This is a genomic window from Deltaproteobacteria bacterium, assembly GCA_016235345.1.
Taxonomy (GTDB): Bacteria; Desulfobacterota; Desulfobacteria; order Desulfobacterales; family Desulfatibacillaceae; genus JACRLG01.
This window is the reverse complement of sequence record JACRLG010000015.1, coordinates 115,344-173,014: the sequence shown is the minus strand read 5'-3', so window position 1 is coordinate 173,014 and position 57,671 is coordinate 115,344. Positions and strand designations below refer to the sequence as shown.

49 protein-coding genes (2 of these 49 cut by a window edge) are annotated in these 57,671 nt (G+C 57.8%); 41 read left to right on the top strand and 8 right to left on the bottom strand.

Annotated elements, in window-relative coordinates; translation table 11 throughout:
- Positions 1–957, bottom strand: partial view of a hypothetical protein gene (locus tag HZB23_08080; GenBank protein MBI5844610.1) — the 5' portion only. The gene continues 66 nt to the left of window position 1, outside the view; 957 of the gene's 1,023 nt are visible here — the first part of the coding sequence; the start codon lies at positions 955–957; the stop codon falls past the left edge of the window.
- A gap of 302 nt (positions 958–1,259) precedes the next feature.
- Between HZB23_08080 and HZB23_08075 the strand changes: the two genes are divergently transcribed.
- From HZB23_08075 to HZB23_07945, 27 genes are all read left to right on the top strand, one after another.
- Positions 1,260–1,640 (top strand): 6-carboxytetrahydropterin synthase, encoded by a 381-nt coding sequence (locus HZB23_08075; protein ID MBI5844609.1) that lies wholly within the window; start codon positions 1,260–1,262, stop codon positions 1,638–1,640.
- Between the two features lie 20 nt (positions 1,641–1,660).
- Positions 1,661–2,308 carry a radical SAM protein gene (locus HZB23_08070; protein ID MBI5844608.1) on the top strand — a complete coding sequence of 216 codons (648 nt, stop codon included), beginning with the start codon at positions 1,661–1,663 and terminating at the stop codon, positions 2,306–2,308.
- A gap of 137 nt (positions 2,309–2,445) precedes the next feature.
- A complete protein-coding gene (locus tag HZB23_08065) occupies positions 2,446–3,234 on the top strand; it encodes an FkbM family methyltransferase (GenBank protein ID MBI5844607.1) in 789 nt (262 codons plus the stop codon).
- Positions 3,231–4,367, top strand: a complete 1,137-nt coding sequence (locus tag HZB23_08060; protein ID MBI5844606.1) for a glycosyltransferase family 4 protein — start codon at positions 3,231–3,233, stop codon at positions 4,365–4,367. The genes HZB23_08065 and HZB23_08060 overlap by 4 nt, the downstream gene beginning before the upstream one ends.
- Positions 4,368–4,410: 43 nt before the next feature.
- On the top strand, positions 4,411–5,421 hold the full coding sequence (locus HZB23_08055; protein ID MBI5844605.1) for a glycosyltransferase family 9 protein: 1,011 nt from the start codon (positions 4,411–4,413) through the stop codon (positions 5,419–5,421).
- Positions 5,422–5,455: 34 nt separating this feature from the next.
- Positions 5,456–6,880, top strand: coding sequence for an O-antigen ligase family protein (locus tag HZB23_08050; protein ID MBI5844604.1), 1,425 nt, complete (start codon positions 5,456–5,458; stop codon positions 6,878–6,880).
- Positions 6,870–7,655: a lysophospholipid acyltransferase family protein gene (locus HZB23_08045; protein MBI5844603.1), complete on the top strand. Its 786-nt coding sequence runs from the start codon at positions 6,870–6,872 to the stop codon at positions 7,653–7,655. The genes HZB23_08050 and HZB23_08045 overlap by 11 nt, the downstream gene beginning before the upstream one ends.
- Positions 7,656–7,675: 20 nt before the next feature.
- Positions 7,676–7,849, top strand: a complete 174-nt coding sequence (locus HZB23_08040) for a Trm112 family protein (GenBank protein MBI5844602.1) — start codon at positions 7,676–7,678, stop codon at positions 7,847–7,849.
- Positions 7,846–8,406 (top strand): DUF4416 family protein, encoded by a 561-nt coding sequence (locus tag HZB23_08035; protein MBI5844601.1) that lies wholly within the window; start codon positions 7,846–7,848, stop codon positions 8,404–8,406. Before HZB23_08040 ends, HZB23_08035 begins: the two co-directional genes overlap by 4 nt.
- A 28-nt stretch (positions 8,407–8,434) precedes the next feature.
- Entirely contained in the window at positions 8,435–9,319 is an 885-nt protein-coding gene (locus tag HZB23_08030) for a YicC family protein (protein MBI5844600.1), read from the top strand.
- 63 nt (positions 9,320–9,382) lie between these two features.
- On the top strand, positions 9,383–9,709 hold the full coding sequence (locus HZB23_08025) for a DUF370 domain-containing protein (protein MBI5844599.1): 327 nt from the start codon (positions 9,383–9,385) through the stop codon (positions 9,707–9,709).
- Positions 9,702–10,286 carry a guanylate kinase gene (gmk, locus tag HZB23_08020; GenBank protein MBI5844598.1) on the top strand — a complete coding sequence of 195 codons (585 nt, stop codon included), beginning with the start codon at positions 9,702–9,704 and terminating at the stop codon, positions 10,284–10,286. The genes HZB23_08025 and gmk overlap by 8 nt, the downstream gene beginning before the upstream one ends.
- Positions 10,283–11,035: a 23S rRNA (guanosine(2251)-2'-O)-methyltransferase RlmB gene (gene rlmB, locus HZB23_08015; protein ID MBI5844597.1), complete on the top strand. Its 753-nt coding sequence runs from the start codon at positions 10,283–10,285 to the stop codon at positions 11,033–11,035. Before gmk ends, rlmB begins: the two co-directional genes overlap by 4 nt.
- A 191-nt stretch (positions 11,036–11,226) precedes the next feature.
- Positions 11,227–12,450, top strand: coding sequence for an NADP-dependent isocitrate dehydrogenase (icd, locus tag HZB23_08010; protein ID MBI5844596.1), 1,224 nt, complete (start codon positions 11,227–11,229; stop codon positions 12,448–12,450).
- 55 nt (positions 12,451–12,505) lie between these two features.
- Positions 12,506–12,943 (top strand): hypothetical protein, encoded by a 438-nt coding sequence (locus tag HZB23_08005; GenBank protein ID MBI5844595.1) that lies wholly within the window; start codon positions 12,506–12,508, stop codon positions 12,941–12,943.
- Positions 12,940–13,773, top strand: a complete 834-nt coding sequence (locus tag HZB23_08000; protein MBI5844594.1) for a ComF family protein — start codon at positions 12,940–12,942, stop codon at positions 13,771–13,773. Before HZB23_08005 ends, HZB23_08000 begins: the two co-directional genes overlap by 4 nt.
- 91 nt (positions 13,774–13,864) lie before the next feature.
- The gene (locus HZB23_07995) at positions 13,865–14,140 is read left to right on the top strand and encodes a hypothetical protein (protein ID MBI5844593.1); all 276 of its coding nucleotides are present in this window, start codon (positions 13,865–13,867) and stop codon (positions 14,138–14,140) included.
- 182 nt (positions 14,141–14,322) lie between these two features.
- Positions 14,323–16,299, top strand: coding sequence for an RNB domain-containing ribonuclease (locus HZB23_07990; protein ID MBI5844592.1), 1,977 nt, complete (start codon positions 14,323–14,325; stop codon positions 16,297–16,299).
- A gap of 229 nt (positions 16,300–16,528) precedes the next feature.
- A complete protein-coding gene (locus HZB23_07985; GenBank protein ID MBI5844591.1) occupies positions 16,529–18,292 on the top strand; it encodes a formate--tetrahydrofolate ligase in 1,764 nt (587 codons plus the stop codon).
- 360 nt (positions 18,293–18,652) lie between these two features.
- Positions 18,653–19,630: a MoxR family ATPase gene (locus tag HZB23_07980; protein MBI5844590.1), complete on the top strand. Its 978-nt coding sequence runs from the start codon at positions 18,653–18,655 to the stop codon at positions 19,628–19,630.
- 332 nt (positions 19,631–19,962) lie between these two features.
- Complete coding sequence (locus HZB23_07975; protein MBI5844589.1) at positions 19,963–20,871, top strand: DUF58 domain-containing protein; 909 nt, start codon at positions 19,963–19,965, stop codon at positions 20,869–20,871.
- On the top strand, positions 20,868–21,854 hold the full coding sequence (locus tag HZB23_07970; protein ID MBI5844588.1) for a hypothetical protein: 987 nt from the start codon (positions 20,868–20,870) through the stop codon (positions 21,852–21,854). The genes HZB23_07975 and HZB23_07970 overlap by 4 nt, the downstream gene beginning before the upstream one ends.
- Positions 21,851–22,840, top strand: a complete 990-nt coding sequence (locus HZB23_07965; protein MBI5844587.1) for a VWA domain-containing protein — start codon at positions 21,851–21,853, stop codon at positions 22,838–22,840. The genes HZB23_07970 and HZB23_07965 overlap by 4 nt, the downstream gene beginning before the upstream one ends.
- Positions 22,837–23,838 carry a VWA domain-containing protein gene (locus tag HZB23_07960; protein MBI5844586.1) on the top strand — a complete coding sequence of 334 codons (1,002 nt, stop codon included), beginning with the start codon at positions 22,837–22,839 and terminating at the stop codon, positions 23,836–23,838. Before HZB23_07965 ends, HZB23_07960 begins: the two co-directional genes overlap by 4 nt.
- Entirely contained in the window at positions 23,810–24,664 is an 855-nt protein-coding gene (locus tag HZB23_07955) for a tetratricopeptide repeat protein (GenBank protein ID MBI5844585.1), read from the top strand. Before HZB23_07960 ends, HZB23_07955 begins: the two co-directional genes overlap by 29 nt.
- Entirely contained in the window at positions 24,661–26,463 is a 1,803-nt protein-coding gene (locus HZB23_07950; GenBank protein ID MBI5844584.1) for a protein BatD, read from the top strand. The genes HZB23_07955 and HZB23_07950 overlap by 4 nt, the downstream gene beginning before the upstream one ends.
- Positions 26,460–27,221 carry a tetratricopeptide repeat protein gene (locus tag HZB23_07945; protein ID MBI5844583.1) on the top strand — a complete coding sequence of 254 codons (762 nt, stop codon included), beginning with the start codon at positions 26,460–26,462 and terminating at the stop codon, positions 27,219–27,221. Before HZB23_07950 ends, HZB23_07945 begins: the two co-directional genes overlap by 4 nt.
- An 18-nt stretch (positions 27,222–27,239) precedes the next feature.
- Here HZB23_07945 and HZB23_07940 read toward each other — a convergent pair whose 3' ends face one another.
- Together HZB23_07940 and HZB23_07935 are read right to left on the bottom strand one after the other, a co-directional pair.
- Positions 27,240–28,061, bottom strand: coding sequence for a DUF3786 domain-containing protein (locus HZB23_07940; GenBank protein MBI5844582.1), 822 nt, complete (start codon positions 28,059–28,061; stop codon positions 27,240–27,242).
- Positions 28,061–28,843, bottom strand: a complete 783-nt coding sequence (locus HZB23_07935) for a hypothetical protein (GenBank protein MBI5844581.1) — start codon at positions 28,841–28,843, stop codon at positions 28,061–28,063. Before HZB23_07935 ends, HZB23_07940 begins: the two co-directional genes overlap by 1 nt.
- A 283-nt stretch (positions 28,844–29,126) precedes the next feature.
- Here HZB23_07935 and HZB23_07930 point away from each other — a divergent pair, with 283 nt between their 5' ends.
- The 11 genes from HZB23_07930 (at position 29,127) to alaS (ending at position 45,042) form a co-directional block, all read left to right on the top strand.
- The gene (locus HZB23_07930; GenBank protein MBI5844580.1) at positions 29,127–30,326 is read left to right on the top strand and encodes a DUF4388 domain-containing protein; all 1,200 of its coding nucleotides are present in this window, start codon (positions 29,127–29,129) and stop codon (positions 30,324–30,326) included.
- Between the two features lie 215 nt (positions 30,327–30,541).
- On the top strand, positions 30,542–31,852 hold the full coding sequence (locus tag HZB23_07925) for a phosphoglycerate kinase (protein MBI5844579.1): 1,311 nt from the start codon (positions 30,542–30,544) through the stop codon (positions 31,850–31,852).
- Positions 31,839–32,498 carry a hypothetical protein gene (locus HZB23_07920; GenBank protein ID MBI5844578.1) on the top strand — a complete coding sequence of 220 codons (660 nt, stop codon included), beginning with the start codon at positions 31,839–31,841 and terminating at the stop codon, positions 32,496–32,498. Before HZB23_07925 ends, HZB23_07920 begins: the two co-directional genes overlap by 14 nt.
- Positions 32,499–32,706: 208 nt before the next feature.
- Complete coding sequence (locus HZB23_07915) at positions 32,707–33,687, top strand: hypothetical protein (GenBank protein ID MBI5844577.1); 981 nt, start codon at positions 32,707–32,709, stop codon at positions 33,685–33,687.
- Positions 33,688–33,870: 183 nt separating this feature from the next.
- Positions 33,871–36,000, top strand: a complete 2,130-nt coding sequence (locus HZB23_07910) for an acetate--CoA ligase family protein (GenBank protein MBI5844576.1) — start codon at positions 33,871–33,873, stop codon at positions 35,998–36,000.
- Between the two features lie 491 nt (positions 36,001–36,491).
- Positions 36,492–37,016 carry a hypothetical protein gene (locus tag HZB23_07905; protein MBI5844575.1) on the top strand — a complete coding sequence of 175 codons (525 nt, stop codon included), beginning with the start codon at positions 36,492–36,494 and terminating at the stop codon, positions 37,014–37,016.
- Positions 37,017–37,135: 119 nt separating this feature from the next.
- Positions 37,136–39,778, top strand: coding sequence for a DNA translocase FtsK 4TM domain-containing protein (locus tag HZB23_07900; protein MBI5844574.1), 2,643 nt, complete (start codon positions 37,136–37,138; stop codon positions 39,776–39,778).
- Between the two features lie 352 nt (positions 39,779–40,130).
- Complete coding sequence (locus HZB23_07895; GenBank protein MBI5844573.1) at positions 40,131–40,595, top strand: phosphatidylglycerophosphatase A; 465 nt, start codon at positions 40,131–40,133, stop codon at positions 40,593–40,595.
- A 10-nt stretch (positions 40,596–40,605) separates the two neighbouring features.
- Positions 40,606–41,202: an RNA 2',3'-cyclic phosphodiesterase gene (gene thpR / locus HZB23_07890; protein MBI5844572.1), complete on the top strand. Its 597-nt coding sequence runs from the start codon at positions 40,606–40,608 to the stop codon at positions 41,200–41,202.
- Positions 41,196–42,269, top strand: a complete 1,074-nt coding sequence (recA, locus tag HZB23_07885) for a recombinase RecA (protein ID MBI5844571.1) — start codon at positions 41,196–41,198, stop codon at positions 42,267–42,269. The genes thpR and recA overlap by 7 nt, the downstream gene beginning before the upstream one ends.
- 133 nt (positions 42,270–42,402) lie before the next feature.
- Positions 42,403–45,042 carry an alanine--tRNA ligase gene (gene alaS, locus HZB23_07880; protein ID MBI5844570.1) on the top strand — a complete coding sequence of 880 codons (2,640 nt, stop codon included), beginning with the start codon at positions 42,403–42,405 and terminating at the stop codon, positions 45,040–45,042.
- A gap of 83 nt (positions 45,043–45,125) precedes the next feature.
- Here alaS and sppA read toward each other — a convergent pair whose 3' ends face one another.
- From sppA to rlmD, 4 genes are all read right to left on the bottom strand, one after another.
- A complete protein-coding gene (gene sppA / locus HZB23_07875; protein MBI5844569.1) occupies positions 45,126–46,019 on the bottom strand; it encodes a signal peptide peptidase SppA in 894 nt (297 codons plus the stop codon).
- 246 nt (positions 46,020–46,265) lie between these two features.
- Positions 46,266–48,104 carry a 30S ribosomal protein S1 gene (locus HZB23_07870; GenBank protein MBI5844568.1) on the bottom strand — a complete coding sequence of 613 codons (1,839 nt, stop codon included), beginning with the start codon at positions 48,102–48,104 and terminating at the stop codon, positions 46,266–46,268.
- Between the two features lie 153 nt (positions 48,105–48,257).
- Positions 48,258–50,060, bottom strand: coding sequence for a histidinol-phosphate transaminase (locus HZB23_07865; protein ID MBI5844567.1), 1,803 nt, complete (start codon positions 50,058–50,060; stop codon positions 48,258–48,260).
- 98 nt (positions 50,061–50,158) lie between these two features.
- Positions 50,159–51,565 carry a 23S rRNA (uracil(1939)-C(5))-methyltransferase RlmD gene (gene rlmD / locus HZB23_07860; GenBank protein MBI5844566.1) on the bottom strand — a complete coding sequence of 469 codons (1,407 nt, stop codon included), beginning with the start codon at positions 51,563–51,565 and terminating at the stop codon, positions 50,159–50,161.
- 109 nt (positions 51,566–51,674) lie between these two features.
- On the opposite strand from rlmD, the gene HZB23_07855 reads away from it, so the two are divergent.
- Positions 51,675–52,403 (top strand): alpha/beta hydrolase, encoded by a 729-nt coding sequence (locus tag HZB23_07855; GenBank protein MBI5844565.1) that lies wholly within the window; start codon positions 51,675–51,677, stop codon positions 52,401–52,403.
- A 59-nt stretch (positions 52,404–52,462) separates the two neighbouring features.
- On the opposite strand, the gene HZB23_07850 is transcribed toward HZB23_07855, so the two are convergent.
- Positions 52,463–53,674, bottom strand: a complete 1,212-nt coding sequence (locus HZB23_07850; protein ID MBI5844564.1) for a DegT/DnrJ/EryC1/StrS family aminotransferase — start codon at positions 53,672–53,674, stop codon at positions 52,463–52,465.
- Between the two features lie 408 nt (positions 53,675–54,082).
- On the opposite strand from HZB23_07850, the gene dctP reads away from it, so the two are divergent.
- A complete protein-coding gene (gene dctP / locus HZB23_07845; GenBank protein MBI5844563.1) occupies positions 54,083–55,435 on the top strand; it encodes a TRAP transporter substrate-binding protein DctP in 1,353 nt (450 codons plus the stop codon).
- Positions 55,436–56,159: 724 nt separating this feature from the next.
- A protein-coding gene (locus HZB23_07840) for a leucine--tRNA ligase (GenBank protein ID MBI5844562.1) crosses the window boundary here: on the top strand, positions 56,160–57,671 show its 5' portion. The gene runs 1,086 nt beyond the window's last position; the window shows 1,512 of its 2,598 coding nt (coding positions 1–1,512); it begins with the start codon at positions 56,160–56,162; its stop codon lies beyond the right edge, outside the window.

The window sequence follows — 57,671 nt, the reverse complement described above, 5'->3', positions numbered from 1 at the left end:
GCGGCCCCTGTCGAACTCGCCCTGGTTGTCAAGGGCGGTCCAGGCCGTGGGGTCGTCCATGGTATCGATCACGGGACCGGACACCGGGTGCGCAGGTCTGTAAACTTTCGCGCGGGCGTTTTCCTTCATCATGTCCGCCACGTTGTCGGTCATGAGGTTCAACTCGGCCCTTATGCGCTCCATTTCAACGTGAAGGAGAAGCCTCCTGCGCCTTTTGTCGGCGTTGGCCATTTCCTCGCGGCTGGCGATGGGCTCGTAACGGCGGCACATGGCGACATACGAGTCGAGCTTCTTGTAAGGGGGAAGGGCCACGTTGACTCCCCTGAGGCCGCCGGTGTAAGGTATTTTCCAGCCAAAGGGCAGGTTGAGCCTTAGGTTCCACTCCTCCGCGCCCTTGTGGGCCGCAAGGCAGATGGCCGCCCCGGAGAGGATGGCCGCCGCCACCATGCCGCCGCTACGGAAGGGGGTGACGTACTCGTCGAAGGAAACAAGGCAGTTGGCGCCTTCGGGGGCCGTGCCGGTGACCGCGAAGACCTTTCTTTCGAGAAGGTCCACCATGCCTTCCACGCTGGTAATGCTGGTGGGCGTACCAAGAACCTTTTCGTACTTTTTCCGAAGTCCCGGAACCCAGAAAACCGCCGGGTGCGGAAACATGCCACCTATCATGTCCTCGCAGCCGTGGTCCCTGTAGGCCTTGCCCACAAGGGCCACGAGGGGCACCCATGCGATGCCGGGGCCGTGGGAGGCGATTATCACCACCGGCCTGCCGTCAAAGGGCAGAGCCAGTTCGGGGTTGACCAGTCGGGCGTCCTTCACCAGGTTGCCGAGAACGTAGTCGACGTAGGGCTTCATGGCGGACATGTGCATTCCCATGCCTTTGCCGGATTCAAATTGGCCGTCCTTGTCCCTGAAGATTTCCATCGGGTCGGCTTTCGACGCTTTTCTCATCTTTTTCATGACTCTTTCCCCCTCGGTTTTTGCTTTCGGTTGTCTCAAACGCCCGGATTCATATAAAAAGCCGTATATTTAAAACGTATTTGCGTTTATATGTTTTGCTTATTGTAAGTCATCATGTTTTTTTTAATGTAAGCATTACTGTCAAAACAGATGTACGCACATATATTTTAACCACTGTCCCTTTGTCAAGGAAAAATTTTACGCCCTGCAATTTCGGCGTCCGTTGGAATTTTTGCCGTGGGGATTGCTTAGCAGGCGTCACTGGGCTATCATCCGCCTTAAATTGACCGGAAAGGACGTTCATGGCCGAAGTTTTTGAAATCTGCGTAAAGGCTTCGTTTTCTGCCGCCCACAGCCTTAAGGGCTATCCTGGCGACTGCGCGCGCCTTCACGGGCACAGCTTTACCGCCCAAGTCTGCGTTCGATGCGGGAAACTGGACGGGCTTGGCATGGGGGTGGATTTCAAGGCGGTGAGCGAGGCCGTGGCCGAAGCCGTGGCGGGCCTGGATCACTTGAATTTGAACGATCTTCCTGCGTTTACGGACCAAAATCCCACTGCGGAAAACCTTGCCCGCCACCTTTACCGTTTTCTCTCCGAGCGCCTGAATTCTCCTGGAACGAGGGTGTCCAGGGTGAAGGTGGCCGAAGGGCCGGAGGCGAGCGCTTCATATTGGGTGGAATGAGCGGCGACGGAGGACGGCTGTTGTCATTGCGGATAACCGAGATTTTTGCGAGCATCCAGGGCGAAAGCTCCCACGCGGGGCGCCCGTGCTCGTTTGTAAGGCTTACGGGATGCAACCTTTCCTGCAAATGGTGCGACACGGCCTATGCGCGGCAGGGCGGCCTGGAAACGCCTCTCGATGAGATTCTTCCAAAGGTGAAAGCCTTGGGAATCGGCCTTGTGGAGGTGACCGGAGGGGAGCCCCTGCTCCAGGCGGAGACGCCGCTTTTGGTGAAGGCCCTGCTGGATGAAGGCTTCGAGGTACTGGTTGAAACCAACGGCAGCTTCTACATTTCCCGCCTGGATCGCCGGGCTAAGGTGATACTGGACGTGAAATGCCCGTCTTCGGGGGAGGCCGGAAGCATTCTCCGTGAAAACCTGGAAACGCTCACATCCCGCGACGAGGTGAAGTTCGTGATTGCGCAAAACCAGGATTTCGATTACGCCGCATCCGTGCTAAAAGACCATCCAGGGGTCCTTTCAAACTGCCGCGCTGTTCATTTTTCGCCGGTTTTCGACGTTTGCGATCCCGCCCTTCTCGCCCGCTGGATTCTGGACGCGCGCCTTCCTGTGCGCCTTGGGCTTCAGCTTCACAAGTACGTCTGGGATCCGGAAAAAAGAGGAGTCTGAGCGCTCATCCTTAATAAAATGGCGCGGGGCAGGGGAATCGCTGGTGCCATCATCAAAAAACCGCTTTTTTTACACTCCTTGACATATCGCTTCGCTGATTTTAAAAGCTGGCCTAAAAACATCATCGGGAGGCTTCCTTGAAAAAGCTGGTCCGCCGACTAATAGGCGATGAAAACTACCTGAAAACCTTCGGCTACATCTCGGACATCTATCAGAGCGTCTTCCTGAAGATAAAGGAGGAGGGAACCGCAATGGTTCCCAATTTCATTCAAAAAGGCGACACGGTGTTCGACATCGGGGCCAACGTGGGCCGGTTCACCAGCCTCGCCGCCGCCCTCGCGGGTCCCAAGGGCCGGGTTTACAGCTTCGAGCCCCAGCAGTATCCGCGAAAGATTCTGACCCAGATGAAATCCGTGAGGAGCCTTTCCCAGGTGATCATAGTGGACAAGGCCCTGTCGGATTCGCCCGGAACTGCTGAAATTACCATCCCCCTAAAAGACGGCTGGAAGCCCAAGAGCGCCTGCGGACATCTGGACGGTGAAAATGAGGACCCGCACAAGACCGAGACCGTAGGGGTCAGCACCCTGGACGCCTTTTGCGAGGAAAACGGAGTTGGCCGCCTGGATTTCATAAAGTGCGACGTGGAAGGCGCGGAACTCAAGGTCTTTCGGGCCGGGACCAGGGTTCTTACCCGGTTTCACCCCACCATCTACTGCGAGGTGGACAAGCTCTGCTGCGACAGGAACAAGGTGCCCTTGCGGGCAGTGTTCGATTTCCTGGAAAGCCTTGGGTATCGGGCCTATCTGCCGGATAAGTCCAAAAAGCTCTTTTACGTGGACCCTGGAAACATCCCAAGGGAAAAGACCGAGTATTTTTTCATCCATGTAAATCGCAAGGAAAGCTTTCCGGCGGAGCTTTTTCGATGAGCCGGGGCAAACTTTGCGCCATACAGCTTCTGCCTGAGATGGACACCGGGGGAGTGGAGGAAACCACGCTGGAATTTTCCTCCTGGCTTGCGGGTCGCGGGCATCGCTCCATAGTGGTCTCCGGCGGGGGAAGGCTGGTTCCGCGCCTGGAAGCTGCCGGAGCGAGGCACTTAAGCCTTCCGGTGGGCGAAAAGGGGCCGCGCCTGCTTACAGCCTTCGCGCCCCTGCGAAAACTTATAATCGATTCCGGGGCCGATATCCTGCACCTAAGAAGCAGGGTTCCGGCCTGGCTTGGACTGGCCGTGGTGAAGAGCCTGCCGGAAAGGCTGCGCCCCAAGGTGGTCACCACCTTTCACGGAACCTATTCGGTGCATTATTTTTCCGGGATCATGGCAAGGGGCGAAAGGGTCACAGCCGAAAGCCGGTTCATCTTCCGCCACGCGGCTGATAATTACGGAATCCGCCCGCCGCAGCTCAGGCTCATCCCGGCGGGCTACGACGAGAGGCGCTTTTTTCCGGGCGCTGTCGAAAAAGAGAGGCGCGACGGGCTCGCCTCGGCCTGGGGGCTTTCGGAAAAATCCGGCCCGGTGATTCTTCTTCCGGCCCGCATCACCCCCTGGAAGGGACACCGGTTTTTTCTCACGGCCCTTGAGAGAATAAGGCAATTGCCCTTTACCGCCGTTTGCGTGGGGGACCCTGCGGAAAACCCGGTTTACGCGGAAGATCTTTTAATGATGGTGAAGGAGAGGGGACTTGCTGGAAGGGTGATTTTTCCCGGAAGGTGCGCCGACATGCCCGCCGCCTACGCCCTTTGCAGCGTGGCGGTTTCACCGAGCCTTGAGCCGGAATCCTTCGGGCGCGTGGCAATAGAGGCCCAGGCCCTGGGCCGCCCTGTTGTGGCAACCGCCCACGGCGGAAGCCTGGACACGGTGAAGGACGGCGTCACAGGGTTTCTGGTACCCAAGGGAGACGAGGCGTCCCTTGCCGCCGCCCTGGAAAAAATCCTCACCGATGAGGGTCTGAGGGCGAGGATGGGCAAGGCCGCATCGAGGTTCGTGGCGGCCAGTTTTTCGTCGGAATCCATGTGCGAAAGGATTCTCGACCTATATTATGAAGTTCTTGGTGAAAAATAGACAATCAGCGGAACAGGCCCGATTTTTGGGAAACCGGACGCAAATGGGCAAGATTCTGATAATCAAGATGAGCGCGCTTGGGGACGTGGTGCGCACGACTCCCCACATCGAGGCGGTGGTGCGTCATCACGAGGGCGAAAAAATTCATCTTCTCACCGAACCCGCCCACGCGGGTCTTTTCGATCATCATCCGGGCCTTTCAACTGTGGTCATCGACAGAAAGCGTTTTTTCGGCCCCAAAAGCAAGTCGGGGGTTTCAAAATGGATAAGAAACCAAGCCTTTGACGCCATCTACGATTTCCAGGGCAACCGCACCAGCCGCGACCTGGTGAGGAAAAGCGGGGCGAAACTGACCGTGGGGCCGCATCCTGACTCGGTCTATTTCAGGCATCCGCCCAGGGGCTATTCCTATACCGACGATTTTCCGGTCAATTTCATTGATTTCATGGACATGATTCTCAAGGCGGGCGGAATCGGCAAGGCTGAGCCCTTAACGCGTTTTTACGTGGGGGAGGCCGAAAGACTCGCGGTTGCCGAATTCATTGAGTCAAGGGGCCTTCAAAAGGGCGGCTTCGCCATGATCCACGCCGGAAGCGCGGCCAATTTTCCCTCCAAGCGCTGGCCCCTGGAAAGTTTCCGGGCGCTTTCGGAGATGATCGAAAAGGCCGGTATCCGGGTGGTGTGGACGGGCGGGCCTGATGACATGGCGATCCACGCGGAGCTCGCCAAAAGCGCCGGAGTTGACGCCACCTCGCTTTTTCCGCCCATAGGCGTTTACGAACTGGCCAAATCCGCCCGTTTAGCGGTTACCGCCGATTCCGGGCCCATGTATCTTTCTGCTGCCGCCGGGATTCCGGTCTTCGCGTTTTTCGGGCCCACCTCCGGCCTTCGCGCCCACGCCCAGGGCCAGGGGGAAAGGGTGCTTTCAAACTCTGACGCAGCCTGCTCGCCCTGTTTCAAAAAGCGCTGCCCGAAAAGATTCCATCACGCCTGCCTCGATCCCATAAGCCCGGAAAGCGTTTTCGCCCGGATAGTCGCAGACGGCCTTTTATGAACGGACGTAACGAGCCTGAACGGACTTTTCCTTAATGAGCCGCCGAAAGAAAAACAAGTCCCTGCCAGCGCAACCCGCCACCCCGCCCGTGGCCGCAAAGCCCTGGGCAAGGCGCTTCCAGAACGCGGTGCTGTGGAGCGCCGGGCTTTTCCCGGTGGGGCTTGTTCTGGGAAATGTTGTGTTCGAGGCTCTGGCCGCTCTCACCGTCCTTTTCTGGCTCCTGTCGCTTGCCGTTGAACGGCAAAACCCCATCCCTTATCTTAAAAAACACCCCCTGGTGATTCCCTGGCTGGCGTGGTACTGCGTAATCGTTTTGAGCCTTGTCGTGAACGGCCCCGGAAGCAAGGGAGCGGGCCACGATGTGGCCTTTGTGCGCGACGTGCTTTTCGGCTTCGCCCTGCTGGATATCGGGCGCAAAAGGCCGGAGCTTGCCCGTTTCGTGGTTCGGGGCATGGCCGGGGCGGTGATCCTGGCCGCCTTCAACACGGTTTTCGCCCACTTGGTGGGCTTTGACCCGGTTATGCGGCCCCTTGAGGCCTACACGAAAAAGCTTGGCATAAGCCCGCAGATTTCAGGGGTGGCCATCTACGCGGTATCCTTTTTCGGCGTCCTGGCGGCCTGCGATGCGGGCCTTTCCGTAAAAAGCCGCCGGATTTACGCGGTAATCGCTATAATCGCCATGCTCCAGCTTTTTCAGATACACAGCCGCACCCCCATTGCGGCGGCATTCTGCGGCCTTGTTTTCGGCCTGTGGCGAGGCAGGGCAAGGGGCAGCGGATCGGCCCTGGGGCCTCTTCTGGCAGGGGTATTTCTTGGCGGGGCTGTCGCAACCGTTTTTCTGCTCAGGCTCTGGGACATCGCCTCGGTCTACGACCGGCTCTACATCTGGAAGGTCTCCTGGGGCATTTTTCTGGATAACCCCATCCTGGGCGTGGGTGTTTCCTCTTTCAGGGACGCGTTCGCGGAAATCTCCACCCACGGGCTGGTGGAGGGGGTGCTGGACCCGTCGGGACGCCTTTTTCAAAAGCCCTTGGAGACGCACGCCCACAACCTGGTGCTCATGCTTTTGTCATCCACCGGCATCCTGGGCCTTTTGGCCTTCGGCTGGCTTTTCGTGAGGGCTTGCGGGATGATCTGGAAGGCCCCGAAAGGCCTTCGGCTGGGTTTGGCAGGATGGCCCGTGGCCCTTCTCGTACTGGGAATTTCGGGGGAGAATATTTACTACAGCTGGTATCACGCGCTTGTAAGTTACCTTTTTGCCCTGGCCGGAAGCATCCTCATGCATACGATACGCAACCCCGCCACTGCCGACCGCCGCGCAGCGCCTGCTTTATATTGTCCTGAAAGCGGTTTTCCGCCTCATCGCAGCCATTCCACGGCCCTGGACCAACCGGTTCGCGGAAGGGCTTTCCGGCCTCTGGTGGCGCATCGACAGGCGTCATCGTACGGTGGCCCTTGAAAACCTCGCCGCAGCCTACCCGGAAAAGGACGCCGCCTGGGTGAAAAACATGGCTCGGTCGGTTTTCAGAAACCTTTCGGTGGTGGCCTTCGAGCTCCCGTATCTTTTCAATCTCACGGAAAAAAACCTGGGCACGATGGTCCGGCTGGTTGGCCAGTCCAATCTTCTGGATGCCATAGCCAAGGGGCGCGGCGTGGTGCTGGTGTCGGCCCACCTAGGTAACTGGGAAATGCTCGGCAGGCTTTTCAGCATAGTATCGAAACAACCAACCCTCATGATAACCCGTGTCCTGGACAATCCGGCGGTGCACCGGCTGGTTTACGAGTGCCGGTCGGGCACAGGAAGCGTGGCGGTTCCCAAGGAGAAGAGCGGAGCACATATCCTGAGAATCCTGGGGCAGGGCGGGGTGGTGGCCCTTTTGCTGGATCAGAACGCGGCCTGGTTCGAGGGGGTTTACGTAAACTTTTTCAACCGCAAGGCCTGCACCAACAAGGGCCCGGTAAAGCTCGCCATGATGACCGGAAGCCTCGTGGTTCCGCTTTTCTGCATACGCCAGCAAAACGGCATGTACAGGCTTACCTGCGAGAAGGCCGTGGAAATGGTCCGCACGGGAAGCGAGCCGGATGATCTTGAGATCAACACCCAGCGCCTGAACGATATCCTGGAAAAATGGATACGCGAGACCCCGGAACAGTGGCTCTGGGTGCATCGCCGCTGGCGGGTGCTTCCCATACCCGACGAGGCCAGGAAAAAAATCAGGAATCCGCCCGAATGAAACCCGATACCCAAAAGTCGATTCCTTCCGACCTAATGGCTGTTTTCGGCTGCCCTTTCTGCAGAGGGCCTCTTTTCGAGGAGGATGAAAAATCCCCGGTCCTCCTTGTGTGCAGGGCCTGCGGGCTGGCCTTTCCGGTGAGCGACGGAATCCCCGATCTTCTGCCAAAAAGCGCCAGACTCATTTTGTCATGAGCATCCCCAGGCCATCAGACCCGGCCCGGCTTGTTGTGGGGGCATTCACTGCGGAGAAGGAGCTTTTCCCCGAAGCGGTTTCCGCCGTCACGGGCCTTTTCGGTCCCCTGGACGCCGCAAGCCCCTGGTTTTCCTTCCATCACACGTCCTATTACAACGACGAGATGGGAGGCCCGCTTTTTCGCAGGCTCGTCAGCTTCAAAAAACTTGTGGACCAGGGAGACCTGGCCGATATCAAGCTTTCCACCAACCGGCTGGAATCCTCCTGGCTCGCACCTTCGGGGGGGCGGCGGATAAATCTCGACCCCGGTTATCTCACGCCGGAAAGATTCGTACTGGCAACCGGAAAAAACTATATCCATCGGATATACCTTTTAAAAGGGATTTACGCGGACCTCACCCTGGTGTATAGGCAGGGCGGGTACGAACCCCTTTTCTGGACCTATCCCGATTACGCCGAGGAGGGCATCCGGGGCTTTCTTCTTCGATTGCGCAGCGGCCTTCTGGCGGCCAGAAGAAAAGACGCCCCGGAACCTTGCTTGGGCGTTTCCGTTTAGAACATCAACGAAATGAACGAATGAATCCATGATAAGATCAATGACGGCGTTCGCCCACGCGCAGGCGTCCATGGAAAACAAGACCGTGACGGTGGAAATAAGGTCCGTCAATCACAAGAACCTGGAGCTTTCGGTAAGGCTTCCGCGCACCCACTCGGCCCTTGAGGACCGGGTGAAGACCGCCGTCAAGGCCTGCGCCGGTCGCGGCAAGGTGGATGTCTCCGTTGATATCGCCTCAAACGACGGCCTGTCCCGGCCCTACTCGGCTGATACGGCCCTGGCCCGTTCCTGGTTTTGCGAGGCCACGGCGGTGAGGGAGGCCCTGGGCATCGAGGAACCCGTCACCCTGGCCCAGGTTCTCCGGGCCGAGGGAGTGCTTGCGAGGTCCTTTCACGCGCCCGACCCCGAAGCCGACTGGCCTGCGGTTTCTGAGGCCCTTATTGAAGCCGTGAACACCTTCTGCGCCATGAGGACCACCGAGGGCGAGGCGCTCTGGAACGACGTGGAGGCGAGGCTCGATTTCATTTCCTCGCTTCTGGACGACATTGAGTATCTGGCAAAGGACCAGCCCATCCAGAACATGGAGCGATTCGCCCAGCGCATGAACTCGCTTCTGTCCGATTCCGGCCTTCCCGCAGATAACGAAAGAATCGCCCAGGAGGCCGCTTTCTGGGCGGACAAGGGCGACATCACCGAGGAAATCGTGCGGGCAAGGAGCCACATCGCCCAGTTCACCGCCCTTTCCGAAAAAAGCGAGCCCTGCGGCCGGACCTTGAATTTCCTGTGCCAGGAACTTGCGCGGGAGTTCTCCACAATGGGGGCCAAAAGCCATCTTGCGCCCCTTTCCCACACGGTTGTGGACGCAAAGAGCGAACTGGAAAAAATCCGGGAGCAGATTCAGAACATCGAGTGACCGGAGGGGACCGACTTTTCCGGGCGCGACTGAAACAGACGTTTCACGAGGGGGGAAACACGGATGGACGAGAGCACCATTTTGAAGATTCTGGGCAACGGCACCTCCTGGAGCCGGGTGGAGCCGCTTTTGAACATAGGGTTCGGCAACACCCTGCCGGTGGGCCGCCTGGTGGCCATAGCCACCCCCAACTCGGCCCCCATGAAACGCCTCAAGGACAAGGCCCTGGCCGACAACAGGCTCATAGACATCACCTGCGGGCGACGGACAAGGGCCATTCTGATCATGGACTCCAACCACGTGATCCTCTCGGCCATTCAGGCCGAGACCCTGGCCCAGCGCTACCAGGCGCTGGTGGAAAAACGCCCGGACGAGGCCGTTCATGACTGATCGCGGCCAGCTTTTCATACTTTCCGCCCCGTCGGGAGCCGGAAAGACCACCCTTCGGAAGTACCTTTGCGAGGCCATTCCGCTCCTTTCCTACTCGGTTTCCTGCACCACGCGGAAAATCCGGCCCGGAGAGGTGGAGGGAAGGGACTACCACTTCATTTCGCGGGCGGAGTTTACGGAAGGGATAAAGGCCGGGCGCTTCGCCGAATGGGCTGAGGTCCACGGCAACCTCTACGGCACCAGTGCCGAGTTCATAAGGCAGGAGTTGGAAAAAGGCGCACGGGTGATTCTGGACATCGACGTGGCTGGCGCGAAGATCCTCACCCAGGCCTTTCCCGACGCGGTCACCATCTTCGTGAGGCCGCCTTCCATGGAGGCCCTCAGGGAGCGGCTCACCGGTCGCGGAACCGACGACGCCGACACCGTGGAAAAAAGGCTCGTGAACGCCGAGTGGGAAATGGCCCACAAGGAAGCCTACCGCCACGTTCTGGTGAACGACGACCTTGAAAAAGCCAAGGCGGAGCTTTTCGATCTCGTGAGTTCCTATATAAAATCGAGCAGGACGGCGGACTCATGAACGATGAAGCGCTCTACGGAGTCCATCCGGTGAAGGAGGCCCTGGCGGCTGGCAGGCGCAGGGTTTACTGCGTTTACGCCGCAAAAAGCCGCACCGGAAAGGCCGTGGACGAAATTATTGCGATGGCCCGGAAACAGGGCGTGCCGGTGGAGCCTCTCGAAACCGGCATCGTGCGCGACCCCGGAGCCAACCACCAAGGGGTTGCGGCCCTGGTTTCGTCCTTTCCCGCAAGCGAGCTGGAAGACGTTCTGGCCTCCGGTCCCAAGCCCGGCAAATCGCCTTTTTTCCTGGTTCTGGACGGCATCGAGGACCCTCAGAATCTGGGAGCCCTGATCCGCACCGCACTCTGCGCCGGGGTGGACGCCGTCATAAGTCCCGACCGCAACTGCGCCCCGCTCTCGCCCTCGGTCTCCAAGGCATCTTCGGGAGCCCTGGAGCATTCAACCGTGTGCAGGGTCAAAAATCTCGTGCGGGCGCTCTCGCAGATGAAAGACGCGGGGTTCTGGATTTTCGGGGCGGACGCCAGGGCAGGAATAAATTACTGGGACTGCGACTTTTCGGTTCCAACGGTTGTAGTGGTGGGCGGGGAGGGCAGGGGGATAAGGCCCCTGGTGGCGCGGGAATGCGACCAACTGGTGAAAATCCCCCAGGCCGGGCCGCTGGGCTCTCTGAACGCATCGGTGGCCGGGGCGCTTCTGATGTATGAGGTTGTGCGTCAACGCCAACAAGCCGTCCAAAAACGCGAATAACTGTGTCAGCCTCGTAAGTTGGGCTGAGGAACGAAGCCCAACAAATTGATTTAATTCCATATTTTTTGCCCAGCATATTGGCTCCACCTTTGTTCGGCTCCGGTCGGCAGTCTTGTAACCTATTATAATTGTTGGGCTTCGTTCCTCAGTCCAACCTACAACTTAAAGTAAAGATTGAGGAAATCGGCTCGATGCTCCACGAGGGACAAAAAATCACGGTAAGGGCCGACGGCTCGCTTTTAGTGCCGGATAAGCCAATTGTCTGCTTTATCGAGGGCGACGGCACGGGCGTTGACATCTGGCCTGCGTCCCGGCTGGTGATGGACGCCGCCGTGAAGGCCGCGTACAAGGGCGGTCGGCAAATCGCCTGGAAGGAAATCCTTGCCGGAGAAAAGGCCTTCAACCAAACTGGCCAGTGGCTGCCCGAAGAAACCCTGGAGGCCGTGCGGGAGAACGTGTTGGCCATCAAGGGGCCGCTCACCACCCCGGTGGGCGGGGGCATCCGGTCGGTGAACGTGGCTCTGCGGCAGGTTCTTGATCTCTACGCCTGCGTGCGGCCAGTACGTCACATAAAGGGCGTTCCTAGCCCGGTGAAAAACCCGGAAGCCGTAAACATGGTGATTTTCCGGGAAAACACCGAAGACCTCTACGCGGGAATCGAGTACGCCGCAGGCTCCCAGGAAGCGGCCCGGCTCATAGCGCTCCTTAAGGAAATGGGGGCTGAAGTCGAGCCGGAATCGGGTATCGGCATAAAGCCCATGAGTGAGAAGAACACCCGAAGGCTTGTTGCCCGCGCGGTCCGCTATGCCATTGACCACGGCTGCGGAAGCGTCACCCTGATGCACAAAGGCAACATCATGAAGTTCACCGAGGGGGCCTTCCGCAACTGGGGCTACAAGGCGGCGGCGGAGCTTTTCCCGGAACGCACCCTGACCGAAGCCGAAGCCTTTGAAAAATTTGAAGGCAGGGCGCCCGCCGGTCGTGTTATGATAAAGGACAGGATCGCGGACATGCTCTTTCAGCAGGTGCTTTTGAGGCCGGAGGAATTCGGGGTTATAGCCACACCCAATCTTAACGGCGACTACATCTCCGACGCCCTGGCGGCCCAGGTTGGAGGCCTCGGCATGGCTCCGGGGGCCAATATTGGGGATTTTGCAGCGGTCTTCGAGGCCACCCACGGAACCGCGCCCAAGTATGCCGGTAAAGATATGGTCAACCCCGGCTCGCTCATTCTTTCCGGGGCCATGATGCTGGATCATATTGGCTGGACCGAGGCTGCGGATTTGACCCGAAAGGCGATATCCGAGGCCGTTGCTGCGAAGGTCGTCACCTACGATCTCGCCCGGCAGATGGAGGGGGCAACAAAGGTATCCTGTTCTGGTTTCGCAAAATACGTTGCGGAACTGATGCAATAGCAGTCGGCGGTGGGCGGTTTAACGCGGTTGACTCCGAAAGTTAAAGGAAACGGCCATGCAGAAGCTGGGAGCTGGGGGAACGGACGGCGGCACCGGGCGCTTTCTTCTTGGTTTCATAATGCTCTGCGCCGGGGCCTATCTCTTTTTCCGGTCCATAGCCGTTCAACATCAGCCTTTCGGGATGGGCTACGGGCTTTTTTCATTCTACGGCTATGAAATCACGAGCGGCATGGTCTGCGTGCCCCTTATTTTCGGCGTGGGCATGATCTTTTACAACGGCAAGAACCTCATCGGCTGGTTTCTTGCTGCCGGCTCCCTTGTGGCCATTATCGCGGGGGTCATCGCAAGCATCCATTTCGCCTTCCGGCCCATGTCGGCCTTTGATCTCATCATCATTTTCGTGCTGTTTTTCGGCGGTCTGGGCCTATTCCTGAGTTCCCTCAAGGACTACAAGGACCCGGACGAGGAAAAGGCCGTAAAGCCGGAAAAATGACCCGCCTGTCCAGACCATTTGCGGCCCTTTCCGGGGCGGCGGATTTTTTTCTGAACGTTCTCTATCCGCCCCGGTGCATGGGCTGCGGAAGTTTTCTCACCATCAGCCACGGCCTTTCCCGGCTTTCTCCGGAACAGGCCCTGACCCTTCTGGGAACTGGCGATTTCGCCCGCCTTCTGGCAGGCTGGCTGTGCCCTCCCTGCCGCGAATCCCTGTCGCCCGTTACGCAACCGTTTTGCACCTCCTGCGGAGAGGAGTTCAAAAGCCGCGTCGGAAGCGATCATCTCTGCGGAGCATGCGCAGCCGATCCCCCTCCGTTCGACAGGGCAAGGTCGGTGTTTTTTTACGAAGAGGCCCTGGCCTTTGCGATCCAGAGCATGAAATACAGGGGCAGGATGGAGCTTGGCCGCCCCCTGGGGCTTGTTTTCGCCGACGCCTTTTTGCGCCATTTTTCGGAAGATCCCCCGGATTTCGCAGTACCTGTGCCCCTCCACCACAAAAGGCTTCGGAAGCGCGGAGCCAACCAGGTTGTGCTCCTTGTGGCCGACTGGGCCAAATTTTCCGGTTTTACCCCTCTTGTCCCCGAAGCCCTGAAGCGCCTCAGGCCAACCCCGGCCCAGGCGTCCCTCGACCGCGCCCACCGGGCCGCCAACGTGCGAAAGGCCTTTGCGGTAAAGAGGCCGGAGCTTGTGGCGGGAAAAAAAATCCTTCTGCTGGACGACGTCTTCACCACCGGGGCCACCTCCCGCGAATGCGCCAAGGTCCTGAAAAAGGCCGGTGCCGCCCGCGTGGACGTTCTCACCCTGGCCCGCGTGGCAGCAGGAATATAATAATGAACTGCTGCGCTTAAAATGCCCTTAACTTAACAACTCTATGGTGAGGTTAGTTATGACATTTTCTGAAATTGAAAGGAGAATTTCCATGTCAGTAATTAAAAGTATAGCCTTGTTCATTTTGAAGTCTGCATCATTCAGCATTATTCTTATGTTTACATATATAATTATAATGCATCAGTATAAGTCTTCATCACAAGATATGACAAATTCATACTATATAAAAATGAATGCTCAAATAGATGCTAATGAAAATCTTCAAAAAAAATCCGAAAAAATTATTACAATGCAGGAGGAACATCAACGCCGATTCGATGCCGTACTATCCAAATGGGAACAGCAGACCGGAATCCGCCCCCGTTGACGTGCCGATACTGACGAATATCGCAGCCGAATGGTACGATGTGTCCCCGAACCCGGTTTCCCGTGATCATAAGGCCCCGGACATGACCGCCGCCCGGCCCTGTCGGGCAAAAAAGTCGCCGGTTAAGGGCTCGCCCAAACGCCCGGTTTGACTTTGATGAAGGCTCTTGCTATGTACCGCCGATGGAAGTCGGAACTATCGTAGAATATATTGACCGCAAAAAAATCATCTGCGCAGCGGTTGTACAGGCCAAGAAGCAGAAAGTGCGGCTCATCACGGAATCCAACAGGGAAGTCTCCGTGTCCGAAAACCGTCTGTTCGGTGAGTCGGGACGGCTGGACCCTGCCATGGGACGGGACCGCATGGCCGCAATACTGGCCGGAACCGCGCGTGCCCGCGAGTCCCTGAAAAAAGATGTCAACGTTGAGGAACTCTGGGAATCCCTCCACACCGAAAACGAATGGATGGACGCGGAAACCCTGGCCTCCTTCAGCTTTCCCCCGCCTCCCGACCATGACCGGGTCTCAGCCGTCATAAGGGCGCTTTTCGAGGACCGGATTTTTTTCAGGTTCGACGTCACCCGCTTTTTTCCGCATACACCCGAAGAGGTCGAGCAGGCGGTCATAAGGGCCGAAAAGGAGGCCGCGCGCGAGCGCAGAATCCTGGAAGGCGGGCTATGGCTCAAATCGACCCTTGGCGCAGAGGTTGTGGAGGTGCCGCCCGAACACCGGGACACGGTGGAAATTCTCAAGGATTTGTACCTGTTCGACAAGGAAAGCCACCACGGGGAAACCGCCAGGGAAATTCTTTCAGTGGCAGGCTTGGAAACCGGAGCGCCCCTTTTCGAATTTCTCATCAAGACCGGAGAATGGAACCGGGACGAGAACCTGGACATCCCTCGCTTAGGCGTTCCCGTGGCCTTTTCCGAGGCTGCAAGGGAAGCCTCGGCGAGCCTTTCGGCTTCTCCCGGCCTTTTCACCGAGCACTGCGAAAGGCGCGACTTCACCGGGCTTCCCATAATCACCATAGACGGCCAGGCAACGAGCGATTTCGACGACGCCTTAAGCCTTCAGACGGACGGCGACTCGTACCGGGTGGGCATTCACATATCGGATGTGGCCCACTTCATCCAGAAGGGCTCCGAACTGGACGCAGAGGCCCAACTCCGCGCCAGTTCCATATATCTTCCCGATCAGAAAATCCCCATGCTTCCCCCGAACCTGGCCGAAGGGCTCCTAAGTCTCAAGGCGGACAGCGTCCGGCCCGCTATATCCGTCATGGCCCTGGTCACCCCCGAAGCCGAGGTTGTGGAATTCGAGGTCGTTCCAAGCCTCATCAGGGTGCGCCGCCAGCTCACCTACTACGACGCCAATATAATGAGCGACGCAGACAAGGAGATAATCGTCCTTTCGGTACTGGCCAAAAAACTCAGGGAGGCTCGGCTGAACGCGGGCGCTGTCAACATCACCCTCCCTGAGGTCAACGTGTGGGTGGATGAATTCCGGGAGGTGGGGGTTCACCGCATCAACCGGGAAAGCGTCAGCCGGATGCTGGTTTCGGAGTTCATGATCCTGGGAAACCGCCTCATGGCCAAGTTTCTGGCGCAAAACCGGTGCCCGGCGGTTTTCCGGTCCCAGCCCGAACCCAAGCAGAGGCTCTTTTCACGTGACGAGGGGACCCTTTTCGAAAACTGGATGCAGCGGAAACACCTTTCGAGGTTCCTTCTCTCCCCCGAACCCGCGTCCCATTCCGGCCTTGGTGTTGAGGCCTACGTAACCGCCACAAGCCCGATACGAAAATACTTCGACCTTGTGACCCAGCGCCAGATACGCGCGGTCCTGGGAATCGAGAAACCGTCTTCAAGGCGTGAGATCGAAGACATAATCGTCAACACCCAGGAGCCCCTTTCCAGAGTGGTGCAGCTTCAGGGCTCAAGGGTCAAGTACTGGATAATCAAGTACCTGGAAAAGCGCATGGGCGCCAAGGAGCACGCCCTGGTCCTGGAGCAGCGAAGGGACAGGACGGTGGTTCTCCTCACTGACGTCATGATGGAGGCCACATTAACCGGCGTAAAGCATCTCGCGCCCCAGGACGAGATTTTCGTGGTGGTGAAAAAGGCCGATCCAAGAGCCCTGGAAATTTCCCTGGCCCTTGCCTGAACTTTGACGGGCTTCGGTTCCAAGGCGAGTGTAAATTTTACAGAATCGCCAAGCTGCGTCTTGTCAAACGAAAAATCGCATGATAAGGGAATTCCGCGTTTTATCGGAAGGCAATCGGGGGCCTGTGAACAATAAGGCCCGCGAAACGTAAAAACCCCATACCGGGCCTGACCGATCAGCCGGTTTTCGGCTGTGGCGGCAGGCCGCCCTGTGAAGGAGAGGAAGAACCATGGCGTACGATGCGACCAAACTGGCTGACTGGCAGATTTCCGAACTTGCCGAAGTGAACATGCCCACCCCCGAAGACTGGCAGAACAAGCTCGGCCTTCAGAAGGACGAAATCCTTCCCATGGGCAAGCTCGCCAAGGTGGACTTCCTGAAGGTGATAGAGCGCCTGAAGGACAAGGAAGACGGCAAGTACATCGAAGTCACCGCCATCACCCCCACCCCCCTGGGCGAAGGCAAGAGCACCACCTCCGTGGGCCTCATGGAAGGCCTGGGCAAGCGCGGCTTGAACGTCGGCGGCGCGCTCCGCCAGCCCTCGGGCGGCCCCACCATGAACGTGAAGGGAACTGCGGCAGGCGGCGGAAACGCCCTTCTCATCCCCATGACCGAGTTCTCCCTTGGCCTCACCGGCGACATCAACGACATCATGAACGCCCACAACTTGGCCATGGTGGCCATGACCAGCCGCATGCAGCACGAGCGCAACTACAACGACGAGCAGCTTGAGCGCCTCACCAAGATGCGCCGCCTGGACATAGACCCCACCCGCGTTGAAATGGGCTGGATCATTGACTACTGCGCCCAGAGCCTTCGCAACATCGTCATCGGCCTTGGCGGACGCACCGACGGCTACACCATGCAGAGCAAGTTCGGCATCGCGGTGGGTTCCGAGTGCATGGCCATCCTTTCCATCATCCGCGACCTTGCCGACCTTAGGGACCGTCTCGACAAGATCACGGTTGCCTTCGACAAGTCCGGCAAGCCCGTCACAACCGGCGACCTGGAAGTGGGCGGCGCAATGACCGCCTGGATGCGCAACACCATCAACCCCACCATCATGTCGACGGCCGAATATCAGCCCTGCTTCGTGCATGCGGGCCCCTTCGCCAACATCGCCGTGGGCCAGAGCTCCATCATCGCTGATCGCATCGGCCTGAAGCTCTTCGACTATCACGTCACCGAGTCCGGGTTCGCCGCAGACATCGGTTTCGAGAAGTTCTGGAACGTCAAGTGCCGCTTCTCCGGCTTGAAGCCCCACGTGTCAGTTCTCACCACCACCATCCGCGCCCTTAAAATGCACGGCGGCGGGCCCAAGGTCGTTCCGGGCAAGGCCCTTCCCGAAGAGTACACCAAGGAAGATTTGGCCCTGGTTGAAAAGGGCTGCGAGAACATGGTCCACCACATCAAGACCATCCGCCGGGCAGGCATCAACCCGGTTGTCTGCATCAACTGCTTCCACACCGACACCGACGCGGAAATCGCCCTGGTGAAGAGAATAGCCGAGGCCGCAGGCGCCCGCTGCGCCAAGTCCACCCATTGGGCCAACGGCGGCGACGGAGCCCTCGAACTGGCGGACGCCGTCATCGACGCCTCCAACGAAGGCAACAACTTCCAGTTCCTGTACCCCATCGAGATGAAGCTCCGCGACCGCGTCGCCCTCATCGCCAAGGAATGCTACGGAGCCGACGGCGTGTCCTGGGCCCCGGAAGCTGAAGCCAAGGCCAAGATGCTGGAAAATGATCCCAAGTACGCCGATTTCGCCACCATGATGGTGAAGACGCACCTTTCCCTCACCCACGACCCCACACTGAAGGGCGTGCCCAAGGGCTGGACGCTTCCCATACGCGACGTGCTCATTTACTCCGGCGCGAAGTTCCTGTGCCCCTGCGCCGGAACAATCAGCCTCATGCCCGGAACCGCCTCCAACCCGGCCTTCCGCCGCGTGGATGTGGATGTTAAAACCGGAAAAGTATCCGGTTTGTTCTAGGGCTGTCCTGAAACGCGATCTGCTGTGTCGGATATCGCCGGGCGCGGTGCGCACGTATCCTTGATACGCTTGCGCCCGCACCCGGCTCATCCTCCTTGCAGCTCATCGTTTCCGACCAGCCCTCAAGTCCGTGGCTGATTAAAGGCAAAACGGAATTACGGGCTGGGCTATAAAGGCTGGAATGAAAAGACAGTTGATGTGATCGGGCGGGGAGGGCGCGGCTTAAGCGCCTTTTCCGCCCGTTTTGTTTTTTGGCGGGAGTGGAAAGTATTGACATAAAGATGCGCCGGACTTATGTTTCTACCGGTTTTTGGGGGGCTATCCGCAACAAATTCAATTCGTTTTATTCGGAGGCGGTGGATGGAAATTCAGGAAATCGCAAAAAATGTGGAGCGGGAGAGCCTGGTGTTGAAGGATGTGACCGCTCAGGTGGAAAAGGTCATCGTGGGCCAGAAGGCGCTAATAGAAAGGCTTCTCATCGGCCTTCTGTGCGACGGGCACCTTCTTGTGGAAGGCCTTCCGGGCCTTGCCAAGACCACGGCGGTCAAGGCCCTGGCCTCGGCCATTCACGCCGATTTCGTGCGCATACAGTTCACGCCCGACCTGTTGCCCGCCGATATCCTGGGCACCCAGATTTTCCGCCCGGACACGGGGCAGTTTGAAATTCGGAAAGGCCCGCTTTTCCACAACATAATCCTCGCCGATGAAATCAACCGCGCCCCGGCCAAGGTCCAGAGCGCCCTTCTGGAAGCCATGGCCGAACGCCAGATAAGCATAGGCGGGACGACCTTTTCTCTCGATACGCCCTTCATGGTCCTTGCCACCCAGAACCCCATAGAGCAGGAAGGCACCTATCCGCTCCCGGAGGCCCAGGTGGACCGCTTCATGCTGAAAATAAAGGTGGACTACCCAACGCCCTCCGAGGAAAAAGAGATCATGCGCCGCAAGGAAGGCGGCGACATCTCCATAAAACCGGTGGTGGACGTGGCGGCCATCTTAAGGGCCCGACAGGTGGCCGCCTCCATCCACATGGAGGAGAAAATCCGGGACTACATCATAAACCTCGTCCACGCCACCCGCGCTCCCGGAAGCTTCGGCCTGCCGCTGGACAGGTTCATACTCTACGGAGCATCGGTAAGGGCCTCCCTCTACCTTGCGGACGCCGCCCGATCCCACGCCTTCCTGAACGGTAGGGCCTACGTGACCCCCCAGGACGTTAAATCCCTGGCCCCGGACGTTTTGCGGCACAGGATAATTCCGAGCTACGAGGCCCTGGCCGAGGGGGTCACAGCCGAACAGATTGTAGCTAAACTCTTAGAACGCATCGAAGTCCCCTGACCCAAGTGGTCTGAAAACGCGAACTGCGGTGTCAGGCATCCCCTAAAAGTCGGTCACGTACAACAGCGTACGCTCCCTCCTTTTAGGCTCGCCTTCCTTGCATTTCATCGTTTTCAGACCACTTGGGCTGTTTGCCGGAATATTTTGGAGCTTTCGCTTGTACACGCCCTTACGGTGCTGAATCAGATTTAGATGAAACAGCTTTTTGCGGGTTGACGGGATTTAAAGCGGCGTTAAAAGCGCGGGGCTCTACGGAGACAAAGACCGTGTTTTTCGGAAGAAAGAAAAAAGTCGCGGGCGGCGAAACGGTTCCAAGGGTGGAGTACAGCCCTATGGAATCGCCGGACGCCGCGTCCCTCCCGAAGGAGCTCATAAGCAAGGTCCAGAGGTTTCATTTCCGCACCCGGCATATGGCCAACGAGGTGTTCGCGGGCCAGTACGTCAGCGCCTTCAGGGGCAAGGGCATGGAATTCCTGGAAGTGCGGGAATACATGGACGGCGACGACGTGCGGGACATAGACTGGAAGGTCACCGCCCGCTTCGGCAGGCCCTTTGTCAAGGTCTTCGCCGAAGAGCGCGAGCTTACGGTGATACTGGTTGTGGACGTTTCCGCATCCAACCTCTTCGCCACCGTGAACAGGCCCAAGGCCGACGTTGCGGCGGAAGTGGCCGGTCTTCTGGGCTTCACCGCCGTGCGCACCAACGACAAGGTTGGGGCTGTGCTTTTTTCCGGCCAGGTTGACCGCTTCATCCCCCCGCGAAAGGGTCCGGGCCACGTTTGGCGCATGATAAGGGAAATCTTCGCCAAGAAACCCGAAGGGGCCACGGACATCAGCGCGGCCCTTGACACCTTAAACCGGGTGGTGAGAAGGCGGGCCATAGTTTTTCTGATAAGCGATTTCATCGTGCCCGGTCCTGACCAGCGGTTTGCCACGGCCTTGTCACTTACGGCCCGCAAGCATGACCTCACCGTGGTAAGGGTCTCCGATCCTGCGGAGACGGTTCTTCCCGAAGTGGGCCTTGCCTGGTTTTCCGACCCGGAAACAGGGCTTTTAACGGTGGCGGACACCGGCAACCGTCGGCTTCGCGCCCGCTACGCGGCGGACGCCAAGAAACGCGAGATAGAGTTCAACCAGCTTTTCGCCCGCAACGGGGTTCCTGTGGTGGACCTTTCCACCCGCATGGAATCCGTGGTGGAGCCTTTAGCCGCCTACTTCAGGAAAAGGGAGGGGCGCAGATGAGGAAAATGCGTCTCACCCTTATTATGTCGCTCCTTTTCCTGGCAACGGTTTCCCCTGTTTTCGGAGCGCCCGAAGTCCCCGCAGCTTCCGCTCCGGCCCAACCCGTCGGCGCAAGCCCGGTTGAGGCCAAATCCCCGGCGGCCCCGGCCCCGCTTCCCATGAAGGCCAGGTTCGCCTCAAAAACCGTCGAGGCGGGCGACACAGTAAATCTTCTGCTTTCATTCAGCCTGCCGGAAAAGGCCGTGCTGGATGATCCGCCCAGGATTTCCGGCATTCCGGGCGCGCCGCTTGATGTCAAAAAAACCGATTCCGGCCTTTCCCTCACTTTTCTTGCCGATACCCTTGGCTCCTTCCGGGTTGGGCCGCTGATCCTGGAATACGCGGACAAGGACGGAAAAAGGCGCACCCTTCTAAGCGAGCCAGCAGCCATCTCCGTCACCACGGCCCTTGCCTCCGATCCAAAAGCCCAGTCGCCAAGGCCCATGAAGGAGCTTTTGCCGGTTGGTTTCGCCTACAAGAGGCAGGTTATAATCGCCTCGGCTGTTCTTGCCTTGCTTCTGGCCTCGTTTCTGTTGTGGAGGTTTTTTTCGCGCAGGAAAAAGAAATTCATTTCCGTTCACACCATCGCCCCGCACGAGGCGGCCCTGTTCGCGCTTGCCCGGCTTGAGGACGATGACACGCTTTCCGCCAAGGTTTTCGCGTTCAGGCTTTCGGCCATACTGCGGACCTACATGGGGTCGATCAGGGATTTTCCGGCTGCCGAGATGACCTTCGAGGAAATATCTGCGGCAGCCTCCCTTGCCGAAGACAGGGAGATACTGCCGGTACTGAGAGCAATGGACATGGTGAAGTTCGCCGAACACCTTCCGAGCGTGAAGGACCGGGCGGAACAGGTGGCGAGGGTGCGCGCCTACGTGGAAGCCACCCGGCCCGCTCTTACGGACGGGGCTGCACTGCCCCAGCCGGGGGAGGCCCGGCCATGAGCTACCGTTTCGCCTATCTCCCGGTTCTTCTGCTCCTGTTGCCGGTGGCCGGCTTTCTTGTCTGGCGGCTTTTGTCCAGGCCGTCTTCGGTGGCCTTTCCCTCTGCGGCGAGGCTGAAACCGCTTGCGGACCGGATGTCAGCGTTAAGGGCCAGGCTTCCCCTTTTTCTGCGCACGGCGGTTCTCGTTTTTTTGGTTTTATCGGCGGCAAGGCCCCAGACTTACACCCTTACCCGCGAAGTAAGCGACTCCGGCGTCGACATAATGCTCTGCATCGATACGTCCGGCTCCATGCGCGGCATGGATTTCAACATCGACGGCCAGCCCGTGGAGCGGCTTACGGCGGTCAAGAAGGTGCTGCACGATTTCGTGAAAAAGCGCGCCCACGACAGGATGGGACTGGTCGTCTTCGGCAGCCAGGCCTATACCCAGGCCCCGCTAACCCTGGACAAGGGCCTTCTGCTGTCTCTGGTGGACCGGCTTTCTGTGGGCATGGCTGGCGACACCACGGCCATAGGCGACGCCCTGGCCCTTTCGGGAAAACGCATGAAGGCCGTGTCCGCGCCCACCAAAATCATCATACTTCTCACGGACGGACGCCAGAACGCCGGGACCCTTGAGGCAAGGGATGCAGCCAGCGCCCTGGCCGCCCTGGGAATGAAGATTTACACCATAGGGGTGGGCACCTACGGAAGGGTCCCGTTCAGGGTTCCCGGCCTTTTCGGGGACCGCATGATTTACCAGAACGTGGACTTCGACGACAAGCTCTTAAAGGAGATCGCAGTCATAGGCAATGGCCGGTATTTCTATGCCGGGGACACCGAAACCCTTGAAAGCATTTACAAAGAGATCGACAAGGCGGAAAAGAGCGAGGTGAAGGTTAAGGAGTATTCCCATTACCGCGAGCTTTTTCCCATTTTCCTGATCCCGGCCCTGATTTTGGCTCTTCTGGAAATTCTCGCGGTTTCACGGAGGGCCCTGCCATGACCTTCGCCCATTCCTGGGTTCTCCATTTTTTTTGGGCCCTGCCCATCCTTGTGTTCTTTCTCATGGTATCGGGCCGAAAGCGCCGCCGGGAGATGCTCCGCCTGGCCGCGCCACATCTTCTGTCGCGCCTCATGCCGGTGGAGGGCCGCACCCGGCAGGCGGTGCGGGGGGCCGTACTGGTATGCGCAATTTCCTCCGCTGTCTTCGCCCTGGCAGGGCCGCAGTGGGGAGAGAAGCTCCAGGACGTGAGCCGCCAGGGTGTTGACATCATAATAGCGATGGACGTATCCCGTTCCATGATGGTGGAGGACGTGAAGCCCAACCGCCTGGAACGGGCGCGCAGGGAGGTGGCCGACCTCATGAGGGTGGTGACCGGCGACCGCCTGGGACTGGTTGCCTTTTCCGGAAACGCCTTTCTCCTGTGCCCACTCACCCTGGATTACGGCGCGGTGGACATGTTCCTGTCCCAGATCAACCCGGATGTCATACCATCGGCTGGAACGGACCTGGGCCAGGCCATAGAGACGGCCACCGCCTCCTTCGACAAGGAAAGCGGGGCCGACAAGGTGATAATCCTCGTAACCGACGGCGAGGACAACGAGGGCATGGGCCTCGCTGCAGCCAAAAAGGCCGCCGAACAGGGCGTGAGAATCTTCGTTTTCGGCATGGGTGATCCTGACGGCGCGCCTCTTCCGGGCGACGGGGGGAGCCTGCAGCAGGACGAAACCGGCAAGATGGTGTTAAGCCGCCTGGACGAGACCGGCCTTAACGAAATCGCGCAGGCTGCGGACGGCGTCTACGCCCGGTCCACCGAGGGCGACCTTGACCTGGACAAGGTCTATTTCGAGGGAATAAATCAAAAGACCAGAAAGTCCGTTTTAAAATCGGGAAAAATGACCATAAGGGAGGACAGGTTCTACTATTTCATTTTTCTGTCCTTTATCCTGTTTCTGCTGGAGGGTGTGCTGCGTGAAAAGCCTCTCGATACTTCTTTGTAGTCTTGCGACCGGCCTTATTATCGGCCTTGCCTTGGCTTCACCGGCGCTTGCGCGGGAGGACGGCTTTTCCCTCTACCGGGCGGGGAAATACGCCGAAGCGGCCAAGGCCTTCGCCAAGGCTGACATGGACAGGCCGGATGAAATCCGCTTTCGCTACAACCGTGGCGTGGCGGCGCTCAAGGCCGGGGAGGCCGAAGCTGGCGAGGCCGCCCTGGAAAGCGCCCTTGCGCGCTCAAAAGACTCCGAGGTGCGCTACAGGAGCGCTTATAACCTGGGAAACGCGGCCTTTGAAAAAAAGGATTTTCGCAAAGCCGCAGATTATTATAAAAAGGCCCTGGCTGAAAGACCCAAAGACCCCGACGCCCGCGCCAATTTTCAACTGGCCCTGTGGAACGCTTATCGCGCCGAAAAGGAAAAGGCCGGAGAAAAATCCGAAACCGGGAAGGATAAAAAGGATTCGGAGGGAAAAAAGGACGAAAAAAAGAAGGACGAAGGCAAGGACGGCAAAAAGAGCGAAACCGGGCAGGGAAAGGAAGATAGCGGCAGGGACGGAAAACAGCAGGGCGGCAAGGAAAAGGACCAGGGGCGGGAAACAAAGGGCGACGAGCCTTCACCCGTAAGGCCCGAAGACCTGAAAGGTGCGCTGTCCGCCCAGGGTGCGCATTCAAAGCCGGGGCAACAGGCCAAGGCCGGGGCGGGAAAAGCCCCAAGCATGGAGAGGCTGAGGGCCGAAGCGATGGTGGAAAACGTAACCGAAGATTCAAGCCTTCTTTTTCGCGGCCTTGAAGGGCAAAAAAGAAAAACCGGGTCAGGAAAAGACTGGTGACCCTGGGTGTGAGCGAAATGAGCTTTTACCGGCACATGAAATTTACGGCTTTTCTTTTCGCCATACTGGCGCTTGCGCCGTTTTCCGCGTTCGGGCAGGTGGTCGTGGAGCTTTCCGCAGACCGCACCGAGGCCTTCATAACAGACGAGATAATCCTCCGTTTCACCATTTTGAGCGAAGGGGACATCTCCGATCCCCAGTTGAAAAACGCCGTGTCCAACTTTGAGGTCATTTCCGCCCGTCAGGCGAGGGAGGAGATTTCTGTCAACGGCAAGGCCTTTCAGAAGGCCCTCTACGTCTATCGCCTGAGGCCCAGGCGTCCCGGCGACTTTTCCATCGGCCCGGCATCCTGCACGGTGGATGGAAAACGTTATGAAACCACGAGCGTAAGCGTGCTGGTCCGGGCCGAAGCCCCACCCGCGCCGACCGCAGCCAGGGGATCGGTTTTCGCCGACGCCCGCTTGCTGGCTTCAAAGGGTTATCCTGGCCAGGAGATGATTTTCAGGCTCTCCATCTACCATGAGCCGCCCCTTTCCGACAAAATCGGCGTTTCGCTTCCCGATGTCGAAAACCTTGCCTTTTCACAGGTCGGCGAGTCCACGGACAGGGAGGTGGTCATATCCGGCAGGCCCTACGGCGTGACCGAGGCGTCATGGGCAATTACCGCCTCCAAGCCCGGCGTCTACAGGATACCCCCGGTTGACCTCAAGGTTACGGTGACCGGCCAGATGGCAATGGATGACGGCCCCCTGGGCATGGGCATGCCCAGTGACGCCTTTCCCGGTTTCATGCTTCGCCAGACCAGGGTCGTGGACGTTTCGACCCAGCCTCTGACCCTTGTGGTAAAGGCCTTCCCGGAAAAGGGCAGGCCCGCCGATTTCGGCGGACTGGTGGGCCGGTTCAAGGTCGAAGCGTCGCTTGCGCCTTCAAGCGTCAAGACCGGCGAGGCCGCGACCCTCACGGTGACCCTGAAGGGCAGGGGAAACGTGGCCCTTTTGCCCGATCTTTCCCTGAAAGACGTGGAGGGCCTAAAGATTTACGCGGACAGGCCGGTTTTCAGCAAGACCCAGATTTCCGAGGGCACCAGGGGGGAGAAGGTCCTGAAATGGGCGCTCATTCCCCAGGCCAGGGGCGAGTATTCCATCCCGGCGTTTTCCCTTTCCTTTTTCAATCCCGAAACTGGGGCCTACGAGACCGCAAGAACTCCGGTGCTCACCCTTTCCGTTCCAAAGGGCGAGAGGCAGACGGCGGCAGCAGCTTTCGAAGGCCCTGGGCGCGCCAAGCCTGACCAGGAGGAAGACCCCCTTGTTCGGGACATCCAGACGATACACGAAAACGCCGGGGCCGTCCTTTCACCCGATGGGGGGATGACCCTGCCCCTTGCCCTGTCGCTCTTTTTCCTCCCCTTGCTTCCGCTTGCGGTTTCGGTTTTTGCAAGAAGCGTTTCCGCAAGAAACCGGGGGCAGGCCAGGAACAATTTCGCCAAAAAGGCCCTGCCGGTCTTTCTGGGCGCTTTGAAGAAAATTCCGCCCGATGACGCGGAGGCTCTTTTCAAGGCTCTTTCGACCTATCTTACGGTGCGCCTTTCAGGCTTGGGCGGAAGCATAACGCCTACCGAGGCGCGGGACATGCTGGTTAACGCGAAGGTGGGCCGTGAAGACGCCGACCGGCTGGCCGGGGTTTTCGCAAGCCTGGAAGCGGCCGTCTTTTCGCGCACTCCCACGGCCTTTACCGAGGAAGACCGCAAGCGGCTGGGGACGATGGTAAAAACCGTGGACAAGGCGATCCGCAAGCAATGAAAATACGGATGACCATCATAGCGGCTTTTGCGATTTTTTTAGGGCTTGTCGGCCCGGCCTTCGCTGCGTCCGAAACCGGCCACGCCCTCTATTTTTCCGCCAACCGGGATTTCCGGCAGGGCAATTTCGAACAGGCCGCAGAAAAATATGAATCCCTGGTGAAATCGGGCAGGGCGGGGGGCGATGTCTACTATAACCTGGGAAACACCCGTTTCAGGCAGAACCGCATTGGAGAGGCGATACTCAACTACCAGCGGGCGAGGCTTTTCATGCCCCGTGACCGGGACCTTGTGCACAACCTGCGTTTCGCGCTGGATAAAAGGCTCAACCCGCCGGATTCTTTGGCCGAAGAGGCCCGGAAGGGCATTCTGAGGAATTTCACGGACCGGGAGGCGTTCGGCGTTTTCGCAGTCATCAACGCCGCCTTTTTCCTGGCCCTGGCCCTAAGGCTCTGGATGCGCCGGGAATGGACCTATTATCTCGTTGCGGCTTTGGGCATTGCCTGGATCAGCACAGGTCTTTTCGCGGGGGCCATGTATTGGGATTCGCGCACCGACAAGGCCTGCGTGATAACGGCCCCCAAGGTGGAGGTGCGCTCCGGCCCAAGCCTCAAGGAGACGGTGCTTTTCACCCTGAACGAGGGCGCAATGGCGGATAGCGAACGGCAGGAGTCCGGTTTCAGGCTCATAATGATAAGCCCGGACAAAAGGGGATGGGTGCCCGCCCGCCTCTCTCCGAAAATCAGGCCGGAGGCGTAACGGGCGATTGCCCCGGCCTCAACTTTCCAGAAGCCCCACCAGGTGCTCGCAGAGAAACAGCATGGACTCAATGTCCAGGTGTTCGGTTATGGTCTCGTCCATCAGTATCTTGGCTGCGGCCTCCATGCCGTCGCCTTCGGCGGCGTCCCAAAAGAGGAGCATCAGGGGAACCTTCGGCAGGGGCCTGAAAAAATAGGCCAGATCGGCGTTATGCTCCCCGCCGGTCCGGTTTTCGCCCCCGGCTGCAAGGGCCTTTTCTGCCATTAAATCGAGCCTGCCCGAAAAAGCCCTGACAAGAGGCTCCGTAATATTGCTCCTCATGGATTTCTGCTTGGACACCGTGTTGGGAATTTCCTCGAAGCCTATCCATCTGCCCTTAGGAACCCGGCTCCCGCCCATTGCCACATGGTTGTACAAAAATGTCTGTTCGAGCCTCGAAAGCTCCTTTCCGCCGGCATCCGTCACGCCTTTTTCCGTGATCATGACGAAACCGCCCCAATAGGGCAGCTTAACCGCCGGCTCGCCTTCCGGGCCTGTTGCGGGCTCGCCGCCAAGCCTTGCCGGAAGCTCCGCCATTCCGATTTTGGCCGCCCTCTCCATGGCAAACGCCAGGGCGTCGGCTTGCATGTCCCGGCGCGTCCAGCGGTTTTTCGCGTACTGCTCCTCCAGTTCAGGCTGGCATTTTGCGAGAATCTCAAGGCTTAAATGAGGGCAGCCCGCAAGGGGGTGCCGGTCCGCCACCACGGAGGCGGCAAAGGCCATGCAGGTTGAATATCCGCAGTCGCCGCAGTTGGTCCTGGGCAGAACGTCACGATAAAGGGTAACCACCGAAAGGGCCATTATCGCCTTCCTGTTTCACATTGTTTTTCGTTATTCACCTTTGCAAGCTCCCCCTTGGCGATTTCGATCCAGGCCTTTTCGCTTTTGCGGTAGTAGCCGGGGCTGCGCCTGGCGTTTAGAAGGATTTCCTTGTATAGCGCGTGGGCCTTTTCAGACGAGCCGTTTTTTCCCAGGTAGTAGGCGAGGCGGCATCGCGCCTCCTCGCCGGGCCAGACGTTGACCAGCCCGCTCCAGCGATCGAGGGCTTCTTTTTCGCGTCCGGTTTCGTCCGCTATGCGGGCCAGCAGGAACTCTTTTTCCAGGCGGCGCTTTTCCATGGTCCCGCCCTTTATGCCCGCGAGAAATTCCGAGGATTTTTCGTAATCCCCCACCATGAAATGAGCCTGGGCCACCTCCAGCATGAGGTCGGAATCGTCCCTGTATATTCCTCCAAGGCACTGGGCGTAGAGTTCGAGCGCCTCCTTTGGCCTTCCTGAGGACAGGTAGGCCGAAGCGAGCTTTTTGCGGTTCGCCAGGGAATCCGTTGCGGCAAGGTCTTCCTCAAGCCTTCTCAAATGTTTGTCCGGGTTGAGTTTCCGCGAGATTTCCGCCCCCATTTTCTTGGCCTGTGCCCCGGTGCGGCCATATAGCATCTCGGGCAAAAGCTCCACTACGAAATAGGCCAGCGCTCCAACGCCCGGAATGAACATGATGATGTAGGCCCAGGAACGGTCCCGGCCCGTTTTAAGGGCGTGGACTGTGAAAAGGACCTGGATGAGAAGCGAAAGGGCTGCTATCGGCATGGGTTCCTCGCAGGGTCATGTTCGTTTTACACAACCATATCACGAGGCTTTGGGCAAAACCAAATAAAAATCCTTAAAAATCCGGCGCGAAACGGCGGAAACTTAATCAGGCTTTGTGCGGGATTTTTGATGGTTTCCCCGAAAAGCGCGCCCTGATTGACGGAGCGCGTGAATTGTCTTGCGCCAAAGGCTCGCGGCCCTCTATAATTATAGATTATTGTGGTTTTTGCTCCGGCTGACCCGAAACCGGCCATATATTTTCCGTGAAAGGTTGCGTTCCATTATGCCGCCCGAAGTCGCCCTGTCAGGACGCCTGCGCTTTTTAAGCCTGGGAGAGGTCCTTCAAACCCTTGGAACCACCGCCGCCACGGGTGAGCTTCGCATAAAGAGCCGTTTTGCCAAGGAAGCCGGAGTCGTTTATTTTTCAAAGGGTTATCCCGTAAACGCCAAAGCATTCGCGGAAACCGGCATAGACGCCCTGTACTCCCTTTTCGGCTGGACCGACGGGGATTTCGAGTTCGTGGACGGCGTGGCTGTAAGCGCCGAGCGCACCATCAACCAGGGCATAATGGAAATAGTGATGGACGGGGCAAGGCTTCTGGACGACGACCAGATAAAGGTCCTTTCCGCCGAAACCTCCCCGGACGGAGCAACCGAGGAAGCCCCGGCGCCCCAGACCGAAAAGGCCAAGCAGCGGCCCAAGCTGAAGGGCATCCCAATAATCAGGCTTCCCATCAGAAACCAGCAGTTCATAACCAGCGAGGCGGTTTTCGAGCGCGGCTGTGAACTGGTGGGCAAAAACCCCAACGCGGCCTTCATGTGCCTTATCCTGGAAGGCTTCGCAAACGTGTACAAGAAGGCGGGCGACGACCCGGTGCGCATGTGCAGGCTGGGTCCCGGCGCGCTTTCGGGCAGCATTCCGGGCTTCAACACCAAAGGGAGCGCCCTTTCCATAAGCGCGGTGGCCGCCGGAAGCGTGAAGGTGGGCCTTTTCGACGCGGCGCGCCTGAACGCCGATTTCGCCAAGCTCTCCTACCAGCTCCGGCGCATATTCCTTTCGCTCGACAACCGCTGGGTGCAGATTTCCGACCTCATGGCCGGTACCGGCCAGGACGGGGCGGCAGCCCTCATCTCCGGGGGCAGGACCTTCATGAAGCAGGGCGACAAGGGCGCGGGCTCCTTTCTCATAGCCGAGGGAAACGCCGTGATCGCACGGATGGTGGGCGAGGGCCACGTACCGCTTGCCCGTTGCGGCAAGGGCGATTTCGTGGGGCAGCTTCCCTTTATCAACATCGGCCACGAGCCGAACGCGGCCTCCATCTTCGTCACCCCCAATTTCAAGACCCAGCCCATTGACACTGACCGGATGCAGGCGGAATACGACCTTGCCTCCCCAATCGTGAAGCATTTCGTGGAGCACATAGCCAACTGCGTTTCAGTCACTTCCATGGTGGCCTGCGATTCAATTCAACCAGTGGTTTAAGAAATAAGATATTTTTCAGCTATTCAAGTTCATTGACGATGCGATGCAGGCCGTCGATCTTCCGGTCGGCCCGCATCGGGTTCATCAGCGCAGCACTGCGCCCTCTGCCCGGTTTCCGTCCGATTGCGCGTAACTTCTTGCAAGCAAATCGTATTTGCATTAAAGAAAGATGCGCCGCACTGTATTTTTCCAACAGCCCACAAGGAGGATCCATCATGGACCAGACCAAGCTCCATCCCGACCTGCCGCTTTTGGAAGAAGCGGATCTTCGAGACAAGATCGTCCTGGTCCGCGTGGACCACAACGTGGTGAAAAAGGGCATGGTGGAAGACCCGTACCGCATCGAATCCACCATAGGAACGCTCTATTACATCGTGGAGCAGGGCGGGAGGCTCATTCTGATGAGCCATGTGGGGCGGCCCTACGACAAGAAAACCGGCAAGATAACCGTGAAGGACGATTCTTCGGTGAAGCCCGTGGTGGAGTACCTGGAGAGAAAGCTCCACACCAGGTTCGTGGTGCCGGACTTTCCCGTGGACGAGACAAACGGCATCGAGCAGATCGACACATCCATCAACTGGCACATAAGGGATTTGGTGGCCCGCAAGATCGGCGGAATTTATCTCCCCAACACCCGCTGGTTTGCCGGTGAGGAAACCAAGGACGCGAGAAGGGACGCTTTCGCGCGCCAGCTTGCGGGCCTTGCGGACGTTTTCGTGAACGACGCCTTCGGCTCATGGCAGCCCCACGCCTCCACCTACGACATAACCAAATACCTTCCGAGCTACGCGGGTTTCCTGCTCCAAAAGGAGCTTGGAAACTTAAGGCAGGTTCTTGAGCCCGCCCGGCCCTTCGTGGCGGTGGTGGCGGGCGCGAAATACGACACCAAGATCGGCCCGTTGAAGGAGATATACAAGAAGGTGGACCGGCTCATTCTGGGCGGGGTCATGTACAACACCTTCCTTTGCGCCAAGTACGGCATAAAAGTGGCGGGCGTGGGCGAGAGCGACATAGAGGCCGCAAAGGAACTTGTGGCCCAGGACGCGGTTGCCAAAAAGATCGTTGAACTTCCGGTGGTGGTGGAGTCCGACGTTCTGGGGCGCGAGGAAGGCAAATACCGCAAGGTGAAGGTCTCCGATTTCAAGCCCGGAAACCAGTACGGCTATTTCCTTGACGTGGCCGCAGAGTCCTTCGAGGCCCCCGGAGTGGCCGAGACAATGGCCGAGGCGAAGACCATCTTCGTGAACGCCGTCATGGGCTTCACCCCGCACTTTACAGAAGGCTCGGCCAAGCTCGACTCCACCATAGACAAGAACCGCACGGCCATGAAGCTCTACGGCGGCGGCGACACCCTCCAGGAGTTCAAGAACCTAAGCCCCGGCCTCTACCTTTCGGCCATGGACGATGCCCAATATTACTTCTTCACCGGCGGCGGCGCGGTTTTAAAGGTAATCGAGGAGGGCGACCCCTACGGAATGGAGCCCGTGAAGGCCCTCATGGAGAACAAAAAAAATGGCGCGTGCTGAACTCTACCTTGTCCAATCCTCCAAGGGCCGCCAGGGCGTAAGGCAGATATCGGCGGTGAACGACGAGAAACGCCTTGCCCTTGATCTGGCCGAGATGCGGAACCTCGCCCTTTCCATGGGAGCCGACGACGCGGCGATCCTGGGGCCGGACGACATAGTGCTCGATCCCGATTCATCCGGCGGGGCGGACGCAGTCAAAACCTACACTTCCGCCCACTGGCCCATCGGCTACCCAAACGATTCCGTTGCCGACGCAGTAAGGGCCTTTTCCAGCGCCGTGTTCTTCAGGCTGAAGACCCCGGCGGACATGCCCGATCACGGCCAGGGCCTCATAACGGAGCCGGGCTACAGGAAGCTCTACGAAAAACTCAATTTCATCACAACCCAGGTGGAGTCGTCGGCCTTTTACAAGGGCTATCAGCTGACTCTCGGCTTCGGCGCGGGCAACTGCCGGGCAATTTACTGCCACAAGGAAAAACGCTGCATGGCGGTAATTAAGGGCAGGACGTGCAGGCATCCCTACAAGGCCCGCCCTTCGGCCATAGCAATGGGCCTTGACGTGGAGTCAATGGCCAAGGCCCTCGGCTGGGAATTCTGGAACGAGGAGACGGGGCCGCTTCTGGCGGGCATAATATTCGTTGATTGAAACGCCTGTCTAAAAACGCGAACTGCTGTGTCGCGCATCGCCAAAAAGTCGGTTACGTACAAAAGCGTACGCGCCCTCCTTTTTGGCTCGCGCTCCTTGCATTTCATCGTTTTTATCCAGGCGTTACCGTGCCTTTTTTGGGAGTGCTAACCGGCCAGATATCTTATTATTCAAAGATTTTCCGGCGAAATAACCAAGGTGCGTTACCATGATCAAGCTTCGTAAAAATCCCATCCTGGATAAGGAGTGGGTGATGCCCACCGATCTGGACGAGCTTCAACTCCTCGCAAAAAAGTGGGGGGCCGACAACGTGGCCCTTCTTGAAGCGAAGGACGTCCTGATCGACCCAAGGGTGCGGTTCAAGTGCATGGTCCCCAAGTGCTACATGTCGGGCGGCTGCTCCCACTGCCCGCCCAACGGATGGAGCATAGACGAGGTGCGGGAGATCGTGGGCCGCCACACCTGGGCGATTTTTTTTCGGGTGAAGGTGCCGCCCTCCATCATCGCGGCCAAGGGACTTGGAGCCGATATAGCGGGCGGCGTGATGGACGACGCCGGAAACCTTATGAATCTCGGCGGCCATTACATGCTCGCCTTCACCATAGCGCGCCTTCTGCAGAAAACCGCCCGCGACATGGGCTATCTTTCCGAGGCCTGCTACGGGGCCGGAAACTGCCGGGACGCCCTGTGCCACTTTCAGCCCAACTGCCGCCACATGGCAACCGGCAAGTGCCGCCATCCGGGGCTTTCGGCCCCTTCCATGGAATCGTGCGGAATGAACGCATTCAAAATGGGGGCCATCGCTGGCTGGGACGTCTTCCCCATAGGCGGCACCTGCGGCCCGGAGAGCGTGGGCACGGGAAGCCTCATGGGCCTTGCCCTCATAGGCCCCGTGCCCAAGGGCCAGAGAGCGGAAAGGCCCGCGAAGGCTCCCTTGTCCGATCCCGACCCGGTGACCAGGCCCGGAGCCGAGCCTGCCGAAAACATCCGGCGGGTAATCCGGGACCTTTCCCGCAACCGCGCCGCCTATTCCCAGGCCAACGTGAAACTTACACAGGCTCCAGCGCTTCTTCGCCAGAGAAGGCTCTGGATGCGACTTACAAAGAACATGCGCGAGCTTTCCGGCTCCTGGCTGGACGTGGCACAGTCCTACAAGGTCATGTTTGCCGGGCGTCCGAAAAAATTATAACGTCCGTCTAAAAACTCGAATCGCTGTGTCACGCGAAACTTTGCGGGTCGTCATATACGAAAAGTATTATTCCTCCCCGCGCCGTTCGCGAACCTTCGCGCTTCATCGTTTTTATCCAGGCTTTTTATCAGTTTCTGCTTAACGAATTTATAGCGTTTGACGCGAGTTTTTGAAGGAGGAATAATGGCTGAGAACATAAAGGCCATCATGGAACCCCGCTCCATCGCGGTGGTGGGTGCAACCGACCGCCGGGGCAGCGTGGGCCGCGCAGTGGTCACCAATCTCATCGAAGGCGGCTACACGGGAGTCCTTTATCCGGTCAATCCCCGCGCAAAATCCGTTGTCTGCAACCGGGCCTATCCCACCATAACGGATATTCCGGGCGAAGTTGACATGGCGGTCATCATCGTTCCGGCCCCGCTGGTTCCCAAGGTCATTCACGAGGCGGCGGACAAGGGCGCAAAGGGCGTGGTGGTCATAACCGCCGGTTTCAAAGAGGTGGGCGGCGCAGGCGTTGAACTTGAAGAAGCGGTCAAGGCGGCGGCAAAGGAGCGTGGCATAAGGCTTGTCGGCCCCAACTGCCTTGGCGTCATAAACACCGACCCTGCTTTTTCCATGAACGCCAGCTTCGCCCAGACCATGCCCAAGCCCGGCAACATCGGCTTCATCTCCCAATCGGGCGCGCTCTGCACCGCAGTCCTCGATTTGGCCAAGGGCCGGGACATCGGATTTTCCAAGTTCATCAGCTTCGGCAACAAGGCCGACGTGAACGAGGTGGAGCTTCTCCAGTATCTTGCGGACGATCCCCAGACCTCCGTCATCCTCATGTATCTCGAAGACATCTCGGATGGACGCAAATTCGCCGACGTGGCAAGCGACGTCACCTGGAAGCACAACAAGCCCATTCTGGCCATAAAAAGCGGCAGGAGCGAGGAGGGGGCCAAGGCCGCAAGCTCGCACACCGGAAGCCTTGCGGGTTCGGACGCCTCCTACGACGCCATTTTCCTCCAAAGCGGCATCCAGCGCGTGGAGGACGTGAACGAGATGTTCCACTACGCCGAGGCCTTCTCGCGTATGCCTCTTCCCGAAGGAAAGCGCCTGGCCATAGTCACCAACGCGGGCGGACCCGGAATCATGACCACGGATGCCGCCATCCGCCACGGTCTCACGCTTGCGAAATTCACCCCGGAAACAGAGGCGGACTTAAAGGAGCACCTTCCTCCCACCGCCAACATCCATAATCCGGTTGACGTTATCGGAGACGCCGACTACCAGCGCTACGAGTGCGCGCTTAAATCGGTCCTGGACGACCCAGGCGTGGACGGCGCAATCGTGGTGCTGACCCCCCAGAAAATGACCGACGTCCTGGAAACCGCCCAGATCGTGCCCAAGGTGCTGGAAACCGTGCACAAGCCGGTTCTGTGCTCCTTTATGGGCATCGTGGACGTTTCGGCTGGCGTGAAATACCTCGTGGAACACAACATCCCCAACTACAGCTTCCCCGAAGCCGCCGTGCGCGCTTTCGCCTCCATGACCAAGTTTTCCGACCGCCTGGCCCCGGGAAAAAGCCAGAAGCGCCGCCACGTGACCTATGCTGTCGATAAGGCCGCGGTTACCGCCATAATCGACGCGAAACTCAAAGACGCCGACCGCGTGCACCTGCCCGAGCAGGAGGCCAACGAGATTCTCGCCCTCTACGGCTTTCCCCTGCTCAAAAGCCGCCTCATAACGAACGAGGATGAAATAGAGGCCGCGCTCAAGTTCGTGGGGCCGCCCGTTGTCATGAAAATCTCCTCCCGCGAGATCGTTCACAAGTTCGACGTGGGCGGCGTGATTTTAAAGATCGAAACAGCCGAGCAGGCCCGCGAGGCATATAAAAAGATCATCGCCAACGTGCGCCGGGCCGAGCCAAAGGCCATAATCGACGGCATTCTCATGGAAAAAATGGCCAAGGGCGGAATCGAGGTCATTCTGGGCGCGAACCAGGACCCCAAGTTCGGCCCCCTTTGCATGTTCGGCCTTGGCGGCACCTTCGTGGAAGCCCTAAAGGACGTCACCTTCCGGCTCGCGCCCATGTGGGAGCTTTCGGCGGAGGAGATGATCCGCTCCATCAAGGCCTTCCGCATACTCCAGGGAGTTCGGGGCGCGCCGCCCTCCGACATCGAGGCCATAAAGGACTGCATCCTCCGCATGAGCCAGCTTGTGAGCGATCATCCGCGAATATCGGAGATGGACTTGAACCCGGTTATCGTGTATGCTGAGGGACAGGGATGCACTATCGCCGACAGCCGCATAATGCTCCAGAGGGCGTGAGGGCGCGCCAGAGGGCGTGAGAGAGCGATCTGCGGCGTGTGCTTCGCCTCGCGGCTTGGTCACGTACAAAAGCGTACGCTCCCGCGCCACTCGCTCGCACGCCTTGCATCTCATCTCTCTCACGCCCTCTGGCCGAGGCTTGCGATAAAGGAAAAACCGGGAAGAGAAAAAGATCGTGGCTGGGTTCTTTTGGATATATGCCCGCCCTGCTCAGCTTCCTTGTGTTTTGGATATATGGCCCGCTGGACGAGGCCACGATGGGAAGCTCTTATATTTTTTGCTTGGTCGCTTAATGATGCATAAGATGGATGATGGGGCGACGGGCGGGGCGTTAGATGCCTAAGTTCGCTTCTTTGAACTTAAGCAGCATTAGCTTATGCACCCAAAGCTATCAGCAGCTTTATACATTAACAAAAATGACAGGAAAAATTGATGTGTAATTGACGTTTGGCTCTTCAACTGTATTGTTAATATTGTATAAGGAAATAACAGTGAAAAAATTTTTTGTCATATCAATATTTTTAATCATCAGTTTTACTCCTTCCACAATATATATAGTAGAAAAATTTGCAAATAATTTTAAAGGAAAATTTGAATATTTTTACGGTGGATTCGCTCCATCTGATTTATTAAACGTTTCGATTAAAATTGATAAGTATGGAGTCTGTTCATATAAATCTATAGACATGCAACGAATAGATTTCGAAAGAAGCAGTACCGTAAAAATTCCTATATTTGTTGCTCATTCTTTGATAACAGAGGTAAAAAGCATTGTAGAGAAATATGCCGAAGCAAATGAGAACGATACTTCGGATCCGAAAACATTCATAGGCGATATGTGTGTATTGTCATTAATATACTCTGAGGGCCCTTATAGGTCAATAGTAAGTTATTACATGTTTGATGATTCAGCAGATACTCCACCGTCGTTAAAAAAACCAAAGGAACTTAAAGAATTTGAAAACCGTCTCAATGCTATACTTAAGGTGTATTTTCCTAATGAACCATATTGGTAAGGATGAATAATCATGCTTAAAACACTGATATAGAAAATTGATATTCAGTAGGTGTTACGGCGGGTTTTCAAATATGAAAATCCTTGTTTCATTTCAAATTGGAATGCGGAAAGGCTTTAATGGCGGAGACCAAGAAAAACGGAGCGAAAAAAGCTCCCAAGAAAAAGCCTGAAAAAGAGGCGGCGGTGAAGACTGTGAAAAAATCGGGGGAGTCCGGTAAGCCAAAGGCCGGGGCCAAAAAGGAAGCCGCCAAGGATGGCAGGCGGATAAAGCCTAAAAAGGCCGTGCGGCCTGAGCGGAACTCGCGCCAGAAGCGGGAGATTTTCGCAATCGGGCTATTCATGGTGATGGTGCTTCTTACCGGAAGCCTCATTTCCTACAGCCCCGCGGACCCGTCCTTCAATACCGCGAACCCCGACGCCGCCATAAGGAATCTTTTCGGCAGGGCAGGGGCTCTTGTCGCCGATTTTTTCATCAACGCCACCCTTGGGGCCGGGGCCTACTGGATTCCCGTTTTGCTCATAATCGCCGTAATCCGCTTCATCCAGGGCGCAAAAGCCAAACGCATGTTCCTTTTGGGGGTTTCGGCCTTTTTTCTGGCGATTTTCACCGGCGCTCTCTTTTCCGGGCAGGCGAAATACGACCTTTTCGGCGTAGGTATTCCGGGCGGCGGAATGCTGGTGGGGCTTCTGGCCAAGACCCTCACCGAAATTCTCAACCCGGCGGGCTCATTTCTGGTCCTTTTCTGCGGATTTTTGGCAAGCCTCGTTGCCGCCACCGGCCTTTCCCTCACCGACTCGGCGAGGATTTTAAGCCGCCTGGGTCTGACCGGTGTAAAAGCCGGAAAAAAGCGCTTTACCGGTTTTGGCCGGGAAAAACCCCAGGCAGGTCCTGCTGGCGGCTTCGCCCCCATAGCCAACGATAACGGCAAGTCCCGCAGGAAAAAGCCCTTTGACGATCCGAAGCAGGAGCCGCTTCCCTTTCCGCCCGTCATAAACGGCGTGTCACATGAAAACGTCGGGTCTGAGCCGGTGGAGGCCGATCAGGCAGAGGCCCCGTTATCCGTCAATGATTCTCCTGTCGCCCCTGACGAGCCGCCCAGGAAGCCGCCCCGCATAAGGCCCAGGCCCGTTCTTCGGGAAGACCCGCCAGACTCGAGGGACGACTCCTTTCTGCCGCCGGCCGGAACCCTTGCCCGGGAGGAGCGTATCTACCAGCTTCCACCCTTAAGCCTTCTGGACGACCCGCCCCCGCGCCCGGAATCCGTGGACCAGGAAAACCTCATGGCCCAGGCAAGGCTCGTGGAGCAAAAATTGGAGGACTTCGGCGTAAAGGGCCGCGTGGTTGAGGTCTCGCCGGGACCGGTCATCACCACCTACGAGTACGAGCCGGCAGCCGGGGTCAAAATCAACCGCATCACAAGCCTTGAAAACGATCTCGCACTGGGCCTGAAAGCCCTTTCCGTGCGTATTGTCGGTCCCATTCCGGGAAAGGCCGTGGTGGGAATCGAGGTGCCCAACAAGGTGCGCGAGCTTGTGGGCTTCAAGGAAATGGTGGCCTCGAGCGAATTTTCCCGCAACAAGACCAAGCTCACGGTCTGCCTTGGAAAGGACATCGTGGGCATTCCCACCGTGAGCGACCTTGCCCGGATGCCCCATCTTCTCATCGCCGGGGCCACTGGTTCGGGAAAATCGGTGGGCTTAAACTCCATGATCGCAAGCCTTCTGTACAAATGCACGCCGGACGAAGTGAAGTTCGTGATGATAGACCCCAAGCGCATCGAACTCGCCAACTACGACGGAATCCCGCACCTCATCTGCCCGGTTGTGACCGACCCCAAAAAAGCCACCAACGCGCTGTTCTGGGCCGTTAAGGAGATGGAGGCCCGGTACGAGGCAATGGCGGCCCTTGGAGCCCGCAACATAATCGGCTACAACCAGAAAATCGCGCATCTTAAGCAAAAACAGGAGGAGGAGAGGGCGAAAAAGGAGGAGGAACGCCTTTCAGAGGCAGCCCAAGACGCCGAAAAAAGCGGCGAGGATTCCGACTACGGCGAGGACAGCTCCGAGGATTTTTCCGGCGTGGCAGGCGTTCCGCCCCCGGAACTGAAGGCCTTTCCCTACGTGGTGATAGTTATCGACGAGTTGGCCGACCTCATGATGGTGGCCTCGAAAGACGTGGAAACTGCGCTGATGCGCCTGGCCCAGATGGCCCGCGCCTGCGGAATCCATCTTATTCTGGCGACACAGCGGCCTTCGGTGGACGTTTTAACCGGCACCATAAAGGCCAACTTCCCCACCCGCATGGCCTTCCAGGTCTCAAGCCGCATAGATAGCCGCACCATCCTCGATTCAAACGGCGCGGAAAGCCTTCTGGGCGCGGGCGACATGCTTTTCATGCCCCCCGGAGTGGGCAAAATCCAGCGCCTTCACGGTGCCTTTCTCTCGGACGAGGAATTGGGCCGCCTCCTCACATTCGTCAAGGAACAGGGCAGGCCCTGCTACGACATTTCCGTCACCGAGAGCGCAGCAGGGAATGGCAACGGCAACGGCGAAGAGGATGACGAGGAATACGACGAAAAATTCGACGAGGCCGTGGCAATAGTGGCCGAAACCCGGCAGGCCAGCATATCCATGATCCAGCGTCGGCTCCGCATAGGCTACAACCGGGCGGCCCGCATAATAGAGCGCATGGAAAAGGACGGCATGGTGGGGCCGAGTGACGGGGTGAAGCCACGCGAAGTCTTGTTGCCGCCCCAATAGGATAATACGTTCAGGACGCGATCTTATCGAAGGCTCAAGTGATGATCCGAATACTGGAAGTAGTTATACTCCCTATTGTTGTGGCAATATATGTTTTATTAGGACCTTTCATGGCGATTTTTCCACATTACTGTATCAAATTACTTGAAAAATATATGCAAATTCATCTGTTTGGAATTCAACCCTTTGGAAGGATTATAACACGTAACCCATCAACTAACCGGCCTCACCTGCCACTGCTTATCAGGCTAACAGGGATAATATATACTCTGTCTGTGGATTTAATATTTTTGCTCGCATATTTTAACATCTATTATTCGGATGGCAAAATTTGGCGGTTAAGAGGATGAGCATGAATAAACCTGGCGAAAGCGCGGTGTTTTGGGCAACGGGATGCGGAATCGGAAACGTGCGGCGCGCGCCCGGAACCTTCGGTACGCTTTTGGGGATACCGCTTTCCTTCGTGATCTCAATTCTTCCGCGCCCGCTCGATCTGGCCCTGCTTTTTGGGCTCATCGTTTTTTCCGTGGTGGTTTCCGAGCGGGCCTCCATGATAATGAGCCAAAAAGACCCCGGAAGCATAGTCATTGATGAAATCGCGGGCTATTGCGTGGCGGTCTTCGGGCTTCCGTTCAATTTTTCCACGGTCGCGGCGGGTTTCGTTCTTTTCCGGCTTCTTGACATTTTGAAGCCCTGGCCCGTAAGGTATTTTGACCGGAATTTTTCGGGTGGAACCGGGATTACCGCCGATGACGTGATGGCTGGCCTTTTGGCGCTTCCGGTGCTTCATCTCATGAATCATCTGAACATCATTTGACGGGTGCGCCGTGAGTAAATTTCTCCGCGCCTTTTTGGCAATAGACCTTCCCCTTGAAGTAAAAGAGGGAATTTTCCGCATAGGTCAGGAGCTTGTCGATTCCGGCGTGAAAATCAGGCCGGTGGCGAAAACCGCCATGCACCTTACGGTGAAATTTTTTGGCGACGTCACCATAAATCAGGTGGAGCTGATAAAAGCGGAAATGGAAAAATCTGCGGAAATTTTTCCGCCTTTTTCGCTTTCGGCGCGCGGCCTTGGGGCCTTTCCCGGCTATAAAAACCCGCGCGTGGTGTGGGTGGGCCTTGGGGGAGACACTCATATCCTGGAAAATCTCGCCACTGATCTGGAAAAGCGCTGGCGGGCCTTGAAGTTCCCCCCGGAGGACCGGCCCTTCAAGGGCCATCTCACGGTGGGGAGAGCCAGGGACAGGATTGACCCCATAAAAATGACCGAAGCGCTGAAAACCTTTGGCTCCCACGAGTCCGGGGCCTTTGCCGTTCGGGCGCTTACCCTGTACAGAAGTGAATTGCTACCCGGCGGGCCGCGTTACACCGTGCTCGCCTGCTCGAACCTTACCGGAAAACCCAACGAGGAAAAATCATGGTGAGAGAAAAGGACAGTTCAAAGGACGCTGAAAAAGACCCGGCAAAGGAGCGCGCCAAGGCCCTTTCCGACGCGGTGAGCCAGATCGAGCGGCAGTTCGGCAAGGGAAGCCTGATGAAACTTGGCGACAACAAGATCGAGGCCATTCCGGTCATCCCCACCGGCTCCCTGGGCCTTGACCGGGCCCTTGGCATAGGTGGCTATCCCCGTGGAAGGATAGTGGAAATCTACGGCCCGGAATCATCCGGCAAGACGACCCTGGCCCTACACGCTGTGGCCGAGGCCCAGAAACTGGGCGGAACTGCGGCCTTCATAGACGCCGAGCACGCCCTGGACGTTTCCTACGCCCACAAGCTGGGAGTCAAAACCGACGAGCTTCTGGTCTCACAGCCGGACACCGGCGAGCAGGCCCTTGAAATCACCGATGTCCTGGTGCGCTCCGGCGCTGTTGACATCATCGTCGTGGACTCGGTGGCGGCCCTGGTTCCCAAGGCCGAAATCGAGGGCGAGATGGGGGATTCCCACATGGGCCTCCAAGCCCGGCTCATGAGCCAGGCCCTGCGCAAACTTACAGCCGTCATCAGCCGGACATCGTCAACCGTAATCTTCATAAACCAGATACGCATGAAGATAGGGGTGGTCTACGGAAACCCGGAAACCACCACCGGCGGCAACGCTCTAAAATTTTACGCTTCCGTGCGCCTCGACGTGCGCCGGGGCCAGGCCATACGCGACGGCCAGGAAACCCTCGGGAACCGCACCAAGGTCAAGATCGTCAAAAACAAGATGGCCCCGCCTTTCCGTGAAACCGAGTTCGACGTCATCTATGGCGAGGGGGTTTCCAAGACCGGCGAGCTTTTGGACGTCGGGGTCGATCTCGGAGTGGTGGAAAAAAGTGGGGCGTGGTATTCGTACGCGGGCGAACGCCTTGGGCAGGGTAGGGAGCAGTCCAAGAAGTTTCTGGCGCAAAACCCGGACGTTCTGGCCAAGATCACGGAAGTGGTCAGGGAGAAAATGGCCATTTCCGGCCCTCCGCCCGTGGTTCCACCCGATGATATAATGGACGAATGACGTATTTATTGGTAAGAGGCAGAAAGCCTTTGAACTCATCAGGGGCGGGAAAGGGCGGCCAAGGCTCTTTCCCGCCTTTTACTTAAATTCCAACTTCGCGCGATTTTCACAGCGACTAACAAACGAGGCTTCAATGTACAAAACCGGTAACGAAATAAGGTCGCTTTTCCTGGATTTTTTCAAAGATCGAGAGCACAGGGTGACGGTGTCCAGTTCCCTCGTGCCCCAGGACGACCCCACCCTTTTATTCACCAACGCGGGCATGGTTCAGTTCAAGCGCACCTTTCTGGGGGAGGAAAAGCGCGACTACGTGCGGGCCGCCACCTCCCAGAAATGCGTTCGTGCGGGCGGCAAGCACAACGACCTGGAAAACGTGGGCTACACGGCCCGCCATCACACCTTTTTCGAAATGCTGGGAAATTTTTCCTTCGGCAATTACTTCAAGGAGGAAGCCATAGAATACGCCTGGGACCTTCTCACCAACGTGTTCAGGCTCCCGAAGGACAAGCTGTGGATCACCGTTTTCCGCGACGACGACGAGGCCCACGGAATCTGGCGCGACAAGATGGGCGTGCCGGACAACCGCATAGTGCGCCTAGGCGAGAAGGACAATTTCTGGGCCATGGGCGATACCGGCCCCTGCGGCCCATGCAGCGAAATTCACATAGACCGTGGCGAAAACCTCGGCTGCGGCATTGCCACCTGCGGCGCGGACTGCGACTGCGACCGGTTCCTGGAAATCTGGAACCTTGTTTTCATGCAGTATAACCGTGACGCATCGGGCAAAATGACGCCCCTTCCCAAACCTTCCATCGACACTGGCATGGGGCTTGAGCGCATCGCATCGGTCCTGCAGAACACGCCCACCAACTACGATTCCGATATCTTTTCGCCCATTTTTGCCGAAATCCAGAAACTCTCCGAAAAGGCGCTGGGAGCGGACGCCGCCGACGACGTGTGCATGAAGGTTATAGCCGATCACAGCCGGGCCGCCGCGTTTCTCATCGGCGACGGAATTCTTCCCTCAAACGAGGGTCGGGGCTATGTTCTGCGGCGCATCCTTCGCCGGGCCATCCGCTACGGCCGCCAGCTGGGGCTAACAAAACCCTTTCTCCACGACACGGCGGGAGCCGTGGCGAAGGCCATGGCCGAACCCTACCCGGAACTCGGCCAGAACATGGCCTTTATCGGAAATGTTCTTTCAAATGAGGAAATCCGGTTCCGGGAAACCCTGGATCACGGGCTTTCGGTTTTGAACGAGGCATTGGAAGAGCTTGCCGCCAAAAACGAGACCGTGATTCCGGGCGATGTGATTTTCAAACTCTACGACACCTATGGCTTTCCGGTGGACATAGTGGAGGACGTGGTTCGGGACAGGAACATCACCCTCGATCACGTGGGGTTTACCGCCGCCATGAACCGGCAGCGCGAGCAGAGCCGCACGGTTGTCAGCTTCGCCGGGGCCAGCGACGCGGTGAAGGAACTGACTGCTGCGGGAGTTAAAACCGAATTTCTGGGCTACACCGGTACAACCGCCAAGGGACGAATCCTGCTCCTCATGGCCGATGGAAAGGCCGTGGAAAAGGCGGTGGAAGGGGATTTGATCGACCTTGTTAGCGACCGGACCTCCTTTTACGGCGAATCGGGCGGCCAGGCGGGCGACCAAGGTCTTATCACCGGGCCGGGCGGCGAGATGCAGGTCACGGACACCAGAAAGGATCCAACGGGCCTTTTCATCCATCACGGAAAAATTTCGCGCGGAAGCCTTTCCAGGAATGAGCCCGTCAATCTTGCCGTCAACGAAGACAGGCGCAGGGCCACTGCCTTGAACCACAGCGCAACGCACCTTCTTCACGCGGCCCTGCGGGCGGTTGTGGGGGATCACGCCAAGCAGGCCGGAAGCTTCGTGAACGCGGAGCGCCTGCGTTTCGACTTCACGCATTTTTCGGCCCTTACCGATGAAGAAATCGCCGCCATCGAGGCTGCTGTCAACGAAAAAATCCGGGCCAACGCGGCAATCTGCACCACCGAGATGGACGCAGCCGCTGCAAGGGCCAGCGGGGCTACGGCCCTTTTCGAGGAAAAATACGGCGACCGCGTTCGGGTGGTGGAAATGGGCGATTTTTCAAGGGAGCTTTGCGGCGGAACTCACACCGGGCGCACCGGCGACATCGGCTCGTTTTTCATCGTCTCGGAAAGCTCGGTTGCTGCGGGCGTGCGGCGCATAGAGGCCGTTACGGGGCAGGGGGCCTACGACTACGCCAAGGAGCGCTTCGCCCTTCTGAACTCTGCTGCGAAGCTCCTGAAGGACAAGCCGGAAGCCGTACCGGAGCGGGTTGAAAAACTTCTCTCCACAATAAAGGAGAAGGAAAAGGCCCTTTCGGACCTGAAGGTCCGCATGGCCGCAGGCGAAACCGGGGCGGGCTCGGCGGATATCATCAAAGAGATAAACGGAACAAAGGTGATTTCACGCAAGGTTGAAGCCGACAACCAAAACGCGCTTCGAGAAGCCGCCGACAGGTTCCGGGACAAGATCGGAAGCGGAGTGGTGGTTCTGGGCAGCGCCTTTGAGGGTAAGGTTTTTCTGGTGGCCATGGTCACCAAGGACCTTGCGAAGAAATTCCACGCCGGTAACATCGTGAAGGAAATCGCGGGCATGGTGGGCGGATCGGGCGGAGGAAGGCCGGACATGGCCCAGGCGGGCGGTACAGACCCTGCGAAACTCGACGAGGCCCTTGAAAGGGTGTTCGGAATAGTGGCTGAAAAGGGCTGATGTAAGGCTGGTTTCCTTGCCGCATAAAAGCAAAGGGGCGGCCGTCTGGCCGCCCCTTTGCTTTTATCAATATTGCGCCTTTTTCAGACGGGGGGCATCCACAGGTAAGCAAGCAACGGAACCGCTGAGGTTGCGCCTTCCATCACCTTCGAGGCCGATTCCATCATTTTTTCCAGGCCCGCGAAGCGGCTGCGGTTGGCGTAAATCACGGCGGGGTCTTCACCCAGGCCGCCAAGCTCTCCGGCCCAGGCAATGGCGTCTTCCATGTTGCCCAGCCTGTCGATGAGCCCAAGCTCCTTGGCCTTTATCCCCGTGAATATCCTGCCGTCCGCAAGCTGGAGCAGCTTTTCCTTGTCCATCTTGCGGCCCTTTACGATGTCGTCCACAAACTGCATGTACATGGCCTGGATGGTTTCGTTCAAAAAGGCGCGCTCATCGGCGGTCATGTCCCGGAAGGGAGAGCCTATGTCCTTGAACTTGCCGCTTTTGATGACAACTGGTGAAAGCCCCACCTTGTCCATCAGGCCCTTGGCGTTGGTGTAGGCCATGATTACGCCGATGGAGCCGGTTATGGTGCCCGGGTTGGCCATGATGCCGGAGGCGCAGGAGGAGACGTAGTAGCCCCCTGATGCCGCCACCGAGCCCATTGACACGATGACCTTTTTTTCCGCCACGGTTTTTTTGACTTCGGCGTAGATTTCCTGGCTTGGGCCCAGGGAGCCTCCGGGCGAATCGACGCGCAGCACAATGGCCTTTATCTTGTCGTTTTTCCTGAAATCGGCAAGGCTTTCGACAATTATTCGGGAATCGGTGATGGTTCCGTCAAGCTCCACCACTCCGACCTTGTTTGAAAGCCCGGTTCCGAACCTTCCTCCCGACGCGGCCACCGTTATGAGTGAAAGGGCTACCATGCCGGACATGAAAATGCCGACAAGCACGAGGAAGGTGAAAAGCAACGGATGGCGGCGGGAGAACATGGGGGCCTCGCTAAAAAAACGACGTTGCACCGCATATTCTGCGGTGCAACGTCATGGGGGATTGCTTGAAAACACGGTGAAAAAAGACTCGAACAAACAACCAGTTAAAGCAGGCTATACGTGCAGCCTGGATAAAAACGATGAAGCGCAAGGAAAGCGGCAACGCCAATGAGCAAGTGTACTTTTCGTACATGGCGGAATTGGCGTTACCGCCTGACACAGCAATTCGCGTTTTTAGACGGGCTGCTATTCTTCTTCTTCCTCGCCCTTTTGCCCCTTGATCTTTTCCTGGAGGGAGAGTTTCAGGGCCTCGCCCAGGGCGGAGCCGGAAGACTTGGCGTTGGTGAGATAATCGGCCAGATAGGAATCCTCTTCATCGGATTCCAGACGCTTGATGGAAAGGCCGATGCGGCGTTCCTTGGGATTGATGTTGACCACTATGGCGTCAACATCCTGGCCCACGTTGTAGAGGCCAACCGGGGTCTTGATCTTGTCCTTGGAAACCTCGGACACATGCACAAGGCCTTCGATGCCTTCCTCAAGCTCCACGAAGATGCCGAAATCGGTCACCGAGGTGACAAGCCCCTTGATGCGGGTGCCTACGCGGTAACGGTCTTCAATGGTGGCCCAGGGGTCGGGGGTGAGCTGCTTGATTCCAAGGGAGAAGCGCTCGTTTTCCTTGTCGATATGCAAAACGATGGCCTGGACCTCGTCGCCCTTCTTGTAGATTTCGCCGGGGTGGTTGACGCGCTTGGTCCAGGAGATGTCGGAGATGTGGACCAGTCCGTCGATTCCCTCATCGATTCCTATGAACATGCCGAAATCGGTGATGTTCTTGATCTTGCCCTCGATGGTGGTGCCCACCGGGTACTTGTCGGCGATGACATCCCAGGGGTTGGGCGCGACCTGCTTCATGCCGAGGCTGACCCTGCGGTTGTTGGGCTTGATGTCCAGAACCACCGCGTCCACCATGTCGCCAACCGAGACAACCTTGGACGGGTGGCGCACCTTTTTGGTCCAGCTCATTTCGGACACGTGGATCAAGCCCTCGATGCCCTCTTCAAGCTCGACGAAGGCGCCGTAATCGGTGAGGCTCACCACCTTGCCGGAAACCTTGGTCCCAACCGGGTAGCGCTCCATTGCCAGCGACCACGGATCGGGCTTCAACTGCTTCATGCCAAGGGACACGCGCTCGCGCTCGAGGTCGAGATCGAGAACCTTCACGTTGATGGTGTCGCCAACGGAGAAAAGCTCGTTGGGGTGCTTCACACGGCCCCAGGAGATGTCCGTGATGTGCAGAAGGCCGTCTATGCCGCCAAGGTCCACGAACACGCCGTATTCGGTGATGTTCTTTACCTGGCCCTGCATGACCTTGCCGACGTGGATGGCGGACAGGGTGGTGGAGCGCTGGGTTTCGCGTTCCTTCTCCAGTATGACCCTGCGGGAAAGCACGATGTTGCTGCGCTTGCGGTTGTATTTTAAAACCTTGAAAGTGAAGGTCTTGGAAACCATTGCATCCAGGTCGCGCACGGGCCGCAGATCAACCTGGGAGCCGGGCAGAAATGCCTGGACCCCGATATCCACTGAGAAGCCGCCCTTGACCCTGTGGGTGATGACGCCGGTGACGGTGCCGTCTTCCTCGTAGGCCTTCTTGATTTCTTCCCAGACCTTTATCTTGGACGCCTTTTCCTTGGAGACGATGACGCCTTCCTCGTCGGATTCCAGGCGTTCCACCATGACGTCCACCTCGTCGCCAACTTTGGCGCTCATGGTGCCGTCAGGCTCGTAGAACTCACGAATGGGGATCATCCCCTCGGATTTGTATCCGATGTCCACCAGGACGAATTCCTTGTCCACCTGGACTATGCGCCCGTGGACAACCTCGCCTTCGTCGAAGCGCTTGAAACTCTCCTCATAGAGTGTTTGGAACTCGGATGGGCCGGTGTCTTCGGCCTCGTCATCCAGGTTCATCCTGGTCGTAACCATCGCCTTGGGCGAGGGCTTCTTCACGACCTCATCCATCTCGGTATCGGTTTCGTTGTTACGTTCCTCTACCACCAGTTCGTCCATTTCCGTATCGTCCATCAAAAGAGGTACCCCCTTCACGAGATTTCGCCCGGACCGCTTCGGGCGTTGCTGCATTTTAAAAACGAATCCTCATAGCAGATAAATCGAGGCAAGTCAAAAGACATTTGATGGCCTTGCGTAAAGGGCTGTCAACTTGTCCCTGGTTACTTTTCAGGAAAGGCTTTCGACCCTTTCAATCATCGCTTCCACCACCTCTTCTATGGTAAGGGCCGTGGAATCAAGAATAACGGCGTCTTCTGCGGGTTTCAGGGGCGCAAGGGCTCGTTTCGAGTCATTTTCGTCCCGCTTTTCCATGTCCCGCTCGACATCAGAAAGGCTTACGCTTGAGCCCTTTGCCAGCAGTTCCTGGTATCTGCGAAGGGCGCGGATTTTTGGATCGGCCCTGAGGAAAAATTTTGCGGAAGCATCGGGAAAGACCACTGTTCCGGTGTCCCTGCCCTCGAAAACCGCGCCGCCGTCCTTTCCAAGCTCCCTTTGGACCGACAAAAGCCAGGCTCTGACGCAGGGACGCGCGGAAACTGCGGATGAGAGCATGGAGATTTCAGGGGTGCGAAGAAGATCTGTGATGTCGCGGTCCCCCGCAAAAAGCCTGGAGCCGTCGATTCCCGGCCTGAAGGCGAGGGACGTCCTGTCGCACAGACCGGCAAGCCCTTGGTCGTCGTCGGCGGACACCCCGGCCTCGCGGGCGATCACCGCAAGGCCCCGGTAGAGCGCGCCTGTGTCCACGTAGGTGAAGCCAAGCCTTTGGGCGAGCAGTTTTCCCACGGTGGTCTTGCCCGCTCCGCTTGGGCCGTCTATGGTGACGATGGGCGGCCTGCGCCCGGAGCCTTTGCCCATGACCTTGGCGAAGGCTTCCAGGAACCTTTGGTTCTCATCGGGTTTTCCCACGGATACCCTGATGTACCGGGGCATTCCGTAGGCGTTCATGGCCCGTATGATGACCCCCTCCCGGAGCATGGCGTTAAAAACCTCCTTGCCGTCCCTTGGGGATACGTCGATCAGAAAAAAATTGGACTGGGTCTCGTGATAGGAAAAACCAAGCTCCGAGAGGCCCCGATAGAGGAAATCCAGGCCTTCGTGCACGGTTTTCAGGGTTTCGGCCACGTAGTCCTCGTCTGTAAGCGCCGCGATGGCGGCCTCCTGGGCCACGAGGTTGGTATTGAAGGGAATGCGGATGCGGTTCAGATACCCTGCGATTTCCGGATCCATGATACCGTAGCCCACCCGGAGGCCCGCGAGGCCGTAGAGCTTGGAGAAGGTCCGAAGCACCACCACCCGTGGGTCTTTTCCGATATAATCGAGGCCGTTGACGCCAAGGGGGTCGCGGGCGAACTCCACGTAGGCCTCGTCCAGAACCACCAGCACATTTTCCGGCACATCCTTCAAAAACGTCTCGAACTCGGATTTTTTCAGGTGCGCGCCGGTGGGGTTCAAGGGGGTGTTCACGAAGATCATCCGGGTTTTTTCGGTGACGGCCCGGCTCATGGCAAAAAGGTCCGGGAAAAGGCCCTTCAGCGGGACCTTAACGGCGGTTGCCCCCTCGGAGGCCGTTGCGATGGGGTACATGAGAAAGCAGGACTCGCTCATGACGGCCTCATCGCCGGGCTGGAAGAACACCGTGGCCAGCATCTGTATCACTTCGTCGCTGCCGTTGCCGAGAACCAGCGTCGGTTCGGGAACCCCAAGTTTTTCGGCGAGCCGGGCGGTGAGGACCCGTGCCGCCGAATCCGGGTAGCGGTGCAGGCGGGAAAGCGCGGCAGTGGCCGCCTGAACAGCTTTTGGAGAAGGCCCCAGCGGATTTTCGTTGGAAGCGAGCTTGATGGAATTTCTGATTCCAAGCTCCCGCTCCAGCTCCTCTATGGGTTTTCCCGCCTCGTAAGGTGCGATTTCATTGAGGTACCCCGGAACCGTGGGAACCGTTTTCCCGACTGTCGCGCCATTCTTGGGATTCATGAGATAGACGTCCTTCACGTTCTTTCAAATTTTGAAGCCTGGATATTTTTCATATCAGCAAAAACGCCTACATTCCACTGCCGACCGCCCAATGCTTTTCACGACCGCCGGACCAGCCTAGCCACGCACTCCACGTGAAAGGTGTGAGGAAACATGTCCACCGGCTGGACCTTTTCCACGTCGTAAACCCTGGACAGCACAGCAAGGTCGCGGGCCAGGGTGGCCGGGTTGCATGAAACGTAGACCAGGACCGGCGCGGCAAGGGAGCATAGCCTGTCGGTGACGTCCGGGTGCATTCCACTCCTGGGCGGGTCGGTGATGACGACGTCGGGCTTGAAATCAAGGCCGCCTATGGCGTCCTTTATGTCAGCCGCCTCGAACCGGCAGTTTTTGACGCCGTTCCGCTTCACGTTCTGCCGGGCGTCCATCACTGCGTCTTTCACCACCTCGAGCCCGAGAACCTTAGATGCCTTGTCCGAAACCCACAGGGCGATGGAACCTATGCCGCAGTAGAGGTCCAGCACCTTCTGCCCGCCGTCCAGGCCCGCGAAGCAGGCCGCGACGTCGTAAAGCCTCTCTGCCTGCTGGGGGTTGGTCTGGAAAAAGGAATTGGCCGAAACCGCGAAATCGAAACGGCCCAATTGGTCCATGAGAACCGGCTGGCCGAAGAGGATGTCCTCGCTGCCTCCCGATGAAACCTGGGCGCGCCTGTCCGTCACGTTGTTCACGACAGATACGATGGTGGGAAATTTCCTTGTAAGGTCCCTGGCCATAGGAACAAGAACGTCGGAGTTCCGGCTGCTGGTCACAAGGTTCACCATCCATGATCCGAAGGCGCGGCTTCTGCGCATCATCACGAAGCGCCAGAACCCCTGGTGGCTTTTAAGGCCATAGGCCGGAAGGCCCGAAGCCTTCATCTTCTCCTTCAGGTAGGGCAGGATGAGGTTGCCTTCCTCGTGCTGCAGAAGGCAGGCGTCAACGTCCAGAACCTTGTCGAAGCAGCCCGGAATGTGCAGCCCGCAGGCGAAATCGGGGCCTTCGCCGTGTCCCGGCCCGCCCGCTGCGGTGAGCTCTTCGGGCATGAGCCAGCGGCGGGTGGCGCAGGAAAACTCCATCTTGTTGCGGTAGCCGAAAATCTGGTCCGAAGCCAGGGTGTCGCCCACGGGAACGTCCTTTAAGCCGCCTATGTGCTCCAGGGCTTCCCTCACCTGGTCGCGCTTGTATTCGAGCTGGCGGGCGTAATCCAAAAACTGCCACTTGCATCCACCGCAGACGCCCACGTAGGGGCAGGGGGCAGGAACCCGGTCGGGGGAAGGATCGAGAAGGGCCATGACACGGCCCGTTGCCCAGTCCTTTTTCCTGCGGGTGATGAGGGCCTCCACCCGGTCGCCCGGAACGGCCCCTTCGATGAACACGGCCATTCCGTCAACCCGGCATAATCCGTCGCCGCCGAAGACCGTCTTTTCAACGGTCAGTTCCAGTCTTTCGCCCTTCTTTACAGACATCACTCATCCAGTCGTTTATTAAGTAAAAGCGTCATTTCATGAAATTTCCGAACTGTCCTCAGCTTGACGGGCTTTACTCCGGGCCGGGCTGCGGAGTAAAATCAGCCGCATGAAGACTATAAAGACCCTCGAAATCGAAATCCCCGTTGACGGCCTTGTGCTTTCGGCCTTCCTTCACATGCCGGATGTTCCGGCCCCGCCCCTGGTGATCGGCTGCCACGGGCTTTTCGCGGACGCCGAAAGCCCCAAGCAAAAGGCCCTTGCAGGCGCGCTTGCGTCAAAGGGCATCGCCTTTCTGCGCCTCGATCACCGGGGCTGCGGAAAAAGCGGCGGCGATTTCAAGCGGGACACCACATTTCCGGCCAGGCTCGGCGACCTGAAAGCCGCCCGCGCCGCAATGAAGGCCAGAGGCGACTTAGGCGGTATGGTCGGGCTTTTCGGAAGCAGTATGGGAGGCGCGGTCTGCCTATCCTCGGCGTTTAATGATCCTGTGGCCGCCCTCTGCATTTACGCGGCTCCCGCCCATTTCGCCCCGCTGGCCGGGGTGCTTCGGTCCTCCGGCGACGACAAAAGACTCTCCCCCCGATTTTTTGCGCCGGAAAACGCGTTCGATCTTCCAGACGACCCGCTTGAAACCGGCCCCATCCTGGTTTTCCATGGAGACCGCGACCAGGTGGTTCCCGTGGCCCACGGGCGGGAAATATACGAAAGGGCCGCAGGGCCGAAAAGCATCGAAATCTTTGAAGGCGGCGATCATCCCATGAACGATCCCGGCCATCAGGCCCTTTTCCTCGAAAGAGCAACAGCTTTCTTCAACCGATACCTCAATGGCCTATAAAAAACCATGACCCCGGCATTTGCCGGGGTCATGAGGTTTCCGGGCAGGCCGTTGTTTTCCTACTTGCACGCTCCCCAGGAAAGAAGGGCGTCGATGATCTGGCTCTGATCCGCCCTTTCAAGGTAGGGGTGCATGGGCACCGAAAAGACCTTGTCGCAGACATCGTCGGAAACCGGGAAATCGCCCAACTTGTAGCCAAGGTAGGCGAAGGCGTCCTGGCGGTGCAGGGGCTTCGGGTAATAGATGGCCGTGGGCACGCCCTTTTCCTTCAAGTGCGCCAGCACGCTGTCGCGCAATCCCGCCTCCTTGACCGCAAGGGTGTATTGCGCGTAGACGCTGAGATATCCCGCTGGAATTTTAGGCACCGTGTAAAGGCCGCTTGCGGAAAGACCCTCGGAATAGCGCCTGGCCACTTCCTGGCGGCGGGTGACCTCGTCCGGGAAGATGTTGAACTTGGAAAGCAGTATGGCAGCCTGGAGGGTGTCGATCCGTCCGTTGATGCCGATTCTGACGTTGTCGTACTTGTGCCCGCCCTGGCCGTGGACCCTGATGGAGCGCATGACCTCGGCAAGGGCCAGATCGTCGGTGAAGACCATGCCGCCGTCGCCGTAGCATCCAAGGGGCTTGGCCGGGAAAAAGCTGGTGCAGCCCACTTTTGCCAGCGAGCAGGCCTTTTTGCCCTTGTACTCGGCCCCGAAGCTCTGGGCCCCGTCTTCAATGACCGTAAGGCCGTGCTTGTGGGCAATGGCGTTGATGGCGTCGTAGTCGGCGCAGAGCCCGAAAAGGTCAACCGCGATCACGACCTTGGGCTTCATGGCGCAGGCCGTGGCCAGAGTCGTCACCTTTCCGTCCGTGCCCGAAGCGCAGGGAAAGGGCAGGGGGTGCTTTTTCGGGTCGCCTGCAAGAAGGGCCTCGATGGCGGCCTCAAGAGCTTTTGGCGACATGTTGTACGTGACGGGATCAACATCCACGAAGACCGGGGTTGCCCCCAGAAGGCTTATGACCTCGGCGGTGGCCACGAAGGTGAAGGGCGTGGTGAACACCGCGTCGCCGGGCCCCACCCCAAGGGCCATTAGGGGCATGAGAAGGGCGTCCGTGCCCGAACTGCAGCCTATTGCGTGATCGGCTCCAACGTAGGCGGCCAAATCCTTTTCAAGCTCCTTGACTTCAGGCCCCTGGATATAGGCCCCGTGGGCGAGAACTTTTTTGATTCGCTCGTTTACGTCGTTCAAGATTCTTTTCTGCTGTGCGGCAAGATCGATAAATTGCATGGTCACCCCTTTATGGCGGCAAATTGGGTTATTAAGCGGAGCATGGTTCTTTTCCCTTTTTAAGGGAACCCGGCAAAGGAAAGAAATGCCCCGATTTTCCTCCTGCACCATTTTCGGGAAAGCGAAAAATGTAAGCACCTTGCGCTCCCGATAATATGAGAGTCCGAATGCTCTCACACCCGCGTTTTCCGGTCAAGGACAAAAACGGCGCAGCCTGTACATAACCCCTTGAAATTTTCCGAATGATTTTCCTGCAAGGTCTTTCATTTCAAGGGCAATTGTTATAGTATTACAGAATTCCAAATGCTTCTCCCATCAGTCCGGCATTCGGTCCTTTTTCGGAAGTAATCCTTTTGTCTTCATGCTTTGGAACCCAATGGCAACCCACCAAGGAAAGGAGCCAAAAAAATGGCCCGTGGAAAGTTACGCCCTCTGATCCTGTTAACGCTTCTGGTTATCGGCCTTGTTCCGGCATCACAGGCCCTGGCCGAGAAACGCGCCGTCGTATGGAAGGTCGCCACCCTTGCGCCCAAGAATGTGGGCTGGGGTCAGCAGGTGCAGTCTTTGGTCGTGCCATGGATACGGGACTCCACCAATGACGAGCTGAAGTTGAAGATTTACTGGGGCGGGGTCATGGGCAACGACAACGAATATCTCCAGAAAATGAAGATTGGCCAGCTCCAGGGGGCGGGGATATCCGGGGCAGGGGCCAATCTGGCTTGCCCGGAGCTTTCCGTGCTGGGCCTGCCCTTTCTTATCAGGAACTACCAAGAGGTGGATTATCTCCGTACCATGATGTTCGCCACCTTTGACTATTATTTTGATCAAAGAGGCTACAAGATGCTCATGTGGATGGACCAGGACTTCGACCAGCTCTATTCCACGCGCTTTCCGATGAACACCCTGGAAGATTTCAAGCGCTGCAGGTTCCAGAACTGGTACGGCCCCCTGGAAGCCGCCACGGTGAAGGCCCTGGGCGGGCAACCCATTGTCACCACGGTCATAGAGGGCCACTCAGCCTTTAAAAGCGGAGTGATCGACACGGCCTTCGCTCCTGCCGTTTATTATGCCGGAAGCCAGCTTTTTCAGGTGATGAAGTACGTGAATCCCCTGAATATACGCTATGCCCCGGCACTCATAGTGATCACTGAAAAAGAATGGAGCGCGCTTCCCGAGGAATACCAGGACAACCTTGACAGCGCGCGCGGCAAGGTCCAGGCGGCCTTCGTAAAGGGCATCCGGGATGAAAACAAGCGCGCCCTGGAGGGCATGATCAAATACGGAATAAAGCACACCGAGTTTGCGGCGGAAACCAGGGCTGAGGCCATGAGGCGCACCCGCCCGGTCTGGGACCAGCTTGCAGGCAAGCTCTACCCCAGAAGCCTTCTGGAAGAGGTTTTAAAGTATCTCGAAAGCTTCAGGGCCGGAAAAGCCATAAAGACTCCTCGTTTCAAGGCAGGCGCGTCAACCGGTGCCAAGCCTCCCGTCCCGGTCGCCTCCCCGGCGGCGGTCCAGCCCGTGCCTGCGGCAAAGGGCGGAGATTCGGATACTTCAGAGTTGAGCGCCTGGGAAAAGCGCAAGATACAGGTGCGCAAGGTTCAGGAAAAGCTCGCGGCCATGGGGTACTACAAATCGGATATCGACGGCGTCTTCGGCCCCATAACCCAGGAGGCCATTCTCGATTACCAGGAAGCCAAGGGCCTGATCGAAAGCGGAGCGATCGACCGCAGGCTTTTGCGTTCAATGGGTATCGCCAACTAGCGGCGTCGTATGAAGATGGCTGGCGGGAAGTTAATTTATCCCGCGCCATTGAACAAGTTGGGGGGATGAAGGCCGTTGACCGGCTTTCATCCCCCCTTTGTTTTTGCGCCTGTTTCGGTCAGGTCAGGCGGAAAGTCACATCACATGGAAAATAGCGCCGGGATGAAGCTGCTTCCTCCATCAGTTTTTGATCTGAATCGGACATCTTTTTCTTCGAGGGATTTTCAGGCGTGTCAGATGGGCGGAGCGATGGTCACCAGAATGCGCTTGTCGGTATCCGCCTTTACTCCGTGGGGCTCCGCAATGTCGCAAACCAGCATATCCCCCTTCCTGGCGGAAAGCGCCTTTTCATCCGCGCCCAGAAATTCGCCTTCGCCTTCCAGAACCAGTATGGATAATTGCCCTCTCCAATGAGAGTAACGGCTATGGCCACCGCGATGGTTGCCATGCCAAGCCTTACGGATAAATTTTTTCCATTTGAATGCTCCTTTTCTTCATTCCATTCGGGACCAGGAATCCTGCTCCCTTTCCGTTACCCCTATATATTGCGCGTGCGATGTGAATATTCAACCATGTATTCCGGGGAGCTGGAGGGCTCGGACATTTAAACCCGGACATGATTATAAAGACCTTTCGGGTCGCTTGCCAACCGGGCCGACTTGTGCAATGAAGGAAGTTTAAAAAATGAGTCAGGGTCCATTCATCCACAAGGAAAACAAAGCTCATGGAAGAAAGATACAATCCGGCCCAAATCGAGGCCAGGTGGCAGGCGGAATGGGAAAAAACCGGGCTTTTCAAGGTTATCGAGGATGAGTCACGGGAAAAGTATTATCTCATGGAGATGTTTCCCTACCCGTCGGGAAAAATCCACATGGGCCACGTGCGCAACTATACAATCGGCGACGTGGTGGCCCGCTACAAAAGGATGAAGGGCTATAATGTGCTTCATCCCATGGGCTGGGATGCATTCGGAATGCCCGCCGAAAACGCGGCCATTTCCAACAACACCCACCCCGCCGCCTGGACTTATGAAAACATAGCTTACATGACCCGGCAGCTCAAAAAAATGGGCTTTTCCTACGACTGGGACCGGGAGCTTGCCACCTGCAAGCCCGAATATTACCGCTGGGAGCAGTGGCTTTTCCTCAAAATGCTTGCGCGTGACATGGCCTACCGCAAGGAGGCGGACGTCAACTGGTGCAACACCTGCCAGACGGTTCTTGCAAACGAGCAGGTGGAAGACGGCTGCTGCTGGCGTTGCGGCAAGGAAGTGGCCCCCAAGAAGCTTAACCAGTGGTTTTTCCGCATCACGAGCTACGCTGACGATCTTCTGGATTATTGCAACAAGCTCCCCGGTTGGCCCGAAAAGGTCCTCACCATGCAGGCCAACTGGATCGGAAAAAGCCACGGGGCGGAGATTGTTTTTGCGATGGAGGGCAGGAGAGAGACCATAAAGGTTTTCACAACCCGCCCGGACACCCTTTTCGGGGCGACGCTAATGGTGCTTGCACCGGAACATCCTTTTGTCAGGGAGTTCTGCGCCGGAACACCCCAGGAAGCGGCTGTCCTTGAATTCGTGGAGCGCATGGCCAAGCCCGACAAGGTGCGGTACGAGGACAAGGACCTGGAAAAAGAGGGCGTGTTCACGGGCGCATTCTGCATAAACCCGGTGAACGGGCGCAAGATGCCCGTCTATTCCGCGAATTTCGCCCTGATGAGCTACGGCACAGGTGCGGTGATGAGCGTTCCGGCCCACGACCAGCGCGATTTCGAGTTCGCCCGCAAATACGATCTTCCCATAATTCCGGTGATAATGCCCGAAGGCGAAACCCTTGACGCCGCCGCCATGACCGAAGCCTACACCGGCCCCGGTTTCCTGGCCAATTCCGGCGAGTTCGACGGCATGGCCAATGAGGCCGCCAAGGACGCCATCTGCGCCCATCTGAATCAACGGGGGATAGGCGGAAAAACCGTCAATTTCAGGCTCAGGGACTGGGGCATCTCCCGCCAGCGCTATTGGGGTGCGCCCATTCCGGTCATCCACTGCAAAACCTGCGGAATAGTGCCCGTGCCGGAGAGCGACCTTCCCATTCTTCTCCCGGAGGACGCAAACCTTCTGCCGGGTGGAAAATCGCCGCTTCCCGATCATCCTTATTTCGCCAAGACCCGCTGCCCCAGGTGCGGCGACGAAAACGCGCGCCGGGAAACCGACACCATGGACACCTTCGTGGAGTCC

Excerpts from the sequence above, each read along its gene's own strand:
- HZB23_08055 (MBI5844605.1), top strand. The coding sequence starts at position 4,411 with ATGGGCAAGATTCTGATAATCAAGATGAGCGCGCTTGGGGACGTGGTG.
- HZB23_07990 (MBI5844592.1), top strand. The coding sequence starts at position 14,323 with ATGGAAGTCGGAACTATCGTAGAATATATTGACCGCAAAAAAATCATC.
- alaS (MBI5844570.1), top strand. The coding sequence starts at position 42,403 with ATGTACAAAACCGGTAACGAAATAAGGTCGCTTTTCCTGGATTTTTTC.
- rlmD (MBI5844566.1), bottom strand. The coding sequence starts at position 51,565 with ATGTCTGTAAAGAAGGGCGAAAGACTGGAACTGACCGTTGAAAAGACG.
- gmk (MBI5844598.1), top strand. The coding sequence starts at position 9,702 with ATGACTGATCGCGGCCAGCTTTTCATACTTTCCGCCCCGTCGGGAGCC.
- rlmB (MBI5844597.1), top strand. The coding sequence starts at position 10,283 with ATGAACGATGAAGCGCTCTACGGAGTCCATCCGGTGAAGGAGGCCCTG.
- HZB23_07980 (MBI5844590.1), top strand. The coding sequence starts at position 18,653 with ATGGAAATTCAGGAAATCGCAAAAAATGTGGAGCGGGAGAGCCTGGTG.
- HZB23_07855 (MBI5844565.1), top strand. The coding sequence starts at position 51,675 with ATGAAGACTATAAAGACCCTCGAAATCGAAATCCCCGTTGACGGCCTT.
- HZB23_07965 (MBI5844587.1), top strand. The coding sequence starts at position 21,851 with ATGAGCTACCGTTTCGCCTATCTCCCGGTTCTTCTGCTCCTGTTGCCG.
- sppA (MBI5844569.1), bottom strand. The coding sequence starts at position 46,019 with ATGTTCTCCCGCCGCCATCCGTTGCTTTTCACCTTCCTCGTGCTTGTC.
- icd (MBI5844596.1), top strand. The coding sequence starts at position 11,227 with ATGCTCCACGAGGGACAAAAAATCACGGTAAGGGCCGACGGCTCGCTT.
- HZB23_08000 (MBI5844594.1), top strand. The coding sequence starts at position 12,940 with ATGACCCGCCTGTCCAGACCATTTGCGGCCCTTTCCGGGGCGGCGGAT.
- HZB23_07985 (MBI5844591.1), top strand. The coding sequence starts at position 16,529 with ATGGCGTACGATGCGACCAAACTGGCTGACTGGCAGATTTCCGAACTT.
- HZB23_07850 (MBI5844564.1), bottom strand. The coding sequence starts at position 53,674 with ATGCAATTTATCGATCTTGCCGCACAGCAGAAAAGAATCTTGAACGAC.
- HZB23_08035 (MBI5844601.1), top strand. The coding sequence starts at position 7,846 with ATGAGCATCCCCAGGCCATCAGACCCGGCCCGGCTTGTTGTGGGGGCA.
- HZB23_07970 (MBI5844588.1), top strand. The coding sequence starts at position 20,868 with ATGAGGAAAATGCGTCTCACCCTTATTATGTCGCTCCTTTTCCTGGCA.
- HZB23_07865 (MBI5844567.1), bottom strand. The coding sequence starts at position 50,060 with ATGAATCCCAAGAATGGCGCGACAGTCGGGAAAACGGTTCCCACGGTT.
- HZB23_07975 (MBI5844589.1), top strand. The coding sequence starts at position 19,963 with ATGGAATCGCCGGACGCCGCGTCCCTCCCGAAGGAGCTCATAAGCAAG.
- HZB23_07930 (MBI5844580.1), top strand. The coding sequence starts at position 29,127 with ATGCCGCCCGAAGTCGCCCTGTCAGGACGCCTGCGCTTTTTAAGCCTG.
- HZB23_07910 (MBI5844576.1), top strand. The coding sequence starts at position 33,871 with ATGGCTGAGAACATAAAGGCCATCATGGAACCCCGCTCCATCGCGGTG.
- HZB23_07935 (MBI5844581.1), bottom strand. The coding sequence starts at position 28,843 with ATGCCGATAGCAGCCCTTTCGCTTCTCATCCAGGTCCTTTTCACAGTC.
- HZB23_08075 (MBI5844609.1), top strand. The coding sequence starts at position 1,260 with ATGGCCGAAGTTTTTGAAATCTGCGTAAAGGCTTCGTTTTCTGCCGCC.
- HZB23_08025 (MBI5844599.1), top strand. The coding sequence starts at position 9,383 with ATGGACGAGAGCACCATTTTGAAGATTCTGGGCAACGGCACCTCCTGG.
- HZB23_07995 (MBI5844593.1), top strand. The coding sequence starts at position 13,865 with ATGTCAGTAATTAAAAGTATAGCCTTGTTCATTTTGAAGTCTGCATCA.
- HZB23_07925 (MBI5844579.1), top strand. The coding sequence starts at position 30,542 with ATGGACCAGACCAAGCTCCATCCCGACCTGCCGCTTTTGGAAGAAGCG.
- HZB23_07945 (MBI5844583.1), top strand. The coding sequence starts at position 26,460 with ATGAAAATACGGATGACCATCATAGCGGCTTTTGCGATTTTTTTAGGG.
- HZB23_08005 (MBI5844595.1), top strand. The coding sequence starts at position 12,506 with ATGCAGAAGCTGGGAGCTGGGGGAACGGACGGCGGCACCGGGCGCTTT.
- HZB23_07915 (MBI5844577.1), top strand. The coding sequence starts at position 32,707 with ATGATCAAGCTTCGTAAAAATCCCATCCTGGATAAGGAGTGGGTGATG.
- HZB23_07960 (MBI5844586.1), top strand. The coding sequence starts at position 22,837 with ATGACCTTCGCCCATTCCTGGGTTCTCCATTTTTTTTGGGCCCTGCCC.
- HZB23_08060 (MBI5844606.1), top strand. The coding sequence starts at position 3,231 with ATGAGCCGGGGCAAACTTTGCGCCATACAGCTTCTGCCTGAGATGGAC.
- HZB23_07940 (MBI5844582.1), bottom strand. The coding sequence starts at position 28,061 with ATGGCCCTTTCGGTGGTTACCCTTTATCGTGACGTTCTGCCCAGGACC.
- HZB23_07920 (MBI5844578.1), top strand. The coding sequence starts at position 31,839 with ATGGCGCGTGCTGAACTCTACCTTGTCCAATCCTCCAAGGGCCGCCAG.
- HZB23_07900 (MBI5844574.1), top strand. The coding sequence starts at position 37,136 with ATGGCGGAGACCAAGAAAAACGGAGCGAAAAAAGCTCCCAAGAAAAAG.
- recA (MBI5844571.1), top strand. The coding sequence starts at position 41,196 with ATGGTGAGAGAAAAGGACAGTTCAAAGGACGCTGAAAAAGACCCGGCA.
- HZB23_07895 (MBI5844573.1), top strand. The coding sequence starts at position 40,131 with ATGAATAAACCTGGCGAAAGCGCGGTGTTTTGGGCAACGGGATGCGGA.
- HZB23_08030 (MBI5844600.1), top strand. The coding sequence starts at position 8,435 with ATGATAAGATCAATGACGGCGTTCGCCCACGCGCAGGCGTCCATGGAA.
- HZB23_08050 (MBI5844604.1), top strand. The coding sequence starts at position 5,456 with ATGAGCCGCCGAAAGAAAAACAAGTCCCTGCCAGCGCAACCCGCCACC.
- HZB23_07870 (MBI5844568.1), bottom strand. The coding sequence starts at position 48,104 with ATGGACGATACGGAAATGGACGAACTGGTGGTAGAGGAACGTAACAAC.
- dctP (MBI5844563.1), top strand. The coding sequence starts at position 54,083 with ATGGCCCGTGGAAAGTTACGCCCTCTGATCCTGTTAACGCTTCTGGTT.